The sequence below is a fragment of the Amycolatopsis pithecellobii genome (genome assembly GCF_009707865.1).
GTDB classification, from domain to species: domain Bacteria; phylum Actinomycetota; class Actinomycetes; order Mycobacteriales; family Pseudonocardiaceae; genus Amycolatopsis_E; species Amycolatopsis_E pithecellobii.
On record NZ_WMBA01000006.1, the window covers coordinates 55,432 to 113,102 of the forward strand.

The window sequence follows — 57,671 nt, forward strand, 5'->3', positions numbered from 1 at the left end:
GCGCCGATCCGCGAGAACGGCGCGAGCAACGCGAGGCTGCGGGCCAGGTTGTCCTGGTTGCGCCGTAGGATATCCGTGACGTCGCCAAGTTTTTGCAGTGTGGGCCGCAGTTGTGCGCGATTGTCGGCGACGAGCCCGCTCAACTGCGTGGAAAGCTGCTGCGTCCCCGTGAGCAGCGCGCTGATCGCGTCCCTGCGTTGCTGTAGCTCGGTCAGCAGCAGGTTGCCGTCATCGATCACCTCCCGTAGCTGGGCGTTGCGATCGGAAAGCGTCTTCGAGACCTGACTGGTGTTGCTCAGCAGGTTCGCCAGTTCCCGGTCCCGTGAGGACACCGTTCTGGACAACGCCGTCACGGCGTCCAAAGAGTCCCGAAGGGGTTTCGGGGTGTCCTTCAACGCTTGTGACACCACGTCGAAGCTCTGCGCCAGCTGCTGGGTATTGATGTCCCCGACGGTGCTCGACAACTGCTGAAACGCGTCCTGCAGCTGGAACGGCGTCGTGGTGCGGTCGGCGGGGATCGGCTCGTGCGGGCTCTGCGCCTGGTCGCCTTTCGGGTGCAGGGCAAGGTACTTGTCACCGAGCAGCGTCTTGATCTCGATCGAGGCCGTGGTCGCGTTCCCGACTTTCGTGTTCCGTACCTTGAAAGTGACGAGCACCTGCCTGCCCGCGAGGCGCACCGTGCCGACCTGCCCGACCGTCACGCCCGCGACCTGCACCTCGTTTCCCGGTACCAGCCCACCCGATTCGGCGAAGTACGCCTGATAGGTGGTTCCGGTACCCAGCAAGGGAAGTTCGTCCGAGAAGTAGGACACGACGGTGATGAGCACGATGAGCACGAGCACCACCGCGCCGACCGCGGCCTGGTTTCGTTCGCGGAGACGCGTCACGGCTTGCACCTCTCCGGTGTCTCGGTGCCCGGGATGGGCGGCATCGGCAGGCTGATGTCGAGCTGGGAAATGCCGATCGTGCCGGTCAAACCGCAGAGATAGTAGTTGTACCAGCCGCCGTAGCTCAGGGTTCTGGTGAACTTGTCAAGGTTGCCCGGCATCTTGCGCAGCAACTCATCGAGCAGCTGGCCGGAGTCCGACAACGTGTTCGACAGCACGCCCAGGTTCGCGATGTCGTCTTTGATCGCGGGCCGCGCGTCGCGCACCAGATCCCCGGTGACATCGGTGAGATTCGCGAGCGCGGACACGGCGTCGCCGATCGGTTCGCGTTGCCGGGCAAGGCCGGTGACCAGTTGCTGGGTCTGGTCGACGAGCTCGCCCAGCGCGGGGCCCCGCTGGTTGACGGTCCCCAGCACGGCGTTGAGGTTGTCGATAACCTGGCCGATCACCTTGTCCTTACCGGCGATCGCGGACGTCACCGACGCGGTGTGCGTGAGCAGACTTTCGATCGTGCCGCCCTCGCCCTGGAACACCTGGATGATCTCGTAGGACAACTGGTTGACCTGCTTCGGATCGAGTGCCTGGAACAGCGGTTTGAACCCGTTGAACAACACGGTCAGATTGAGCGCGGGCTGGGTGCGCTCGGGCGGGATCAGCCCACCGGACGGCAGTTGCCCGCCACCGTCCACAGTGGTCACCAGTGCGAGGTAACGCTGTCCGATGAGGTTGCGGTACTTGACGGTCGCGGTCACCTCGGCCGGCAGCTGGTAAGCCGAAGAGATCGAGAAGTGCACGTCGGCGAGGGCCCGGTCGGCATCGCCCACCACGTCGAGGCGGTCGACCTGCCCGACCTTGACCCCGGCGATGCGCACGTCATCGCCTTCGTGCAGTCCGGACGCATCGGTGAAACGCGCCGTATAACCGGAAGTCACGCCGAAGTTCGTGTTCGCGATGGTCGCGCCGAGGATCGCGGTGAACACCACGGTGACGGCGACGAAGATCAAAAGTTTGGCCAGCGGCACCGCGAGATTCCTCATTGGACCTCGACCTCCGCCCCACGATAGAGCGGACCGACGAGCAGGCTCGCCCAGCCTGGCACCTGGCCGGGGACGAGGTTCAACTCCGGCGCGAGCAGCACGCCGATCACACTCTGCTCGGCGGGCGAGTTCGCGACCGAACCCGTGGTGGACGAGCCGGCCTGGATGATTCCGTTGCTGGGCAGGGGAAAGTTCTCTGCCGTCGGCACCGGCGGGTGTGCCGAGCCGTCTTGCACAGGGCCGCCCGGCGGGTACTGCGGCCACCGGCCCGGCGGCACGACCTGCGGGTAGCAGCGTGGTCCGCGCTTGTCGGTGTACTTCGGCTCGTCCACGCCCGGCAGGTACTTCGCGCGATCGGCGATGAGGCGGATGGTGACGTGGTTCATCCGGTCCGTGCCATAGCCGAACGCCTCGTACGCACGCGGCACCGAGTCGGCCAACTGCTGCAGCAGGCACGGATACTCGGGTGCATACTTTGCCAGAACGTCCAAAGTGGACTGCGCGGTGGTGGTCAGCCGGATGAAGTTGTTCTCGTTGACCTGCAGGAAGCTACTCAGATCGGCCGACGTGGCGGTGACCGAGCCGAACAGCTGCGCAAGCTGTTGTTGCTTGTCCACCAACGTCTTGCTGGTCGTGGTCAGCTCGGAAAGCGCTTGCAGGAAATCCGGTGCGGCCCGGTTGTAGACGTCGGTCGCATGGGCAAAGCTCGTGATGTCCGCCCTGAGCTCGGGCAGCGACGGGTTGAGCCCGCCGAGATAGTCCGAAAGCTGGTCAAGTGTCCGGCCCAGCTGCTCGCCGCGGCCCTGCAACGCCGTCGCCATCGCGCTCAACGTCGCCGACAGCTTCTGTGGCTGGACGGCCTGCAGCAACGGCATCACGTCGTCCAGGACCCGCTCCAATTCGATCGCGGAACTCGAACGGTCCTGCGGGATCACGTCACCGGCCTCGATATGGCGCGCCGACCGGGCCGCCGGCAGCTGCAACGCCACATACCGTGCACCGAACAGGGTTTTGGGCAGCAGCCGCGCGGAGACGTTGTCGGGAATCTGCCCGATCTTGCCCGGGTCGAGCGCCAGTTCGATCGCCGCGTGGTCCCCCGACGATCGCACCGAACGGACTTCGCCGACCACGACCCCACGGATCTTGACGTCGGAACCGGCGCCGAGCTGGTTGCCGGCGTGATCGGTTTCCAGTCGCACCAAGGAAACCGGGGTGAAGTCCTTGTGGTAGATCGCGACCGTGGTGACGAAGAACAACGCGCACACCACGAGGAAGATCAGACCCAGCAGCTGGTGCCACAACCTGCGACGCAGGATCGCGGGGTTCATCCGGAGATCCGGACCGTGGTCGTGGCGCCCCAGATCGCGAGGCTCAGGAAGAAATCGAGCAGCGAGATCAACACGATCGACGTGCGCACCGCACGTCCCACGGCGACACCGACCCCGGCAGGCCCGCCCTGGGCCGTATAGCCGTAGTAGCAGTGGGAAAGGATCACGATCGCACTGAAAAAGATCACCTTGAGGAACGACCAGAGCACGTCTTCCGGTGGCAGGAACAACGTGAAGTAATGGTCGTAGGTGCCCGCGGACTGGCCGTAGAGCCATACCGTGATCTGCCGCGAGGCCACATAGGACGACAGCAAACCGACCGCGTACAACGGGATCACCGCGGCGATTCCGGCCAGTACCCGCGTCGTGACGAGATACGGCATGCTCGGCACGGCCATGACTTCGAGCGCGTCGATCTCCTCGGAAATCCGCATCGCACCCAGCTGCGCGGTGAATCCACATCCGACAGTCGCGGAAAGCGCGAGCCCCGCCGCGAGCGGCGCCACCTCACGAGTGTTGAAATACGCCGATACGAACCCGGTCAACGCGGCCGTGCCCAGCTGGTTCAGCGCCGCGTATCCCTGCATGCCGACGATGAGCCCGGTGAACATCGTCATCCCGATCATCACGCCGAGGGTCCCGCCGATCACCGCGAGCCCGCCGGTACCGAAGCACACTTCGGTCAGCAGCCGCAGCGTTTCCTTGGTATAGCGGCGAAGCGTCCGCGGCGTCCAGCCCAGTGCCCGCGCGTAGAACGACAGCTGTTCACCGAAACCCTCGAAGATCGCGCCGGGCCGGGCGATCAGTTCGAGCGCCCGCGCCGAACTGTCCTCGGCCTCGAGTGGTTGTGCCGTCATCACAACGCCTTCGGCGGCACAACTCGCAGGTAGATCGCGGTCAGCACCACGTTGATCAGGAACAGCAACAGGAACGTGATCACGACGGCCTGGTTCACCGCATCCCCGACGCCTTTCGGTCCACCGGCCGGGTTCAGCCCGCGGTACGCGGCGACCACCCCGGCGACGAACCCGTACAGCACCGCCTTGAGTTCGCTGATGTACAGGTCCGGCAGTTGCGCCAGCGCGTTGAAACTGGCCAGGTACGCGCCTGGCGTGCCGCCTTGCATGACGACATTGAAGAAGTACCCGCCGAGCACTCCGACGACGCTGACCAAACCGTTGAGCAGCACCGAAACGACCATGGCGGCCAGCACCCTCGGCACGATGAGCCGCTGGACCGGGTTGACTCCCAGCACTTCCAGCGCGTCGATCTCTTCGCGGATCTTGCGCGCGCCGATATCGGCACAGACCGCGCTGCCGCCGGCGCCGGCCACGAGCAGCGCGGTGATCAACGGTGCCGCCTGCTGCACGATCGCGAGCGCGCTGGCGGCGCCGGTGAACGACTGCGCGCCGATCTGCTCGGTGAGGGAACCGAGTTGCAACGCGATGACCGCACCGAACGGGATCGAGACGAGCGCGGCGGGCAGAATCGTGACGCTCGCGAAGAACCAGCACTGCTGGATCCATTCGCGAAACTGGAACGGCCGGCGCGGGATAGCGACAAGCACTTCCCAGCCCAGCGTGGACAGCCTGCCGACCTGAGTGAGTGCCGCGGTGCCCGGAATGTTCACTGTGCCACTGCGCGAACCCATCACACCTCCGCCCTTGGCTTCGTTGCCCTGAGTCTCGCTCACCAGCTGTGACCGCTTTTCGTTAGCGGTGTTCACAAGATCGAACCGGCAGCACCGGAGTGTCCCGCGTCACAGCAGATTGCCGGCTAGTCCCCCGCGTTGATCGGGCGCAGGCGACGCGGGCCGGTGTCCGGCCGGGCCGGTGGCGGACCGAGCACGATCCGCGCGTTGGCGACGAACGCCCCGGCCGGCGAGGCGATCACCGGGTCCAGGTTCAGCGCCCGCACCTCGGGGTTGTCCTCGGCGAGCGCGGCGACCCGCAACACCAGATCCTGCAACGCGGCCAGATCCGCCGGCTCGTCACCGCGGTAACCGGTCAGCAGTGGTGCGCTCTTCGGCTCGCGCACCAACGTTGCGGCGTCCACATCGGTCAGTGGCACCGCCCGGTACCCCCGGTCCCCCAGCAAGGTACTGACCAATCCGGACAGTCCAAAGGAGACGAGCGTGCCGAACGAGGGGTCATCCTGCAGGCCGATGGAGCACGAAATCCCTTTGGGCGCCATCTTCTGCACGTACACTTCGTCCTCATTGGACACCACACGCATGTCCTCGTAACCGCGGCGTACGGCATCCGCGGACCCGAGGTCGAGCCGCACGCCGGCCAGATCCGGGCGCCCGCGCAGCCGTTCGTCGATCGCCTTCACGGTGACCGGGTACCCGATCTCCGCGGCGGCGGCGACTGCGTCCTCCGCGCCGGCCACCACGCGGAACGGCACGATCTCGATGCCATAGCAGTCCAGCAGCCGCACCAGCTCCGCGTCCTCGAGCACGATGTTCTTGTCACCGGCCAAAAGTTCCCGCACGATCACCTGCGCGGCCTCGGTGTGCACGGGTGATGGCCGGACGAGATTCCCTTGCGGACGCTGCCGCCACGCGGCGTAGCGGGCCACGCTGGCCAGTGCGCTGACGGCGCGTTCCGGGCTTGAGAACGACGGGATCGAACCGGGGCCCGGCGCCCCGTCTTCGTTGCGCACGGCCAATTCCGCGGGTACCCCCTCGGCCGCGAGGAAGGTGGACACGATGGGTTTACGCTCATCCAGATCTTGCACGACTTCGCGTAACGCCCTGGCGTATGCGGTCCCCGGCACCGCGACCGGCGGCACGAACACCACGACGAGCGCATCGGTGTCCGGTGAGGTCAGTGCCTCGCGTACCGCGGCGGCGAATTCCTCCGGACCTGCCTGCGCACCCACGTCGACCGGTTCGAAGGCCAGCCGCAATCCCTGTGCCCGCGCGGTGTCCGCGGCCAGCAGGCCGATCGCGCTGGAGTTGCCGACGATGCCGACCCGCGATCCGCCGGGCAGCGGCTGATGCGCGAACACGAGCGCGGTGTCGAACAGCTGCGCGAGCGTCTCCACCCGCACCACACCGGCCTGTTCGAACAGTGCCTGCACGCTCGCCTCGTCGACCTCGGCCGAGTTCGCGGCCAGCTGCGGGCGCACCGCGTGCCGCCCGGACTTCACCGCGACGATCGGTTTGGTACGCCCGAGCCTGCGCGCGAGCCGCGCGAACTTCCGTGGGTTACCGAAGGATTCCAGGTACAGCAACACGAGATCGGTGTCCGGGTCGGTTTCCCAGTATTGCAGGAGATCGTTACCGGAGACGTCCGCGCGGTTGCCCGCCGAAACGAACGTCGACAAACCGAGCCCGCGCGACTCGGCGTCGGCGAGGATCGCTGTCCCGAGCGCACCGGACTGGCAGAAGAACCCGGCGCGGCCACGGGCGGGCAGGCGTGGCGCGAGGGTGGCGTTGAGCCGCACGGCGGGATCGGTGTTGAGCACGCCGAGCGCGTTCGGCCCGACGACCCGCATCCCGTGGGCTCGGGCCTCGCCGACCAGCCGCAGCTCGGCGTGCAACCCGTGCGGCCCGGCTTCGGCGAACCCGGCGGTCACGATGAGCAGTGTCTTGACCCCCTTGGCCAGCGCACCGTCCAAAACGGACTCGACTTGGCCCGCCGGCACCGCGACGACGGCGAGGTCCACGGGGTCGGGAATTTCCAGCACGGATTTGTAGGCGCGCACGCCGCGCACGGAGCGGTGTTCGGGGTTGACCGGGTAGACGGTGCCGGCGAAGTCCGCGCTCAGAAGGTTGGACAGGACGGCATAACCGACTTTGGTGGGGTCGGTGCTGGCGCCGATGACGGCCACCGAAGCGGGATGTAGGAGGTTGTGCACGCTGCGTGCCTCGGCTGCCTGCTCGCGGGCGCGCGCGACGGCGAGAGATTCCTCTGTGGACTCGATGTCGAATTCGAGGTGCAGCACGCCTTCCTCGATGGCACGGCTCACCTGGTACCCGGCGTCGCGGAAGACTCGCACCATGGCGGAGTTCTCGGCCAATACCTCCGCGACGAAGCGCCGCAACCCGGACTCCGACGCGGCGGCGGCGAGATGTTCCAGCAGAATTGAGCCGAGCCCGCGGCCCTGATGTGCGTCATCGACGACGAAGGCGACCTCCGCGGACGGCCCGTCGCCCAGCCGCTCATACCGACCGACTGCGACGATGTCGTCGCCCAGCAAAGCGATGAACGCGACCCGGTCGTGGTGATCGACGACGGTGAAGCGCTCGAGATCGCGCGGGGGAATGCGCGGGTAGGCGCCGAAGAATCGCAAATAGCGGGTGCGATCGGACAGCCTGCCGTGGAACGCGACGAGCCGGTCGGCGTCACTGGGCACGATCGGTCGCAAGTGGACGACGCCCCCGTCGGAAAGCACGACGTCCGCTTCCCACTTGCGCGGGTAGTCGTAAGGATCGCGCGGGGCATGCGCGGCCCGGCCATCGTCGTTGATAGTCATGTCAACCAGTCCCGCGGATCGACTGCCCTATGCGGGCACCTGGACTCACCGCACGAGGTGTGCGCGGCCAGGCCATCATCGTTGGTGGTCATATCGCTCAGTCTCGCGGATCGGCAGCCCCACGCAGGCACCTGCACTCACCGCGCGAGGCCGCGCGGCCAGGCCGCCATCGTTGGTAGTCATATCAACCAGCCCCGCCGACCCACTGCCCCGCGCGCACCTGCAGACACGGCCGCAGGGATGCGCGGCCACGCCGCCGTCATTGGTAGTCATATCAACCAGTCCCGCCGATCCGCTGCCCCGCGCGCACCTGCAGTATGCGCGGCCAGGTCGCCGTCGCCGTTGCCCATATCGGTCAGTCTCGCGGATCGTCGGGGTCGAGGCCATGCAACGGGAACACGGCGCGCCTCGTGTCGCGGATCGCGACGTCCACCGGGTCGTCGTCCCCATCTCCCCATGCCCGGTAGGCGGTGTCGGCACCGTCGGACATCGTGAGCGGCAGCTCCGCCTGCGGCGCAGCCTCGCGCACCATGTCCAGCCACCCCGGCGGGATCGGCGTGTCCGGGGCGACATCGCGGTCGAGCACGGTCGCCAGCAGATGCGTCCACGACCGCGGCACCACGCGGATCAACTGGTAGCCGCCACCGCCGACGGCGAGCCACTTTCCGCCCGCGTAGCGCTCGGCGAACTCGCGCAGGGTGGCGTAGATCGTACGGTGCCCATCGACCGAAAGCGACAGATCCGCGAGCGGGTCCTCCTCGTGCGAGTCGACCCCGCATTGCGTGACCAGCAGCTGCGGCTGGAATTCCTCGAGGAGGGACGGGACGACCGCGTGGAAAGCACGCAGCCAACCCGGATCGCGCGTGCCCGGCGGTAACGGGATGTTCACCGCCGCGCCGTCCGCCTGGCCTGTTCCGGTCTCGGCCGAATAACCGGTTCCTGGCCAAAGAGTGAACGGATGCTGGTGCAGGGAAATGGTGAGGACTCGCGGATCGTCGTAGAAGGCGGCTTGCACGCCGTCGCCGTGGTGGACGTCGGTGTCGACGTAGGCGATGCGGTCGAACCCGTGGTCCAGCAACCAGGAGATGGCCACGGCGCAGTCGTTGTAGACGCAGAATCCGGCGGCGCGCTCCCGCATCGCGTGGTGCAGGCCCCCGGCGATGTTCACCGCGCGGCGCGCTTCGCCCTCGGCGATTTTGCGGGCAGCGAGCAATGTGGAACCGACGACCAGTGCGGAAGCGTCGTGCATGTCGGTGAAAATGGGATTGTCGTCGGTGCCGAGCCCATGGTCGACGTCCCAGCCGGCCATGGGCGCTTGTTTCACTGCGTCGAGATACTCGTCCGCGTGCACACGGCGTAGTTCGGTGTCGCTCGCGGCTTCGGGGATGAGCAGCGGGACACCGTCGAGCACACCCAGTTCCGCGGCGAGCCGGATGGTCAATTGAAGCCGGACGGGGTTGAATGGATGGTCGCCGCCGAGGTCATAACGAAGCAACGCGGAATCCCAGATGACGGCGGGCGGCTCCATGAGGGTCGATGGTAGTGGGACCAGTGCTGTTGCCGGGCCCGGTCGCCGCGGTTGAATGTCAGACCCAGCGACTACGATGGATTCCTGCGGACGAAGGGGACATCGTGAACGATCTCATCGACACCACAGAGATGTACTTGAAAACCATCTTCGAGCTCGAAGAAGAGGGTGTCGTGCCGCTCCGCGCCCGCATCGCCGAGCGATTGGAGCAGAGCGGGCCGACGGTCAGCCAGACCGTGGCCCGCATGGAGCGGGATGGTCTGGTGCGCGTCGCCGACGACCGGCACCTGCAACTGACCGATCACGGACGGGAACTGGCCACCGCGGTCATGCGGAAGCACCGGCTGGCCGAGCGGCTGCTGCTGGACGTCATCGGGCTCGAATGGGAGCAGGTGCACGCCGAGGCGTGCCACTGGGAGCACGTGATGAGCGAGGCGGTGGAACGCAAGCTGGTCAAGCTCCTCAACCACCCGACCACATCCCCGTACGGCAACCCGATCCCGGGACTGGACAAATTGGACCGCGCCGCGCAGCCGGCGCCGCCCGCGGAGGCCGACCTGATCCGGCTGGACGAATACGCCCGCGCCGGTGGCGGTTCCGCCGAGATTCGCCGTATCGCCGAGCACGTGCAGCCGGACGAGAAGCTGATGGTGGACCTCAAGCAGGTCGGCGTCGTGCCCGGGGCGACGGTGAAGATCGGCCGAGCCGCCGGCAGCGGGACGGTCGAGGTCACCGGCGAGACGTCCTCGGTGCAGGTCCCGATGGCGGTGCTGCACGCGGTACTGGCACAGGCACGCTGACCGAGGTATCGGGATCGATCGCCTGCGCCGCGGGCCTGGTGTTTCGGTGTGAGCCGTCGGGTCGTTGCTAGGTGGCCGGGGCTGTGCCCTCGGCCACCGGCGCGGGCTTGCGCATTGCCGGTAACGCTGACGGTCGGGGTCGGACGCATTCGGTAACCGCGGCAGGCCGCGAGGTGGGGGAGGATGGTGCTGCGCTGCGGATGGCGCGGGCAACCGGGATGTGCAAAGTCGGCAGCGCTCGCAGCCAGCGACGTTGACGGTTGCCGCTGGGCATGTTGGGGGTTGCCGCCGTGCATACCGGGCCACGCGAGCGCCTGGCCACGCGAGCGCCTGGTCGCGCGGGCCCTCGGTTGCGCTGGCGGCCAGTGACGCTGGTTGCTGATCTCGCAGACGGGCTGGGTTGCAGACCGTCAGCAGCGCGGACAGCCGACGGCCCGAAGGGGTGGCGAGACGCACCTTCCGCGACGCGGGGCCCCCATCGCGCGCAACCCCGATAGCCCTGCGCGCTACCGGTCTCAGGGCAGGCCGGATTGCGTACATCCTGGCAATAGGGCAGCTAGCAACGCGAAAGGTCGATAGACGAACCGTCGGGCCGCACACCGCTTGCGCCGGGACCGCCCGTGATGCGCGCTGCGCCCTCACCAGTGGCGTACTTGATCGCGCACTCGGCGTCGCCAGTACGGCGGCGGGACGTTGCCTACGCCGCCTGTCGTGTCCGCTGCCGCGTGCTGTCTGCCAGTCCGGCGATGTCGCCCGTATCCTGTGTCCGCCGTGGCTCGCCGCCGGTGGTGTGCGCGGCCAGGGCTGCGGGCCGGCCCGGCCGTGTGCCCCCTATGCGCGACCGCCGTAACTCGTCGCCGCTGGGGCGGCGCTGGTGGCCTACGGCTCGCGCTCAAGCGGTAGGCAGAAGGCGTCACGGTCATGAACCCCGCGGGTGGCACTCACGGGTAGACAAGCCCACGGCAGCGGACGGGCCCGCTACAGGCTACTCACCCCGTTCGCACCGTCGGGCGCCTGACCGGCATTCTTCCGGCACACTGGGACGACGGTCCCGCAGCAGGGGCCCGGAATCTCGGGCACGAGCCCGTGTTCCTTTCACGATGGTGGGGACAGATCCCCGGGCGAGGTGGGTGAGGTTGAACGACAGGCAGAGCCGCTTCCAGGCGCACAAGGCAGCCGCCGAGACCTTTCGGTTGGTGCATGACCGCGTCCCCGAAGGGGTGTGGTCCGCTCCGGGCCGGGTCAACCTTATCGGCGAACACACCGACTACAACGACGGTTTCGTCCTGCCCTTCGCCCTGCCTCACCGGACCGCCGCGGCCGCGTCAGTTCGCGACGACCAGCTGCTCACCGTCGCGACGCTCGGCTCCGACGGTCGTATCCAACGCGCCAACCCAATCGACATCACCTCCCTTCGCCCTCGTTCAGTTAACGGATGGGCCGCCTACCCGGCCGGTGTCGCGTGGGTGCTGCGCGACCACGGCATCGGCCGCGGCGCCGACATCGTGCTTGCCGGCGATGTTCCCACTGGCGCTGGACTGTCCTCGTCTCATGCGCTCGAATGCGCGGTGTCGCTTGCCCTGCTCGGCCTGCATGGACAAGAACTCGACCAGCCCGGCACACCGGACCGGATGCGGATCGCACGCTGGGTACAACGCGCCGAGAACGACTTCGTCGGCGCCCCGACCGGCCTGCTCGACCAGACCGCGTCGCTGTGCTGCACCCGGTCGAACGTGCTGTTCCTCGACGTGCGGTCGGGCGACGCCGAGCAAGTGCCGTTCGACCCGGCATCCGTGGGGCTGCGGATGCTCGTCATCGACACACGCACGAAGCACTCGCACAGTGACTCCGGCTACGGCGATCGACGCCGCGGCACGGAGCGCGCAGCCGACCTGCTCGGTATCAAGGCACTCCGCGACGTGCAGAGTGCTGACCTCGACTCCACGCTCACTCGCCTACCCGCCGAACTCGCCCCGTTGGCTCGGCACGTCGTGACCGAGAACCAGCGAGTGTTCGACGTGGTCGCTTTGCTCCGCGCCGGCCGGCTCAACGACATCGGCCCGTTCCTGGACGCCTCGCACACAAGCATGCGCGACGACTACCGGATCTCCACCATCGAGCTCGACACCGCGGTCGAAACGGCAAAGGCGGCGGGTGCCCTGGGCGCGCGTATGACGGGTGGCGGTTTCGGTGGGTCGGCGATCGCCCTGGTGCCCGAATCGAGGATCGACGAGGTCGAGGCGAGCGTCACGGCGGCTTACGAGCGTGAGGGCTGGCGTGCCCCCCGCACCTTCGTCGCGGTGCCGTCCGCCGGGGCGGGGCGCGACATCTGAGCTGCCGTCTGCACGGACCCGCGTCGCGTGCGGGGCTCGCGTCGTGATGGTCCACACTGGGCGCCACTACCTTCCAGTCTCCGAGAAAGGCTCCCGACGACTCATGGCCCTCAAACTGATCGTCACCGGCGGCGCCGGGTATGTCGGCAGCGTCTGCGCGGCCAAGCTCCTCGAAGCCGGACATGAGGTCGTCGTGGTGGACGACCTTTCGACCGGGCATGCGGACGCGGTGCCCGAAGACGCTCGGTTCGTCGAAGGCGACGCCGCCGAGGCGACAGCGTCCCTGCTGGGCGAAGGCTTCGATGGCGTGCTCCACTTCGCCGCCAAGTCGCTGGTGGGCGAGTCCATGAGTGACCCTGGGAAGTACTGGCGCGGCAACGTATTCACCGCGATCCGGCTGCTCGACGCGATGCGCGAGCACGGCACACCCCGGCTGGTGTTCTCTTCCACTGCGGCGACCTACGGCGAACCGGAGAGCTCGCCGATCCGCGAGACGGCGCCCACTCGCCCGACCAACACCTACGGCGCCTCGAAGCTCGCCATCGACCACGCCATCACCAGCTACGCCAGGGCGCACCGGCTGGCCGCGGTGAGCCTGCGGTACTTCAATGTGGCGGGAGCGTACGGCCTCTTCGGCGAACGGCACACGACCGAGACTCATTTGATCCCGCTCGTGCTGCAGGTCGCGACCGGAGATCGCGAGCGGGTGCAGATTTTCGGCGATGACTACCCAACGGACGACGGCACCGCGGTTCGCGACTACATCCATGTCGCCGATCTGGCCGATGCGCACCTTCTCGCTTTGCAGCACGCGGTCGCCGGGGAGCACCGCATCTACAACCTGGGAAACGGCACCGGGTTCTCGGTACGGCAGGTGATCGAGACCTGCCGCGAGGTCACCGGGCACGAGATTCCGGCGGCGACGGCGCCGCGGCGTGCCGGCGACCCGGCGGTGCTGGTCGCGGCGAGCGATCGGGCCCGGGAGGAGCTCGGGTGGAAACCCGAGCGGGCCGACCTGCACGGCATCGTGGGCGATGCCTGGCGGTTCACCCAGGAACGGCGAGGGGTCTGAAACCTCGCTGCGGCGCCCGAATCGGCGTGAATTGAACGGGTGGCTCACGAGCCGAGCCTGAGGTCGCCGGAACGGCACCACGATGAAAATCGGTACGGAGACACGAGGTATGCGATCGTGCAAGGCGCCCAGCCAGGCCTCGATTTCCCGGAACCACTTCACCGCGATGGCGAACACAGGACCGTGCAGTGATCTATACAGCCGAAGCCGCCGCTCGGTTATCGGCCCACCCGCGGGCAAGCTGCCGTGGGCAGCGCCTTGTGCTTCGCCGCCCGCGACCCGGCTCCGGAGCGTGGTCTGGCACCCAGGAAACCGTCGGCCCACACCCACGACGGGAGCCACGATTCGGCGGAGCGGCGCCGCGGCCCGGGCCAGCACGCGTCGAGGGACTCGTTCGAGCAGCGCTCCGTGCCACCGCCTGGGCTGTGACCCGAGCACGTTCGGAGGTGCCGCCAAAGGCGGGTTGGGCGACCTGGTTTGCTCTTCAGTCGTGGCGCGCGGGCAGGTGTCGTCTGATGAGCAGCGGCCGGTCGTCGAGCCACTGTTGTCGAGACCGGAAGCGAAAGACCGCCGGACAGCACACTCGCCGCTTTGGTGGGGGTGCGAGTGATTGCCGAAGCGATCGGCGAGCTGGATCGCGACGTGGACGCCTCGATTGAGCGTGCCCATCAGCAGGCTCCGGGTGCCCGGTGGGTTCACGCGAACGCACCCAGCTCTGGACAGACCAGACCAGATGATCATGCGATCGGCTGTTCCCGCCGTGGTGCCTGCGACGACCACGGCCGACCGGTCTCGATTGCGCTCGCCGTCGGCGACGTCAACGGCTGCACCGTGTTCGCCCACATCATTACGGGTGTCCGGTTCGATCGGTCGGGCCGGGGCGGCCACGCACCCGGCCGACCCGGCCCCGTATTTCATAGAACGGGTGCGCACAGGGCGTCCAGATGCTCGGTGTAAGCGAGATCGCGGAGGCGGCGGGGCGGCCTACCGCGAGCAAGGCAACGCGACAGTAGGCCGGCGGCAAGATGGCCTGGGTTGGCGTCCAACGCGTTCTCGAGAGCGAGCCCGGCGAGGGTACCTTCGCCATGTTGGTAGGCCGAGTAAGCCAGCAGCACCGCCGGTTCCGCCCGTTCCGGGGCCGGTGTACGGCGGATCAACTCCAGCCACAACCGTTCCGCATGACGTCGCATTTTCGGGACAAAGGCCAGTGCCATGCACGTGTGACGGACCGATATCTCCGACAGCGCCAGGGCAAGTTCCACCACCTGGGAGTCCGAAAAGGACAGATCACCACCACGTATCCTGTCCAGCGTGACACGGACGAGCGCCAGACCGTCCCGTACCACGACCGCCCGATCAACAGACCCATCGAACGCATCGATCGCGGCTGTCAGTAACTCCTCTCGGCGGAGGAGTGCCGCCGCGTCTTCCGGGGCCAGCTGGCTCGCCATATCCTCGCGACTGTCGAACGTCACGTAGCCGGCCGCTGAGAAAACCGCAGCGGTCACAGTCTTGGCGTCATCGGGCAGTACACCCTCGGCGGCGTCGTCGTAGGAAGCCCACGGCGCACCCTCGCGAATCTCCGGCGTCCACAAGGCATACAGCACCTCCATGCCCACAGCCGTGAACGTCTCCCGCAGCAGACCCACCAGTCGCCGGTACGGCGGGCCAGTGGAGCCCGGTGGATGCACTTGACCTTGTCCAACGAGGACGACGATTATCGCTCTGGTCCCGCTCTCTGTGAATGCGGACGGCAGCTGCCGCACGATTTCCGATTCGTGCTCGGCCGACGGCACGGCCAGGCGCACAGCCGAGCAGACCTCACTCCCGCGCGTACCGCCCAGCCCGAGCAGGACAAGTGAGTCCGCCGGGCGGAAACCGAACAGCGGCGGCACGGAGGCGATGATCTGCGCCGGATCGCGGAGGCTGAGCCCAAGCCTGCCGTCAGGAAGGATCTTCGTCGTGATGGTCACCACTCCACCTTGGTGGACCATGGTGCGTTGACGCCAAGGAAAAATGTGCGTGCTGTGGATAACTGGGGTGTTGTGGACAAGTCCGGACGATGCCACCCGCGATCATCGAACGGACCTCAGTCCACAATGGACCACGTCACCGGCGGACAAGATCGCCAAACCGAGCTGAGTACGGCGCAGGCAGTGCAGCACCATGCCGTCGCGACTCACCCCGATTCGAGCGGCCAGGCCAACCGGCGCACCTCCGCACACCTGAACACCGATCAACCGTGGGCGATGTAGGCCTGCAGCTGTTCGTGACTGGTTTCGAGCTCTTCGATCCGGCTCTTCACGACATCGCCGATGCTGACGATGCCGACGAGCCTTCCGCCGTCGAGGACCGGGACATGGCGGACGCGCCGCTCGGTCATCAGCACGCTCAGATCGTCCACCGAATCCCGCGGCGTGCACGTGGCGACAACCGTGGTCATGATCGCGGACACCGGCTGGGCGAGCAGACCTTCACCGCGTTCGTGCAGCTTGCGCACCACGTCCCGCTCCGACACGATGCCCGCGACCCCATCGGGGCCGACCACGGGCATGGCACCGATGTTGTGCTCGGCAAGCCCGGCCAGCAGTTCGCTGACCGTGGTCGCCGGCGCGACCGTGGCCACCGAGGCGCCCTTGTTCCGCAAAATGTCCGCGATCCTCATCCGGCATCCTCCCGGTAGTGACCTGATTCACAACAGGTTAAGGCTCCCGAGCCGATCACGAAAGCCGCGATCCGGGGCAACCCGGACCACGGCCCGGGGTACGACGTGGACCTGGCGACGGTGGATTGGACCGACCGGGTGACGCGGTACGAAGATGCGGCGAACATCCCGTCGCACTGCGTTCGCGCGCCGTCGTCGGCCACGCGATTTCCCGCCCCTGCGGCGGTAATCGAACCGACCTGAAAATGGTCGTCACCTGGCAGACTGGACGGCATGGCTGAAGAAGACCCGTTTCTGTGGCTCGAGGACGTCACCGGAGACGCCGCGCTCGACTGGGTGCGCGCCCGCAATGCCGAGACACTCGAGGAAATGACCGGCGGCGAACAGTTCGCGCGGTTGCGTGCGGAGATTCGCGAAGTACTCGACGCCGATGATCGGATTCCGTACATCCGCAGACGCGGTGCGTACTTCTACAACTTCTGGCAGGACGCGAAAAACCCGCGCGGGCTGTGGCGCCGCACCACACTCGAGGAGTACCGCAAGGACCGTCCGGACTGGGAGATACTGCTCGATGTCGACGCGCTCGCCGAGACCGAAGGCGAGAACTGGGTTTGGCAGGGCGCGACCGTGCTGCGACCCGGCTACCAGCGCGGCCTGGTCGAACTTTCCCGTGGAGGTGCCGATGCGACGGTGGTCCGCGAGTTCGATCTCGATCGCCGCGAGTTCGTCGAGGACGGATTCCAGTTGCCGGAAGCCAAGAGCCGGGTGGGCTGGATCAACGAGGATCTCATCTACGTCGGTACCGATTTCGGCGAAGGCTCACTGACCACGTCCGGATATCCGCGCGTGATCAAGGAATGGCGGCGCGGCACTCCGCTGGAGAACGCGACGACGGTGTACGAAGGAAAGCCGGAAGACGTATCGGCATTCGCATTCCACGATGCGACCCCTGGCTTCGAACGCGATTTCGTCGGCAGTTCCCCGGATTTCTACCGGGTGGAGAAATTCCTGCGGACCACGGACGGTCTGGTGCGCATCGACGTGCCCGAGGATGCGCAGACGACGGTGCACCGTGAATGGCTGATCATCCGCACCCGTTCGCCATGGACGGTCGACGGCCGCGACTACGCCGCGGGAACACTGCTCGCCGCCCCGTTCGACGGCTATCTCACCGGATCGCGTCGGCTGACCGTGCTGTTCGAGCCGGACGCACGCACGTCGCTCGAGGCGTATGACTGGACGCGTAACCACCTGCTGCTCACCACGTTGTCCGACGTGCGCACCGAACTGCACGTGCTGACACCGGCCGAGGGCTGGCGCCGCACGCCGATGCCCGCCGGGCCCGAACTCAGCGTGGCCCAGATCCTGGACACGGACCCGGACGAGTCCGACGAATACCTGTTGAGCACCAGTGGCTTCACCGAGCCCCCGACATTGAAATACGGCTACGTGGGCGGTGACGTGGACGTGCTCAAGCAGTCGCCGGCCCGGTTCGACGCCGAGGGTATGACCGTCGCCCAGTACTTCGCGACCTCGCTCGACGGCACCCGGATCCCCTATTTCGTGGTGCGTCCGAAGGCGGCCGGCGGCCCCACGATGCTGACCGGCTACGGTGGATTCGAGGTTTCGCGGCTGCCGGACTACAGCGGGGTCCTCGGCCGAGGCTGGCTGGGCCGCGGTGGCACCTACGTACTGGCGAACATCCGCGGCGGCGGCGAGTACGGACCGTCGTGGCACACCAGCGCGATGAAAGAGAACCGGCACCTCGTGTATGAGGATTTCGCCGCCGTGGCCAAGGATCTCATCAGTCGCGGCATCACGACGCGGGAGAAGCTCGGCACGCACGGCGGCAGCAACGGGGGGTTGCTGATGGGCGTCATGCTCACCCAGTACCCGGAGTTGTTCGGTGCCATCGTGTGCCAGGTGCCGCTGCTGGACATGCGCCGCTACCACGTGCTGCTCGCGGGTGCGTCGTGGATGGCCGAGTACGGCGACCCCGACGACCCGGAACAGTGGGAGTATATCCGGAAGTACTCGCCGTACCACAACGTCCACAGTGGACTGGAATACCCGCCGGCCCTGTTCATGACGTCCACAAGGGACGATCGAGTGCACCCAGGGCACGCGCGGAAGATGGTCGCGAAGATGCGCGAGCAGGGATACGGTGTGCGTTACCACGAGAACATCGAGGGCGGGCACGGTGCCGCGGCTGACAATGAGCAACTGGCGCAGAAATGGGCGCTGCTGTACGAGTTCCTGTGGTCGCAGCTGAAATACTAGCGGCACCCGGTGGGTGGCTAGTGCTCGTCGAGGTACTGCTCGAAGGTGATCTTCCCGTCGGCATGCGCCGGGGTGAGATTCGCACCGGCACGGAAGGCACGGGCCGCCTTGCCTGGCAACGAAATCGCCACGACGGGCTTCTTGCGCCCAGCCGCGGCGAGGCATGCCCGCGCGAGATCGCGTGAGTCACGGACCTCGGGACCACCCATGTCCGGCACGCGGCTGGCGGGGTGTCCGAGCGCGAGTTCGACCAGCCGGTCGGCGACCTCCCGGACGTCGACCGGTTGGAACCGGCCCTTCAAGGTAAATGTGATCGGCAAGCTCGCCTGGACTCTGGTGAGCGCGGCGACCAGATCATGGAACTGGGTGGCACGCAGGATCGTCCACGGCAGCCCGGAGTTCTCGATGAGCCGTTCGGTCGCGAGTTTCGCCTTGTAGTACGGAAACGGGATCTTGTCGATGCCGACGATCGAGATATACACCAGGTGCGCACCACGCACGGCGTCGACGAGCGTCCGGGTTGCCGCGACATCTCCCGCGCCCAGGGAACCGGTGGCGCAATGCGCGATGGTGTCGACGCCTTGGGCAGCATGCGCGATTCCCGCACCGGTCTTGAGATCTCCCGTGCGCCACGCGTACGGCGTGCCCGCCGGCGCCGGCCTGCGGCTGAGCACACGCACTTCACGCCCATTCCCCAGCAACCGTGCCGCCACGACACGGCCGAGCGTGCCGGTGCCGCCGGTGACCAGAATCGTCTCAGCCACAGAAACTCCTTAGTCGCGAATTTTCAGGTTCCCGCATCCCGGACGCGACGGCGAGCTGAACTGTGACAAACGGTGTTGGACGGAACCGGACCGGCGATGACGTCTACTCCTGGGTCGACTCAGCCCAGGCACCGTGCTGGCCGAACCGGCTCCGGTATTCCGAAGGCGCGAGCCCGGTCTCACGGCGCATCAGGGCACGCAGGTTGGCAGTGGTGCCGAGCCCGCTGCGCCGCGCGACGATTTCGAAGCGCGATTCACCCTGCTCGATCAGGCGGCACGCCAGGGCAAGCCGTTCACCCGTCAGCCAGGCCAGCGGTGTCGTGCCCAGCTGCGCACGAAAACGGCGATGCAGCGTCGCCGGGCTGACTGAGGCGCGCGTCGCCAGATCGGAGACCGACAGCGGTGAGTCCAGCCGCTCCTGTGCCCAGGCAAGGATGGGGGCGATGGACTCGTCTGGAATGTCAGGGACCGGGCGCTCGATGAACTGCCGTTGACCACCATCTCGGTGTGCGGCGAAGACGAGCCTTCGGCTGACCGAGTTGGCGATTTCCGCCCCGTGGTCTCGACGGACAATGTGCAGGCCGAGGTCGAGGGCGGCGGCACTGCCCGCAGCGGTGAGGATGTCGCCGTCATCCACGAACAGCACACCCTCTTCGAGCCGGACGGCGGGGAAACGAGCACGGAAGGACTCCGCCCACTGCCAATGCGCGGTCGCCCGGCGTCCATCGAGAACTCCCGCCTCGGCGAGGGTGAATGCTCCGCTGCAGAATCCGACCAGCCGGGCGCCGCGCGCGTGCGCCCGGCGGATCGCGTCGAGCACCGCTGGGCGACGAGGAACCTCGACGTCCGGCCGATTGGGGACGATCAAGGTGTCCGCCGAGTCTGCCGCCTCCAGCCCGGCGACTCCGGTGAGCGTGAAGAACCCGTCCCGCATCAAAGTGCGTGGCTCCGGAGAGCACAGGCGGAACTCGTATAAATCCTGGCCGATCTCGGGTCTGCGCAGCCCGAAGACTTCCGTCGCGCAGCCCAACTCGAAGGGGTTCGAGTTCTCGTCCACGATCACGACGACACGACTCGACCCGGAAGCGGCCACATGCAAGGAATCTTGCGACATATGCGATTTCTAGCACTCACCCGGGTCGCGCTCAACCAACGAGAATCCAGCTATGAGCAACGAGCCCATCGCTCTCGACGAGGCCCTAGCCTCCTTCGACGCCCTGTGGAGTCCCCGCATCGTCGCACGTGTGAACGACTACGACGTGCGTATTGCCAAGGTGGCGGGCGAGCACCTTTGGCATGTCCACGACGACACCGACGAGTTCTTCCTGGTGCTCGACGGGGAGCTACACATCGCTATGCGCGAACCATCGGGGGAACATGCCGTCCGGCTTCCCAAAGGCGCGGTCTTCACCATCCCGCGAGGCACGGAACACAAGCCCTCCGCTCCCGCCGGCGCAACAATCCTCATGTTCGAGCCCAGCGGGACCTCCACGGTCGGCGACCGTCATGACATGGTCCCCGATCACATCGACGCGACGACAGGGCACGCACTCACCGACCGCTGAGCCCGTCGACCAGCCGATGTGTGGCAGCGCAGTGGGGTGTCGGCAGGACCGCCGACACCCCACTCGAACAGCTAGTTCGTACTCAACCGGTGCCCGTTGTCAGCTGCAGCCGGAGGTGGCGCCGCAGCCTTCACAGGCGTAGCAGGACCCGGCGGGGCGCATCTTCGTACCGCAGGTCATGCACAGCGGCGCGTCGTTGGCCTTGCCGAGGTGCAGGTCCATCAGCTCAGCCGTGCTGTGTGCCGCCTCGACACGCGGGGCCGGGGGTGCCTGCCGCTCCGCAGCCCGGTTCGACTCGACAGTGCTGCGCAGTTCCTCGAGGTCCACGCTCTCCGGCTCCGACGCGGACGAACTGCCGTAGTCCGACTCGACCTGCGCGGTGCGTTCCCGGGCGGTGAAGATGCCCAGCTGCGCCCGCTTCTCATACGGCAGGTAGTCCAAGGCGAGCCGCCGGAACAGGTAGTCCAGCACGCTGGTGGCGATCCGGATGTCCGGGTCGTCCGTCATCCCGGCCGGCTCGAACCGCAGGTTGGAGAACTTCGAGACGTAGAACTCCAGCGGGATCCCGTACTGCAACCCCACCGAGATCGACATCGAGAAGGCATCCATCACGCCGGCCAGCGTCGAACCCTGCTTGCCGAGCTTGACGAAGATCTCGCCGAGGCCGTCGTCCGGGTAAGAACCCGCGTGCAGATAACCCTCGGCGCCACCGACGGTGAACGACAACGTCTGGCTCGGACGCTTCTTCGGCAGGCGCTTGCGGACCGGCTTGTACTCGACGACCTTCTCCGGCTCCGCAGTTTCCGCCTTGGCGTCCTTCTTTCCGGTGGACAGCGGCTGGCCGACCTTGCAGTTGTCGCGGTAGATCGCGAGCGCCTTCAAGCCGAGTTTCCAGCCCTCGAAGTAAATCTCTTCGACCTCTTCGACCGTCGCCGACTCGGGCATGTTGACCGTCTTCGAGATCGCGCCCGAGATGAACGGCTGCACCGCGGCCATCATCCGGACATGCCCCAGCGGCTTGATCGAGCGCTCGCCGACAGCGCAGTCGAACACCTCGTAGTGCTCCGGCCGCAGGCCCGGGGCGTCCACGACATGGCCGTGCTGGGCGATGTACTCGATGATCGCCTCGATCTGCTCGTCCTGGTAGCCCAGGGCGCCCAGCGCACGCGGCACGGTCTGGTTGACGATCTGCATCGAACCGCCGCCGACCAGCTTCTTGAATTTGACCAGCGAGAAGTCCGGCTCGATGCCGGTTGTGTCGCAGTCCATCATGAAGCCGATGGTGCCGGTGGGCGCGAGCACGCTGGCCTGCGCGTTGCGCCAGCCGCTGCGCGCGCCGATCTCGATACCGCGCTGCCACTCCCGCGTCGCGAGGTCGCGCACCGTGACGTCGTTCGAGTGCATCGTGCGGATGGCGTCGTTCGCGGCGGCGTGCTTGCGCATGACGCGCTGGTGCGCCTCGGCGTTGCGGGCGTAACCCTCGTACGCGCCGACGATGCCGGCCAGCTCCGCCGAGCGACGGTAGGACGTGCCGGTCATCAGTGACGTGATCGCCGCCGCCAGTGCCCGGCCGCCATCGGAGTCGTAGGCGTGCCCGGTGGCCATCAGCAGGGCGCCCAGGTTGGCGTAACCGATGCCCAGCTGACGGAACTTGCGGGTGGTGTCACCGATCGCCTCGGTCGGGAAGTCCGCGAAGCAGATCGAGATGTCCATCGCGGTGATGATGAACTCGACCGCCTTGACGAACAGCTGCGCGTCGAACGTGCCGTCGTCCTTGAGGAACTTGAGCAGGTTCAGCGACGCGAGGTTGCAGCTGGAGTTGTCCAGGTGCATGTACTCGCTGCACGGGTTGGACGCGGTGATGCGGCCGGACTCCGGGCAGGTGTGCCAGTCGTTGATCGTGCTGTCGTACTGGATGCCGGGGTCGGCGCACTCCCACGCGGCCTGCGCCATCGAGCGGAACAGCTTCTTGGCGTCGACGGTCTCGATGACCTCACCGGTCAGGCGCGCGCGGAGACCGAACTCGCCCTTGCCCTCGACCGCCCGCATGAACTCGTCGTTGACGCGGACCGAGTTGTTCGCGTTCTGGTACTGCACGGAGTGGATGTCCGCCCCCGAGAGGTCCATGTCGAACCCGGCGTCGCGCAGGACCTTGATCTTCTCTTCCTCGCGTGCCTTGGTGGCGATGAACTCCTCGATGTCGGGGTGATCGACGTCGAGGACGACCATCTTCGCCGCGCGGCGGGTGGCGCCACCCGACTTGATGGTGCCCGCCGACGCATCGGCGCCACGCATGAACGAAACCGGGCCGGAGGCGGTGCCGCCGGAAGAGAGCAGCTCCTTCGAGGAACGGATGCGGGACAGGTTCAGGCCCGCGCCCGAACCGCCCTTGAAGATCAGCCCCTCTTCCTTGTACCAGTTGAGGATCGAGTCCATGTTGTCGTCGACCGCGAGGATGAAGCAGGCGCTGACCTGCTGCTTCGAGGTCGTGCCGACGTTGAACCAGACCGGGGAGTTGAAGCTGAACACCTGGTGCAGCAGCATCCAGGTCAGCTCGTGCTCGAACACCTCGGCGTCGGCACCGGAGGCGAAGTAGCCGTTCTCGGTACCGGACTTCACGTAGGCCTTCACGACCCTGTCGATGAGCTGCTTGAGGCTGCGCTCGCGCTGTGGGCTGCCCACCGCACCGCGGAAGTACTTGCTGGTGACGATGTTCGTCGCGTTGACCGACCAGAACTCGGGGAACTCGACCCCGCGCTGCTCGAAGTTGATCGAACCGTCGCGCCAGTTGGTCATCACAACGTCGCGCTTTTCCCAGTTCACCTCGTCGTAGGGGTGCACGCCCTCGGTGGTGAACACGCGCTCGACGGTGAGCCCACGCTTGCTCTTTTTCGCGCCCTTACTGCCTGTCGCCACGGTTTCCGTCATCGACTGATCCCTCTCCCGCCGGCCGAGTTTCACTCGCCGTCCGCGCTTGTGTCGCCCTCATGCGACGCTGCCGATTCCGCCATGGCCGCACGCAGGTCCGCGATCTCCTTCTCGAAGTCCTCGACGGAGGAGAAGGAGCGGTAGACACTGGCGAACCGGAGGTACGCGACCTCGTCGAGTTCCCGCAACGGCCCGAGGATGGCAAGGCCTACCTCGTGGCTCGGGATCTCTGCGACACCAGCCGAACGGATCGATTCCTCGACCCGCTGTGCGAGTTGTTGCAGGGCGTCGTCGTCGACCGGCCTGCCCTGGCAGGCCCGGCGCACGCCCCGGACCACCTTGTCCCTGCTGAACTGCTCGGTCACCCCGGACCGCTTCACGACGGCGAGCACCATCGTCTCCGAGGTGGTGAACCGGCGACCGCATGCCGAACACGACCGGCGGCGGCGGATCGCCTGCCCTTCGTCCACCTCACGGGAATCGACGACCCGGGAGTCGGCATGGCGGCAGAACGGGCACCGCACGGCCAATCACCTTTCCCCTCACGTCTCTTCCGCCGGCTACCCCGGCTTGCGGGCCGCCACGCAACGACCCGACAGCAGCGATGACCTGTTGATCATCTTGTGGATATCCGGTGGGTGAACACCGTCCAGCTGTGGACAACTCGTATTCAGTCTACCCCAACTTGTGGACCAACTACAGCCATGTAACTACTAGATATAGCGGTTGACCCTAGATCGCACCTCGGCGGGGCGCAAGCAACCCTGATGGGTGACACCGGGTATCGTGCAGGGCTCTCGCAGGCGGTCATCGACCGGCGACGAGCGGTTCCGCATCCACCGGGACAGTCAGCGGCAGCCCGGGTACAACGGCCGTGTCCCCGAGACTGTTGAGCTGCCTGATCCGGGCCACGACATCGTCGGCATCCGCGCTCGGCGCGTATTCGCGGGCCATGTCCCACAGGGTCTCGCCGGCGCCGACCGTGACCGTGGCCGTCTGCTCGGGCACGCGCCCGGACATCCCTTCGGCGAATACCCCCAGACCGGTGACGATGAGCCCCGTGGTCAGAGCGATCGCCGCAAGCCACGGCCATCGCGGCACCAGGCGCCGTGGCGCACAATCCGGCACAGCTCGCCGGCCCCGGCCGGCGACGACACGCGCCCGACCCGGCGGACGCCGCGACTCCCCCTGCCCTCGCGGCCGGACCGGCAGGTGCGGCCGCACCTCCTTCCGCATACCCGGCCCGGTGACCGGGCCGCCCTCCAGCAGTACCGACATCGCGCACCTCCTGGTCGCTGAACCTGGCACCGGGCGGCGTCAGGTCGAACATTCGTTCTATCGAACCTCTGCGCGAATGTGTACCACCCGGGTCCGACAAAATCGAGAGACACCCGGCGTGTCGCTCGAACAGTTGTTTGATGTTCTGGGTCCAGTGCACTACCGTGGGTGACCAGGACAAGGCGAAACGCGCCGGTCGCTGGTGGTCCGCGGCCCGGCCGTGACCAACTGAGCAATATGGCTGGGAGGCAGCACCATGCCGGATATCGACGAGACGGCCGAAATTCCCCGCAGGCCAGGCGGGCGCTTCGGCGACGTTCACCCCCTCCCCGATCCCGACGATGTGGAGGAGGGCCTCAGCCCACGCCAGCAGCAGGTGCTGGAGGTCATCCGGGCCTGGGTCGACCGCTTCGGTTACCCGCCGAGCGTGCGGGAAATCGGCGAGGCGGTGGGTCTGACGTCGACGTCCTCGGTGTCGCACCAACTGCGCACGCTGCAGCGCAAGGGCTACCTGCGCCGGGACGCGAACCGGCCACGGGCGGTCGGGGTGCTCACCGCCGCGGCCGAGCACGCGGCCCGGATCGGACGTTCCGAGGGTGACATGCCCAAACCGGCGTACGTTCCCGTCGTAGGCCGGATCGCGGCGGGCGGGCCGGTGCTCGCCGAGCAGGCGATCGAGGACGTGTTCCCTCTGCCGAAGGACATCATTGGCGAGGGCGAGGTGTTCCTGCTGAAGGTCACCGGTGACTCGATGATCGAGGCTGCGATCACCGATGGCGACTGGGTCGCGGTGCGCCAGCAGCCCACCGCGAACAACGGGGAGATCGTCGCCGCGATGATCGAGGGCGAGGCGACGGTGAAGACGTTCAAGCGCAAGGGTGGCCACGTCTGGCTGCTGCCGCACAACGTGGCGTACGAACCCATCAACGGGGATGACGCCACCATTCTCGGCAAGGTGGTCGCGGTGCTGCGCCGGCTGTGAGAAAGCGCGGGTTCGGGAGCTGAGATGGCCGGGCGGTCAGGGTGGCGAAGGCGGGCGTCGCCACCACTTGACGGGGATGGCGCCACGATTCTCGGTGGGGTGGCGCCCTGCGGCGTCGGCTTGGGAATTGATTCGGGTAGCGGAATGGGAGGTGAGGCCGGGCAGGCAACGTGACGAAAGCGGCGTCGCTGGTACGCGACAGGTATAAACGTTGTGTCCCCGGCAAAGTGGTCGCTTTGCTGCATCAGCTGTCCGGAATCGGGCGGGTAACGGGGAGTTGAGGCGAGGACAGGCGGGCAACGTGGCAGAAGCGCGTGGGGCCGTTGGCGACCGATACGACGTCACCGTCCTCGGCGAGGTCGTCGCCTTAGGTCGGCTAATGGAAGCCGTGGCATCGCGGAAGTGAGGCGGTCCAAACTGGACAGTGCGGCGCGAACGATGTCGCCATCACTTGCGCGTCGAGCGGCGGCGGAGCTTCGTCCACGCGAACAAGCCGCCACCCGCCACGACGATCGCCAGTATCAGGGCCGGGGCCGCGCGGACGCCGGAGGAGCCACTGGAACCGGGGCTCGTCTCACCGCCCGCGGCCGGGGTGGCGTCCTCGACTGCTGGAGCGACAAGCGATGTCGCGCCTTTCACCGCGCGGATCGGCTGTCCGGTGCCTTCGCCACCGGAGAGCAGGGTGCCGTCCGGCTCGAAGGCCAGTGCTTCGCCTTGTTGTTCATCCGGCAGCGGCACCCGCACCGGTTCGCGTTTGAGCGCGGCAAGCACGTCACCGTCGGGCGCAGGGTACAAGTAGGCATCCGTGTAGGTACGCACGGCCACGACCTTGCCGTCCGCGCTCGAAGCCGCGCCGGTGACCAGCACGGAACCGAACCCGGCCACCGGACCGCCGGATGTTTTCGTGGGCTGCAAGCCGAGCGTGCCGACCTTCTCCAGCGGAGTGGGCCCTGGGCTCGACAACGCCGACGCCGGCCGGTAGATCCCGGAATCGCCGAGCGGCGTCTTCGTCAGCAGATTCGGCGTGCCCTGACGATCGAGCAGCAACGCCTCCACATCGTGCTGCCCATCGGGGTACGTGAGCCGGTAGAGCGTCGCTTTCCCTTGTGGCGTCAGGGCGATCAACGCGACGGTTTCTCGCTTCTTGTCGTTATCCCCGGTGTCCGAAAGCCATAACGTGCCGTCACCGGCGCGAGCCAGGTCCTCGACATCGAACGGGTCCAGCGAGTTCGTGATCACCCGCTGCACGGCACAGTCCCGGCCCAGTACGAACACCTGGACTTTCGTGCCACCGTCGTTGATGCCGTACCACCGCCGCCCGTCACTGACGAGCCCGGACAACTCGGTGACCCGCTTGTCCGAGATCGTGCACACCGGCACCGGCGCTTCGGCCGCCGCGGCGGGTGCCGCGGACAGCGCAAAGCCGAACCCGAACACAGCGAACAGCGCAGCCCAACGCAACGTCACCACGCCGACGTTACCGAGCGTCAGGCCGGCGAACCGTTCACGACATACGACTCCAACGCCGAAGCCAGGTCGGGACGGACCCGTGCGCACAACCGGGTGCCTTCCGGCAAGTGTTCCTCAGCCAGCACCTCACCGTCCGCATGAACTCGCGCGACCAGCTCGCCACGGGTATACGGCACCAGCGCCTCGACCGTCATCTCCGGCCGCGGCAGCCGCTCGGCGAGCGACCCGACCAGCTCGGCAACGCCGGCACCGGTCCGCGCCGAGACCACCACAGCGTCGGGCAGTGCATGCCGCAGGCGTACCAGGGACAGCTCATCGGCCGCGTCGGCTTTGTTGATCACGATCAACTCGGGCGGCAACGGACCCGAACGACGCTCGTTGATCTCGGCGAGCACCTCGCGCACCGCCTTGACCTGCTCCTCGGGCCCCGGATCGGACCCGTCCACCACGTGCAGCAGCAGGTCGGCGTCGGCCGCCTCGTCCAGCGTCGAACGGAACGCGTCGATCAGCTGGTGCGGCAGGTGCCGCACGAACCCGACCGTGTCGGTCAGCGTGTACGTGCGCCCGTCCGGCGTCGCACTCCGTCGCGTTGTGGCGTCGAGCGTGGCGAACAGTGCGTCCTCGACCAGCACACCGGCGCCGGTGATGGCGTTGAGCAGGCTCGACTTGCCCGCGTTGGTGTAACCCACGATCGCGACGCTCGGTACGTCCCGCGCGAGCCGGCGGCCACGCTTGGTGTCCCGGATCGTGTCCATCGCGGCGATCTCGCGGCGCAGCTTGGCCACGCGCTTGTTGATCCGCCGCCGGTCGGTCTCGAGCTTCGTCTCACCGGGACCCCGCGTACCCACACCGCCGGTGGCGCCACCCGCACGACCGCCGGCCTGCCGGGACAGCGATTCACCCCAGCCACGCAGCCGCGGGATGAGGTACTGCAGCTGCGCGAGCTCGACCTGCGCCTTGCCTTCCTTGGAACGGGCGTGCTGGGCGAAGATGTCCAGGATCAGCGCTGTCCGGTCGATCACTTTGACCTTGAGCTTGGCCTCCAGCTGGCGCAGCTGGCTGGGCGAGAGCTCACCGTCGCAGATCACCGTGTCCGCGCCCGTCGCGATGACCACCTCGGACAGCTCCCGGACCTTGCCGGAGCCGACGTAGGTGGCCGGGTCCGGTTTGACCCGGCGCTGTACGAGACCCTCCAGCACCTGCGAACCTGCCGTCTCGGCCAGCCGGGCCAACTCGGCCAGAGAGGCTTCGGACTGTGCCGCGGTGCCGTCGGTCCACACGCCGACGAGCACGACTCGTTCCAGGCGCAGTTGCCGGTACTCGACCTCGGTGACGTCCGCCAGTTCGGTGGAAAGCCCGGCGACGCGCCGCAGCGAGGCGCGTTCCTCCAGCTCAAGCTCGCCGGCCGACGGGTCTTCGTCGAGGAAGTCTGTATGTGTCAGTTCTGTCATCGTCCTTCCATGGTCCCACGGTTCGCGGGAGAAACCGAGCGGATTACCGGCTCAGCGTTCTCCTTGTAACCAGATGGGGCGCCGGCCGTATTCCGGACGCCGTTCGGGAGCACGGGTGGACGGAAGCCGCCTACTTCTGAACGTCCCACCACGCGTCGAGCAGTTCGCCGCGGGCGACGAACTCCACGGGACCGGTCAGCGTGGCCTCGCCGCGCTTCATCGACACGGTGACGCGACCGCCTGGAATGTCCACTGTGGACTCCCCTGTGTCGGTGCCGCCGAGGTGCAACGCGGCGGCCACCGCAGCGACGGTCCCCGTGCCACAGGACCGGGTCTCGCCGACGCCACGCTCGTACACGCGCATGCGCAGCGCACCTTCGCCGAGCGGGTTCACGAACTCCAGGTTCACACCCTCAGGGAAGAAATCCTCGTCGTAGCGCGGCTGTTCATGCAGATCCAGCTCCGCCACGTCATGGTCCACAATGGACACCAGATGCGGGTTGCCCACATCCACAGCGACGCCGGAGAAGTTCTGTCCGTCGACAATCGCGACGGACGCACCGTTGATCGAAGCCTGCCCCATGTGCACAGTGACCGTGCCGTCCGGATGCACGAGCACCCTTTTGTCACCGGCGCGGCTGCCGACAACGAATTCCGGCCCGGTGCTCAGCCCGCGATCGGCGAGATACCGCGCGAACACCCGCATCCCGTTGCCGCACATCTCCGCGAACGACCCGTCGGCATTGTGGTAGTCCATGAACCACTCGCCATCGGATGCCAACCCGAGCGCAGTGGACCGGACCACTCGCAGCACGCCGTCGGCGCCGAGCCCACGCTGGCGGTCGCACAGCGCGGCGACCCGGGCCGGCGTCAGTTCCAGCCGGCCGTCGGGGTCGGGCAGCAGCACGAAGTCGTTCTGCGTGCCGTGCCCTTTGAGAAACTCGATCGCCACGCACTCAGACTACTGGCACAGCACGGAACGCACTCGCGCGGCTACGTCGTGATCGTTTCCGTTGAACCACACGATCCTCGCGTCCCGCCGGAACCAGGATCGTTGCCTGCGAACGAATCGACGCGTCGCCTGCTTCGTCGCGGCTGCCGCGGCGGCGAAATCCCCCGCACCGTCCAGTTCCGCGAGCACTTGCTGATACCCCAGGGCGCGCGAAGCCGTCTTTCCTTCGCGCAGTCCCCGTTCGGCGAGCGCCCGCACCTCATCGACGAGCCCCGCCGCGAACATCCGCTCGACGCGCAGATCGACCCGCTTGTCGAGTTCTTCCGGTTCCCGGTCGATCCCGATGAGCACCGTCTCGTAGCGTGGCGGGCCCGGTTTCGGCATGTTCGCGGAAAATGGTTCGCCAGTGAGCTCGATGACCTCCAGCGCGCGCACGATCCGCCGCGTATTGGACGGCAGGATCACCGACGCCGCAGCGGGATCCAGCCGGGCGAGCCGTTCGTGCATCACCGCGGCCCCGGCTTCGGCCGCTTCGGCTTCGAGCCGGGTACGGACAGCCGGATCGGTGCCGGGGAAACGCAAATCGTCAAGCACCGCCTGGACGTACAGGCCCGAACCGCCCACGAGGATCGGCACCTTGCCTTCGGTGCGTAGCCGTTCGATGACCGCCCTCGCGTCGCGCTGGTAGGCCGCGACCGACGCCGCCTCGGTCACGTCGAGCACGTCGAGCAAATGGTGCGGGATGCCGCGGCGCTCCGCGACGGTCATTTTCGCCGTACCGATATCCATCCCGCGATACAGCTGCATCGCGTCGGCGTTGACGACCTCGCCGCCCAACTCGATGGCGAGGGTGACGGCGAGATCGGACTTCCCGGTCGCGGTCGGGCCGACCACGGCGATCGGCCGGTTCACTCCCGCTCCCACACCGCGACGTGGTAGGCGACGCCGAACGGCGCCGCGGAGTACAACAGTTCCGCGTGCCAGTCCCCGCCCGTTCCGGCCAGTACCTGCCACGGGACGCGGCCGCCTGCACCGAGCTCGCCGGCCAGCTCGGGGTCGAGCCCCAGCAACGCATCGCCGTCGGCCTTCGCGAGTGCCTTCGCGACCGCATCGTCGAACGCTGGTGCTCGCTCGTCCTCGCTACCTGGGGACCCCGGGCCGTGCCGGTTCGAGCCGTCGCCAAGGATCAGCAGGTCACCGGTCAGTTCCTGGCCCACCTGCGCACAATCCTCGGCTTTCGAGGTGCTGGCCACCAACCGCACCTCAACCGACTCCGCACCCGCCTGTTCCCGCAGCCAGCCCGCGATCAGGGCGGGCAGCGGCAGGTCACGCGACGTTGCACCGGCTGACAGTGCCACCCGCTCGTCGATCCCGTAACCACGGAAGGTCCCGGCGGCATCCGGGCCGATGACCTCGTCGTGGTCATGCCCGCCGACAGCCGTCCAAACCGGGCCCAGTCTGCACACGGCGGCGACGCACGTGTCACGGAGAGTGGCCAGGTGCGGGTCGGGTCCGGGGGAAAGCCGTGGTAGCAACAGCGGCGGCTGTGGTACCACGACGGCACGCCTGATCACACTGGTCGAGATTACCGGGCCGGTGTGAGCACACCGTTGCCACAGGCGGCCACAATAGAATCACCCGTCCGACGACCACACCGAGTACCGCAAGCCGTGCTGAACTGCTTGAATGCGGCGTGGGGATCGAAGTTGTCCCCTTGCACTACCCGGCCCCACCCCGGTGGGGCGCCCGCCACCAGGCGGGCTGACAGGCGATAAGGAGCCTGCGATGGCCGACGAGAACCAGCCCGGCGTACCCGCACCACACAAGATGCCGCTGCCGCACCCGCCTGGCGGTCACGACCGCCCGGTGCCGCCGGCCGAGCCCAACCCGTCGCGGTGGGGCCGGGTGGACGACGAAGGCAATGTCTACGTGCGCACCTCGGACGGCGAACGCACGGTGGGAGTCTGGCAGGCAGGCACGCCGGAGGAGGGCCTGCTGCACTACGCGCGCCGGTTCGACGACCTCCGCACCGAGGTCGAGTTGCTCGCGACACGGCTGAGCTCGGGCGCCGGTGACCCCAAGCACGCGCTCGCGACCGCGAGCCAGCTGCGCGACAGCCTGCCGGAAGCCGCCGTTGTCGGTGACCTCGCGGCCCTCGGTGCCCAGCTCGACCGGATCGTCGAACAGGCCGAGGGTGCGCTGGCGAACGCGAAGCAGGAGCGCGAGCAGGCCAGGTCGGCCGCGATCGGGCGCAAGCAGGCGCTCGCCGAGGAAGCCGAGCAGATCGCCGCGGAATCCACCCAGTGGAAGGCTGCCGGGGACCGGTTGCGGGCGATCCTCGACGAGTGGAAAACGGTCAAGGGTGTCGACCGCAAGACCGACGACGAGCTGTGGAAACGGTTCTCCAAGGCGCGGGAGGCGTTCAACCGCCGTCGCGGGTCGCATTTCGCCGAGCTGGACAAGCAGCGCGCCGCCGCGAAGGGCCGCAAGGAGGAGCTGATCGCGGAGGCGGAGTCGCTGGTCGACTCATCGGACTGGGGTCCTACGGCGGGGCGGTACAAGGAGCTGATGGCCGAGTGGAAGGCAGCCGGCCGCGCGCCGAAGGAGACCGACGACGCGCTGTGGCAACGATTCCGGGCGGCACAGGACAAGTTCTTCGCCCGCCGGTCGGCGGTGTACTCCGAACGTGATGCCGAGTTCGCGGCGAACGCCACGCGCAAGGAGGAGCTCCTGACCGAGGCCGAGAAAATCGACCCGGCGGCGAACCTGGACGCGGCGAAGGCACAGCTGCGGCGGATCCAGGAGCAGTGGGACGAGATCGGCAAGGTGCCGCGGGAGCGGATCCGCGAGCTCGACGGGCGGCTCAAGACGGTGTCGGACCGGATCCGGGAGGTCGAGGACAGCCGGTGGCGGCGCACCGACCCGGAGGCGCAGGCGCGTGTGGACCAGTTCCGCGAGCGGGTGCACCAGTTCGAGGCGCAGGCGGAGAAGGCCCGCGCCGCGGGTGACGAGCGGCGCGCGAAGAAGGCGGATGAGCAGGCCGCACAGTGGCGTGAGTGGATGGAAGCCGCGGAACGCGCCGTCGCCGATCGGTGAGTCCGCGGCCGTTCGGAGCCACAGCCGGGGCTGCCGGTCGGTGAGCCGCGAGTCGGCGGACCCGCGCTGCGGCCCGGGCGGGCGCCGGCTGGGCAACGCCGCGTCACCGACCCGTGAGTCCGCTCCCATCGAAGCAGCGCCGGGGGTAGCCGGTCGGTGAATCGCGAGTAGGCCGGACCTGCGCTGCGGTGGAGCGGGACCGGCTGGGCAAGGCGGCGTCGCTGATCCGTGAGTCCGCGGCCGTTCGGAGCCAGAGCCGAAGGGTGCCGGTCGGTGAATCGCGAGTCGGCGGACCCGCGCTGCGGCCCGGGTGGGCGCCGGCTGGGCAACGCCGCGTCACCAACCCGTGAGTCCGCTCCCATCGAAGCAGCGCCGGGGATAGCCGGTCGGTGAGCCGCCAGCAGGCCGGACCCGCGCGAGGGCGGAGTCGATGTCGGCTGGGCAACGCCGCGTCGCCGGCCGGTGAGTCGCGGGTCCTGGAGGAAGCGGCGCCGATACGCGGTCACCTATCGGGGCCCCGGCGGGATCGGGCAAACCGGGTCAGGAAACCGGAAACATCGAACCGCGTCAGGTGCGAGAGAAGGCTGTGCGCATCCAGTTGGCGGCCAGCAGGATGATCGCCGCCAGTGCGATGATCATGCCGATACCCGGGCCGTTGCCGGCGGCGCCGTTCGCGCCCGAGGACTGTTGCGACCAGACCGCGAGCAGGCCGTCGACCGAGGAGAACCAGCCGCCCATGGCGCAGACCCACGTCAGCCACCAGCGCCGGGTGGCCAGCGTGAGCACGGAGCACAGCACTCCGATCCCCGTCGAGGTGATGGCGAACAGCTGCGGGATCGCCCCGCCGTCACCGAACAGCACCTGCCAGCCGACATGGTCGCCCACCCACGGCAGCAGCTGCCCCACGAGCAACACGAACACCAGCACCGAGATGATGAATCCCCGCCGCCCCAGTTCCACCGTGCGGGAAACCTTGGCGCCGATCGCGTCGACGTCCTCGGCAAGCCGCCGCACATCGTTGTCGCTCATGAGCAACCACCCGTCACCGCCGCGGGCGCACCGAACGACGGCAGGCCAAGGCTGACCCCGTCGGTTTTCGGTCGCAGCCCGGCCGCCACGTTGTCACCCGCCCGCGTCCGCCGGTGGGTCAGCACGTCCCCGTCCGCCACCAGATGGTGTGGCGCGCCGTAGGTGATCACGGTCTCCACCACGTCCCCAGGTCGCACGTCGCGATCCACGGCGGGTCCGGTCGGCGTGAAGTGCACCAGCCTGCCGTCGCGGGCACGGCCGCTCATCCGGTGCGTCTCGGCGTCCTTACGACCCTCGCCCGTCGCGACAAGCAGCTCCACCTTGTGCCCCACGAGCTTCTTGTTCTCCTGCCACGCGATGTCGTTCTGCAACTCGACCAGCCGGTCGTAGCGCTCCTGCACGACCTGCTTCGGCAGCTGACCCGGCATGTCCGCGGCCGGCGTGCCCGGCCGCTTCGAGTACTGGAACGTGAAAGCGCTGGAGAACCGGGCCTGCCGCACGACATCGAGCGTCGCCTCGAAGTCCTCTTCGGTCTCGCCGGGGAAGCCGACGATGATGTCCGTGGTGATCGCCGCATCCGGCATCACCGCCCGCACCTTGTCCAAAATGGACAGATAGCGGCTCGACCGGTAGGACCGCCGCATCTCCTTGAGGATCCGGTCCGAACCGGACTGCAACGGCATGTGCAGCTGGTGGCACACGTTCGGCGTCTCGGCCATCGCGTCGATCACGTCGTCGGTGAACGCGGCCGGATGCGGCGAGGTGAACCGGACGCGCTCGAGACCGTCGATGCTTCCGGTGGCGCGCAACAGTTTCGAGAACGCCTGCCGGTCACCGAACTCGACGCCGTAGGAGTTGACGTTCTGACCGAGCAGCGTCACCTCGAGCACGCCCTCGGCGACGAGCGCCTCCACTTCGGCGAGCACCTCACCCGGACGGCGGTCGCGTTCCTTACCCCGCAACGAAGGAACGATGCAGAACGTGCAGGTGTTGTTGCAGCCCACCGAAATCGACACCCAGCCCGAGTAGGCCGAATCGCGGCGGGCGGGCAGCGTCGAGGGGAACGTCTCCAGCGATTCGAGGATCTCCACCTCAGCCTCGGCGTTGTGCCGGGCGCGTTCGAGCAGCACCGGCAGCGACCCGAGGTTGTGCGTGCCGAACACGACGTCGACCCAGGGCGCGCGTTTGACGATTTCACCACGGTCCTTCTGCGCGAGGCAGCCACCGACCGCGATCTGCATGTCCGGGTTCGCGTCCTTCGCCGGACGCAGGTGCCCGAGCGTGCCGTAGAGCTTGTTGTCCGCGTTCTCCCGCACCGCGCACGTGTTGAAGACGACGAGGTCCGGCGCGCCGCCCTCGGGGGCCGGCACGTAGCCCGCTTCCTCCAGCTGCCCGGCAAGGCGCTCGGAGTCGTGCACGTTCATCTGACAGCCGAACGTGCGGATTTGGTAGGTTTTGCCGACCTCTGCCGTAGTCATCGACTACCAGGGTAAACCTGGCCCGTTCCGCCGTTCACAGACCCAGATGCACACGCAGGGCCTCGTCCAGCTTCGCCATCACCGACGCGGGCAGGTGGCCGGCCTTGCGGCCGATCCGCTCCACCGATACCGACCGGACCTGCTCGGCCTGTGCCTTCGAGTCCACCTTCAACCCGCATTCCTTCGCGGGCAGAAGGACCTGGAACGGATACACCCGCGAGACGTTCGACGTGACGGGCACGACCGTCACCACACCGCGTCCCAACCTGGTGGCCACCGCATTGGCCCCGTCATTGCTCACGATCACCGCCGGGCGCGTCTTGCTGGACTCGGCGCCACGAACCGGATCCAGATCGACCAGCCGGATCTCGGCACGCCGCATCAGCGGGCCAGGCCGTCACCGGTCACGACGTCCCACACGTCGCGATCGACCTCCCATTCCTCCCAGGCAGCCTCGTAATCGGTCTCGAGCTGCGAAGCGCGAAGCAGGTCGATCGCGCGCTGCACCACGGCCGACCGGGAACCGGCCTGGGTCTGTGCTGCGTACTCGTCGAGAAAGGCGACGTCTTCCTCGCCCAGACTCACGCTCAGCTTCATATCCAGCATGCTACCCCCAGTGGTACCCCCGTTGCTACTTTGATGCTACCTGGTGTGCCGATGTGACGCACGTCCTTCTTGCGTGGTTAAGGTGCACCTCGGGTACCTAGATGACGCCTAGGTTGCGTTTAGTCCGATTTGAACGCGGACGTCGCGACTTCGGTGTTAGATCCCCGGATGAGCCGGGGTGTTATGGAGGGATCGATGACCACAGCGACGTCAGCGACGCCGATGATCAAGGCGGCGGGCGTGAACAAGTTCTTCGGCGACCTGCATGTGTTGAAGGACATCAACATCGAGGTCCCGCGCGGTCAGGTCGTCGTGGTGCTCGGCCCGTCAGGATCTGGTAAGTCGACATTGTGCCGCGCCATCAACCGTTTGGAACCCATCAATTCGGGTGAAATCGCGGTCGACGGCGAGCCGTTGCCCGCCGAGGGCAAGGCGCTGGCCGCCCTGCGTGCCGACGTGGGGATGGTTTTCCAGTCGTTCAACCTGTTCGCGCACAAGAGCATCGTCGAGAACGTGATGCTCGCGCCGCAGAAGGTGCGCAAGGTGTCCTCGGCCGACGCACGCAAGACCGCGATGCAACTGCTGGACCGGGTCGGCATCGCCAACCAGGCCGACAAGTACCCCGCCCAGCTTTCCGGTGGCCAGCAGCAGCGCGCGGCGATCGCCCGCGCGCTCGCAATGAAACCGAAGGTGATGCTCTTCGACGAGCCCACCTCGGCGCTGGACCCGGAGATGGTCCAGGAGGTGCTCGACACGATGATCAACCTGGCCAAGGAAGGCATGACGATGCTCGTGGTGACCCACGAGATGGGCTTCGCTCGCCGCGCGGCACACCGCGTGGTGTTCATGTCCGACGGAGAGATCGTCGAGGACACCCAGCCCGACGAGTTCTTCACCAACCCGCGGTCCGAGCGGGCGAAGGATTTCCTCGGCAAGATCTTGACTCACTGACCGAAATCGCGGCGCGCCAGAGCGTCGCCCCGTTTGAAACAAGACAGGGGAGTTCCCATGAGAATCCGCACCCTGGCAGCAGGGCTGCTGGTCGGCGCGCTGGCGCTGACCGCATGCGGCAAGGAGGGCACGCCGTCGGGTGCCGGGAATACCGGTAACGCCGCGTCGACGCCCAGCTACACTGTGGCGTCCAATGTGGACGTGGCCGGATCGGCGACCTTCGCGAAGATCAAGAACAAGGGCGGTCTGACCATCGGGGTCAAGGACGATCAGCCCGGTCTCGGTCTCAAGGACCCGACCACCGGCAAGTACGCCGGGTTCGACATCGAGATCGCGAAGATGGTCGCGGCTGGCCTCGGCTTCGACGAAAGCAAGATTACCTACAAGGTCGTCGACTCGAGTGCCCGCGAGGCGGCCATCGCCAACGGGGACGTCGACTACTACGTCGGGACGTACACGATCACCGACAAGCGCAAGGCGCAGGTTTCCTTCGCGGGCCCGTACTTCATGGCCGGCCAGGACCTGCTGGTGCGCAAGGACGACAACTCGATCACCGGCAAGGACACCTTGAAGGGCAAGAAGGTCTGCTCGGTCACCGGATCGACCCCGATCCAGCGGGTGCGTGACCAGCAGCTGACCGAGCCGGGCAACATCGTCGAGTTCCAGAAGTACTCGCAGTGCGTGGACAAGCTGGCCACCAAGGAGGTCGACGCCGTCACCACCGACGACGCGATCCTCAAGGGCTTCGCCGCGCAGGACCCGGACACCCTGAAGGTGGTCGGCAAGCCGTTCTCGCAGGAGCCCTACGGGATCGGCCTGAACAAGGACGACTCGGCGCTGCGCAACAAGATCGACGACCTGCTGCAGGCCTCGCTGGACGATGGCACGTGGCAGAAGATCTACGACAGCACCCTCGGCAAGTCCGGCTCGACCGCGACGAAGCCGACGATCCAGCGGTACTGAGCAAGTCCTTTGTGGCCGGTGGGCGCGACCCCGCGCCCACCGGCCCCCCTTTTCCCGTCCGCGATGCCTTTCCCGCGCCGCGCCATCCGGTCGCACCGCCACTGGCACCGCTCCCACATCACGTTGAAACAGTCCCTACCGCGGGGAAGGCTCCATGAACGTACTCCTCGACAACCTGGACCTGTACGGTCCGTTCTTTCTCACCACGATCGAACTGTTCCTGCTCTCGGCCGTCGCGAGCCTGATTTTCGGCACGTTCCTGGCGATGCTGCGGGTCAGTCCGGTGCCGGTGTTCCGCGCGGTCGGCACCACGTACGTGACGTTGCTGCGCAACACGCCGCTGACGCTCGTATTCGTGTTCCTCGTCTTCGCCTACCCGCTGCTGCAGATTCTCGAGCTCAGCTACTTCACCGCCGCGGTCGTGGCGCTGACGCTCTACACCTCGGCGTTCATCTGTGAGGTCGTGCGCTCGGGGATCAACACGGTGCCGGTCGGTCAGGCCGAGGCCGCCCGTGCGCTGGGCCTCACCTTCACTCAGGTGCTCGGTCAGATCGTGCTGCCACAGGCGGTCCGGTCCGTGGTGCCGCCGCTGATGAGCATGCTGATCGCCTTGCTGAAGAACACCACGATCGCCGCCGGATTCTCGGTCGCCGAGGCCGGTGCGGTCCGGCAGTACCTGTCGGAACGCGGTGAGAACCAGCTGGTCGGTCTGCTGTGGGTGGCGCTCGGCTTCATCATCCTGGTCGCCATCCTGTCGTTCGTGCAGCGGACCCTCGAGAAGCGGTGGAGCGTGGCCCGATGAGCAACGTCCTTTTCGATATTCCCGGTCCACGGGCCCGGCTTCGTTACCGCGGGTTTGCCGCGTTCGGTGTCGTGGTCGTGGTGGCCATCCTCGCGTACATCGTCTACCGCTTCTACGACAGCGGGCAGTTCAGCGCCCGCAAGTGGGAGTGGCTCCAGTACAGCCAGGTGCAGACCGACCTGGCGAACGCTGTGCTGGCGACGTTGAAGGCGTTCGCCCTCGGTGCTGTGCTGGCGCTGATCTTCGGTGCGATCTTCGCCGCGGGACGGCTTTCCGATCACGCCTGGGTGCGCGGGATCTCGGTGACGATCGTCGAGTTCTTCCGTGCGATCCCGTTGCTGGTCCTGATGTTCCTGTTCTACTACGGGTTGCCCGCGGCGGGGATCCCGATGACCCCGTTCCTCGCGGTGGTGCTCGGGCTGACGCTGTACAACGGGTCGGTGCTGGCGGAGGTCTTCCGCGCCGGAATCCAGTCGCTGCCCAAGGGCCAGCGGGAAGCCGCGTATGCGCTGGGCATGCGCAAAACCCAGGTGATGTTCTTCGTGCTGATCCCGCAGGCGGTGCGGGCCATGCTGCCGACGATCATCAGCCAGCTCGTCGTGCTGTTGAAGGACACCGCGCTCGGCTTCCTGGTCACCTACCCGGAGCTGCTGTACTACGCGCGCTACATCGGCTCGCAGGGCGCGTTCGGCCGCCCGATCGTGCCGTCGACGATCGTGGTCGCGGCGATCTACATCGCGTTGTGCCTGCTGCTGACGGCGCTCGCGACTTATCTGGAAAAGCGCAACCGCCGCAGCAAGAAGGCGGTGGCCGCCAAACCGGCCGAGGCCGAACCCTTGGAGGCAGGGGTCCTGTAGAACAGCGCGAAAAAACGGCCGGTCTCGCAGTTCGAGGCCGGCCGTTTTCGTGGTCAGTCCTCGCAGAGCCAGTCCAGGACGACGGCGGCGGTCCAGGATTGCTCGGTGCTGCCGAGCGGTTCTCCGGTGAAGGGCTGGAAGTATTCGCCGAACGAGCCGTCTTCGGTGAGCCGGATTCCGCCGTCGCGCAGGTGACGCGCTCGCTCGTGCCAGCCACGTCGTTCGAAGGCCCAGGTGAACAGCCAGACAATGACCGGCCATTGTGGACCGCGCCAGTACTGTCGCGGGTTGAATCCCGGCCGCATCGGCGAAACCGATGGTGGTACCGGCGCGAGCAGGTCCGGGTGACCGCTCCAACGATCACTGTCCAAAAGCGACAGTAGGCGAAGTTGCACGTCGTCCGGGGCGCCACCGCACAGCAGTGGTGAGAATCCGGCGATGGTCTGAGTGTCGAGCCAGCGGTTGGTGCGCAGGTCACGGTCGCGCGCCATCCCCGAGACCGAGTGGCAGCTGGCCGCGACGGCGTCGCGGGCCTTGGCCGCCCAATCGGCAAGGTCGTGGAGCTCGTCGGTGTCCTGCCCGAACTCCTCACCCAGTTCGATCAGCACGTCACAGGACATCGCGAACAGCGCGGTGATGAACACGTCTCCGACCAGGAAGCTCGAGTTCGCCACGATCTTGCGCTGGTCGTAGCCGGCGCGGCGCATCTCCTCGATCAGCCAGAGGTACCGGTCGTACTCGCGGTCGGTCGGCCGCTCGCCGGGGTCACCGACGTTCCGCAGGTCCTTGCGCACGTAGGGGGGCAGCGCGGCACCGGGGTGGACACCGTCGTAGGGCACGTCCCAGCGCGGGGAATTGTCCATTCCGGACTCCCACCCGTGCACGATGGCGACGAGCCCGCTCGAGCCCGGCGTGCGGTACTCGACCAGCCAGCGGTGCCACGCATAAAGCTTGGGCCAGATGCGGCGCGCGAACCGTTCCGCGTCGATCCGGTCGTCCGGCCCGGAGCGGCGGGCGATGTCGAGTACCCGGCGCACCGCGATCGCGTGCACCGGCGGCTGGCAGATGCCGGACGTGCGCACATGCCGCGGGCCGTCGAGCGCCTCGTCGGTGCCCCAGCGGTCCGGGCCGGGAAAGTAGGCGTCGTTCTCGGTGAACACGATGTGCGGCACCATGCCGTTGCGCCACTGCGCGGCGAACAACGTGTCGAGTTCCGCGATGGCGCGCTGCACGTCGAGACGGGCGAGCCCGATCGAGATGAAAGCCGCGTCCCAGCTCCACATGTGCGGATACAGCCGCGGCGCCGCGGTGATGACGGCTCCTGTGTCGTTGTCCCGCAACACCCTGGCCGCCCTCGCCGCCAGTGCCGGCTCCGGGTAACGGACCCGGCGTCTGCCACCCGCGGGGCCGTCGGTCGCATTGGTGACGTCGACCGTCACTTTTTCGCCTCCACCACCAGCCCGGGGCCGGGTTAGACTTCTGTCAGGAACCTGAACATAAGTCTACCCGGGGAGCACTGTCAAACGTGCCACCACGTGCTGTCGGCCCGCCCACATCGGCTGGGCACATCCTTGCCGTGCTTCGCGCCGAGGGTCCACTCACTCGCCAGGAGCTGCAGGACCGCGTCGGCCTGTCGCGGCCGACGATGGTGGAAAGACTCGAAGTCCTGCAACGGTTTCAGCTGATCCGGCAGACCGGGTTGCGGGCGTCCGGCGGCGGCAGGCCCGCACAGATGCTCGCGGCCAACGACGTGGGCCGCACCGCGCTGGTCGCCGATATCGGGCAACGGCACGCCACCATCGCGGTAACCGATTTGCGGGGCACCGTGTTCGGGCAGGTTCACCGGCCCCTACCCGGCGGGCACCTGCCCGGGGAAACGCTGTCCTACCTGCTGACCACCGGGCGTGAACTGCTCCGCCGGACCGAACGCGGGGACAGCCTGTGCGCGGTGGGGTTGAGCGTGCCAGGGCAGATCGACCACGCCGGAGGCACCACGATCGCACCGCGGACCATGCCGGAATGGTCGGGCGTGGCGTTGCGCGAGCGGTTCGCCGATGCCCTGTCGGTGCCGGTGTTCCTGGAAAACGACGCGAACGCGCTGGCCTTCGGCGCCTACTGCGACCTCGGCCGCCCGGACGCGGCGCTGGTCGGCGTGAAGGTCGGTACCGGGATCGGCGCCGGGCTGGTGATTTCCGGACGAACGCATCGTGGCGAGACGGCGTCGGCGGGCGAGATAGGGCACATCCGGATCGAGGGGCACGAACAGCGTTGTGATTGTGGACGGCGGGGCTGTGTCTCGGCGATCGCGAGTGGTCAGGCGGTGATCCGGCAGCTGCGGCCGACCGGGGTGCGCACGGCCGAGGGCGTGGTGCGCCGGGTGCGGTCCGGTGATGCCGAAGCGGTCCGGGTGACCGCGGCCGCGGGGCGGCTCGTGGGCACGGTGCTCGCGACCGTCGTCACCATCGTCAACCCACGGTACCTCCGGGTCGGCGGCGCAATCGGGGTGCTGCCGCCGTTTCTCGACGGCCTCCACGAGGGGGTGCTCGCGAACGCGCACACCAGCGCGCTGGAGGGGGTGAGCGTGGAGGCGTGCCGGCTCGGCGTCAACACCACCCTGGCCGGACTCACCGGGCTGGTCGCGGACGAGATGCTCGCACCGGCCGCGGTCGACGCGCTTGTGCACGCCTGATCTGCCGCGGGGTTTGCGGTATAACACCTGGCGTGACGGGTTTCGACGAGGACGGCTTCACGCTCACCGATACGCCGAAGCCGGGCTTCGCCGTGCTGAACGACTCGCCCGTCGGCGAGGGCGGCAACGAGGATCTGCTGGAGTCGACGGTCACCGCCGGGAACCTCGCTGAGCTGATTCTCGCTTCCCGTGGCGCGGCGCCGTTCACCGTGGCGATCGACGCGGGCTGGGGCATGGGCAAGAGCAGCCTGCTGCGCAGGCTCGACGCCGCACTGGCGAAAGATCACGCGGTCAGCACGGTCTGGTTCAACGCGTGGACGTCCGAGCGCGCGGATGCCGTCGAAGGGCTCATCAAGTCGGTACTGCTCAGCTTCGATCGCAACGTGCTGCGCCGGGTCGTGCGCGGCACGCTGCGCAAGACGCATGTTGTCGGCGCGGCGAAAGCGCTTTCTCTCCTGGCGTCGAGCTTCTTCGGTATCGGCCAGGTGGTGGACGCCATGTGGCGGGCGCTGGCCGTGAATGCGAAGTCCCGCAACGAGATCAAGGCCGTCGTCCGGGACATGGCCAAGGCGTGGCTGGCCAAGGGCGGGCAGGCCACCGGGCAACGGCTGCTGGTCGTGTTCGTCGATGATCTCGACCGCTGCTCGGACGAGCGGATCTTCGAGGTGTGCGAGACGATCAAGCTGTACCTGGACGTGCCGGGCATCGTGTTCGTACTCGCGTGCGATCAGGCCGTGCTGTGGCGGGCCGTCGGCCACGACCGGGCCGGTGAAGGCGTGCGGTACCTGGAAAAGATCATCCAGGTCAGCTACCCGATCCCGGCGCCGAGCCCCGCGCTGGTGCGGAACCTGGTAAATGGTTATGTACGACAGTCCGGGACGGCGCACCTGTTCGACGAGTCGATGAAGACGCTGCTCATCGAGCGCACGGACCGCAACCCGCGCCGGATCAAGCGACTGATCAACAGTTTCGTGGTCGAGCACCGCCTCGGCCGGACCGGCGACGAGCTGAGCGCGGAAAACCTCGTGAAGATCATCCTGCTCCGGCATTTCTATCCGGAGTTCTACACGATGATCATCCACACATCCGAGGGTGACATGGCGACCCGGTTCCTTGACTACCAGGACTTCCGCGAATCGGTGCGGCAAGGTGCCGAGCCGGATCCCGTGGCACGGGAACGGTTGTTCACCGCCACCGGGGTTCGGCCGCCCGCGGCGAACGCGTCCAAGGCGGAGGTGAGCCAGTCCCTCGAGGAAGTGACGAAAGAGCTTCCGGTGAACTTCCCGGAACTCGCCAGGGACAAGGAATTCGTCGCCCTGTTCCGCAGCATCCCGCCGAACGCCCTGCGCCTGCCCCAGCCGCTCGTCGAGGATTCCTATCCGGACTTCCCGCTCGGCGACCAATCGCGGCGGACCGACACGTTCGCGGGGCTGCGCGTGCTGTGGATCGACGACGTGCCCGACGGAAACCGCCACCTGATCGAGGAATTCCGGTTGCGGGGCGCGCGAGTCGACACGGCGACCAACCGCGAGGAGGCGATCGCACTCCTCCCCCGGTTGCGGCCGAACGCGCTGATCTCGGACATCCAGCGCTACGACGATTCCCACGCGGGCTTCACGGATCTGCGGTACCTGCGGGACCAACATCTCTACGACGGTCCGGCGTTCTTCTACACCGGACACGTCACTCCCGCCCGGCTGTCGCAGGCGAAGACGCTGGGCGCCGACGGCGTCACCAACAACCCCACCGATCTGCTGACCTGGCTCGGCGAGCTGCCCACCTAGCTACTTCTTGTTGCGGCGAAACAGGTTCGTGCCGAGCCAGACGATCGGGTCGTACTTGCGGTCCGCGACGCGCTCCTTCATCGGGATCAGCGCGTTGTCGGTGATGTGGATGCCCTCCGGGCAGACCTCGGTGCAGCACTTGGTGATATTGCAGTAGCCGAGACCGTGCTCTTCCTGCGCCGCCTCCCGGCGATCGGCCACATCGAGCGGATGCATCTCCAACTCGGCGATCCTCATGAGATAGCGCGGTCCCGCGAAGTGCTCCTTGTTGTCCTCGTGGTCCCGCACGACGTGACAGGTGTTCTGGCACAGGAAGCATTCGATGCACTTGCGGAATTCCTGCGAGCGCTCGACGTCAACCTGCTTCATCCGGTATTCGCCAGGCTTCAGCTCCGGCGGCGGCGTGAACGACGGGATCTCGCGCGCCTTGGTGTAGTTGAACGACACATCGGTCACGAGGTCACGGATCACCGGGAACGTGCGCATCGGGGTCACGGTGATGACCTCGTCCTCGTCGAACACCGACATCCGGGTCATGCACAGCAGCCGCGGCCGCCCGTTGACCTCCGCCGAGCACGACCCGCACTTGCCCGCCTTGCAGTTCCACCGCACCGCCAGATCCGGTGCCTGGGTCGCCTGCAGCCGGTGGATGATGTCCAGCACCACCTCGCCGTCGTTCACCTCGACCGTGAAGTCACGCAACTCGCCGGCGTCGGCATCACCGCGCCACACCCGGAAGCTCGCCTTGTACGTCATGCGTTCCTCCCGGGATGATCGGCCAGTTCCGGCTCGGTGTAGTACTTCTCCAGCTCGTCGAGCTCGAACAACCGCAGCAGGTCATCGCGCATCGGTTCCTGCTCCTTCGGCGTGACGGCCACCCCGTCACCGGATACCGAGCAAACGAGAAGTCTGTTGCGCCACAAGGAATCCATCTGCGGATGGTCGTCTCGGGTGTGACCACCCCGGCTTTCCGTGCGCTGCAACGCCGCCCGTGCCACGCATTCGCTGACCAGCAGCATATTTCGCAGGTCCAGCGCGAGATGCCAGCCGGGGTTGAACTGGCGGTGGCCTTCCACCAGCACATTACCGACGCGCGATTTGAGCTCTTCGAGCTTGACCAGCGCCCGCTCGATCTCCTCGGCCTTGCGGATGATGCCGACCAGGTCGTTCATCGTCTGCTGCAGCTCGTTGTGCAGCGTGTACGGGTTCTCCTCGACGCCTTGGGCCGGCGGGTCGAACGGCGCCACCGCGGCACGTGCCGCTTTGTCCACATCGGACTGCAACACCAGCGGCTTCGCCTCGAGAGATTCCACATAGGACGCCGCACCCAGACCGGCCCGGCGGCCGAACACCAGCAGATCCGACAGCGAGTTCCCGCCCAGCCGGTTCGAACCGTGCATCCCGCCGGAGCACTCACCGGCCGCGAACAGGCCCGGCACCGTCGAGGACGCCGTGTCCGGATCGACCTCGATACCACCCATGACGTAGTGACAGGTGGGCCCGACCTCCATCGGCTCGGCCGTGATGTCCACATCGGCCAGTTCCTTGAACTGGTGGTACATCGAGGGGAGCCGCTTCTTGATCTCCTCGGGCGTGAGGCGGCTGGCGATGTCGAGGAGCACGCCGCCGTGCGGGGAACCGCGGCCCGCCTTGACTTCCGAGTTGATGGCGCGCGCGACCTCGTCACGGGGCAACAGGTCCGGGGTGCGCCGGTTGTTCTCCTGGTCGGTGTACCAGCGGTCGGCCTCGTCCTCGCTGTCGGCGTACTGGCCCTTGAACACGTCGGGCACGTACTCGAACATGAACCGCTTGCCGTCGGAGTTCTTGAGCACTCCGCCATCGCCACGCACACCTTCGGTGACGAGGATGCCCTTCACACTCGGCGGCCAGACCATGCCGGTCGGGTGGAACTGGACGAACTCCATGTTGATCAGCGTCGCGCCCGCCCGCAGCGCGAGCGCGTGCCCGTCCCCGGTGTACTCCCAGGAATTCGAGGTGACCTTGAACGACTTGCCGATCCCGCCGGTGGCCAGCACCACCGCGGGCGCCTGGAACAGGATGAAGCGCCCGCTCTCGCGCCAGTACCCGAACGCGCCGGCGATCCGGCCCTCGTCCGTGAGCAGCTCGGTGATGGTGCACTCGGCGAAGACCTTGAGCTTGGCCTCGTAATCCCCGAACTTTTCCTTGTCTTCCTGTTGCAGCGAAACGATTTTCTGCTGCATCGTGCGGATCAGCTCGAGCCCGGTGCGGTCACCGACGTGCGCCAGCCGCGGATAGGTGTGCCCGCCGAAATTGCGCTGGCTGATGCGCCCATCCGGGGTGCGATCGAAGAGCGCGCCGTACGTTTCCAGCTCCCACACGCGATCCGGCGCCTCTTTGGCGTGCAGCTCGGCCATCCGCCAGTTGTTGAGGAACTTGCCGCCGCGCATGGTGTCGCGGAAGTGCACCTGCCAGTTGTCGCGTTCGTTGGCGTTTCCCATCGAGGCGGCGCAACCGCCCTCCGCCATGACGGTATGTGCCTTACCGAACAAGGACTTGCACACCACCGCGACCGACAGCCCACGTTGCCGGGCCTCGATGACGGCTCGCAAACCGGCACCACCGGCGCCGATCACCACCACGTCGTAGTCGAGCCGTTCGACCTCTGTCATGGAGCCACCTTCAGTTCACGAAACGGGGATCGGCGAAGACACCGCTGGCAACGAGCATCACGTACAGGTCGGTGAGCACGAGGGTGCCGAGCGTGGTCCAGGCCAATTGCATGTGCCGGGTGTTGAGCTTGGAAACCTGCGTCCACATCCAGTACCGCACCGGATGCCGGGAAAAGTGTTTAAGCCGGCCACCGGCGATGTGCCGGCACGAATGGCAGGAAATCGTGTACGCCCACAGCAGCACGACGTTCCCCACGATGATGATGTTGCCCAGCCCGAAACCGAAACCGCCACCGCTGCCGTGGAAGGCGACCACGGCGTCGTAGGTGTTGAGCACCGACACGATCATCGCGACGTAGAAGAAATAGCGGTGCACGTTCTGCACGATCAGCGGTAGCCGGGTTTCCCCGGTGTATTTCCCGTGCGGTTCCGCGACAGCGCACGCGGGCGGGGAGAAATACACCGAACGGTAATAGGCTTTCCGGTAGTAGTAACAGGTCAGCCGGAAACCGAGCAGGAACGGCAAAACCAGCGCGCCCAAAGGGATCCAGCTGGGAAAATCGCCGAACCAGTGTCCTAGATGACTTGAACCGGGCAGGCAGGAAGTGGAGACGCACGGCGAATAGAACGGCGTCAGATAATGGTATTCCGGCACCCAGTAGGCGGTCCGCACGAAGGCGCGGATCGTCGCGTAGATGACGAACGTGGCCAGGCCCAGCGTGGTGAGCAGCGGCGAGAGCCACCAACGGTCGGTGCGCAGCGTGCGCGCGGCGATGCGGGCCCGCCGCGGGGCCCGCACGCCGCCGCTGACCGCGCTGTCAGCGGGTGCGCTCACCGGTGGTAGCCGCCGATGCCTTCATCGTCGGCCCCGTGCCATAGCGAGGGGTCGTACGGGCCGTCCGGGATCTTGACCACCTGCGCGGGGTCGATCCGTTTTGGCTGGGCCGGGATCGGGCTGTCGAGCTCGCATGCGTCGATGTCGAGCCGCTCCACGTCGTTGGCCAGCCGGCGCACGGCAGCGGCGTCACCGTAGCGGGACCGCAGCGCGCCGAGGCACTGCCGCAGCTGCCCGATCGTCCGGCGAAGTTCCGCAATTTCGGTGGTGGACATCGCTTACCTCCGAGTCATTCCGGCGGCGGAGCCGTCACTAGAACTCTGCCGCTATGGTTGCAATGTGACAAGTAGCACACGACCACGGGTCGTGGTGATCGACATCACCTTGATCGATACTCTTAATCGATTTTGATCCGACCGGATCTCTGATTAGTGTGGCAACTGTCACGCCTTCGCGACGTCAATGCGGCCGTCGAAACCCACTCCTGAACCGAGGCGGTAGCCGTGTCATCTGCACCCATGCACCCGAGCGTCGAAGAGGTCACCCACCGCATCATCGAGCGCAGCGCCGCCACGCGCCGCGCGTACCTGGAGCGAGTCGCCGCGGCGCACACGGAAGGCCCGGTGCGCGCGGGAATGGCCTGCAGCAACCTCGCCCATGGCTTCGCCGCGTGCCACGGCAGCGACCGGCTCGCGATCCGTGGCCTGCGAAAACCCGCGGTCGCGATCGTCTCGGCGTACAACGACCTGCTTTCGGCACACCAACCGCTGCACGAGTACCCGGAGTGGATCAAGGACGCGGTGCGGTCCGCCGGTGGTGTCGCGCAGTTCGCCGGTGGTGTGCCCGCGATGTGCGACGGCATCACGCAGGGTCGTTCCGGGATGGAGCTGTCTCTGTTCAGCCGCGAGGTCATCGCGATGGCCACCGGGATCGCCTTGTCGCACGAGATGTTCGACGGTGCGCTGCTGCTCGGCGTGTGCGACAAGATCGTGCCCGGACTGCTGATCGGCGCACTCGCTTTCGGCCACCTGCCGGCGATCCTGGTGCCGGCAGGGCCGATGGCCTCGGGCTTGCCGAACAAGGAAAAGGCGCGCGTACGGCAACTGTTCGCCGAAGGTCGCACCACCCGTGAGGCTCTGCTCGAAGCCGAATCCGCGTCGTATCACTCCGCCGGGACCTGCACGTTCTACGGCACCGCGAACTCGAACCAGCTCGTCGTCGAGGTGATGGGCCTGCACCTGCCCGGGGCGAGCTTCGTACCGCCGGGCACGCCGCTGCGGCGGGCGCTGACCGAAGAGGCCGGACGGCGCATGGTGGCGTTGGCGCACAAGGAATACACGCCGCTGGCGGAGGTCGTCAGCGAGCGTTCGGTGGTCAACGGCGTGGTCGCGCTGCTGGCCACGGGTGGATCGACGAACCACACCATGCATCTGGTCGCGATCGCGGCCGCCGCGGGGATCGAGCTGACCTGGGACGATTTCGCGGACCTGTCGTCGGCGGTGCCGCTGCTGGCGAACGTGTACCCGAACGGCAAGGCTGACATCAACCACTTCCACGCGGCAGGCGGGGTGCCGTTCCTGGTCGGCACGTTGCTGGACGCGGGGCTGCTGCACGAGAACGTCCGCACGGTCGCGGGCGTCGGGCTGCATCGCTACCGCGCGGAACCGGTATTGCTCGACGGCGAGCTGACGTGGCGCGAGGCTCCGAGGCAGAGCCTGGACCCTGCGGTGCTGCGCCCGGTTTCGGCTCCGTTCGCGGCGGACGGCGGGTTGCGGATGCTCAGGGGGAACCTGGGCCGTGCGGTGATCAAAGTTTCGGCGGTGGCGCCAGAGCATCGGGTCGTACGGGCACCCGCGCGGGTCTTCACGTCTCAGCAAGCGTTTTCCGAGGCGTTCCAGGCCGGTGAGCTCGACCGTGACGTCGCCGTCGTGATCCGCAACCAGGGTCCGCGGGCGAACGGGATGCCCGAGCTGCACGGGTTGACGCCGGCGCTCGGCGCGCTGATGGACCGCGGGCACCGGGTCGCGCTGATCACGGACGGCCGGATGTCGGGCGCGTCCGGGAAGGTGCCGTCGGCGATTCAGCTGACCCCGGAAGCTGCGGCGAGTGGCCCGCTGAGCCGGGTCGAGGACGGCGACGAGATCGTGCTCGATGCCGCGGCGGGCCAGCTCGATATTCTGGTCGATGCGCGGGAGCTTGCGTCACGGCCGATCCGGGATTCGGCGCCGGACGAGGCTTCGTGGACGGGAACCGGACGGGAGCTGTTCACCGCGCTGCGGCGCGCGGTGGGTCCCGCGGACCAGGGCGCCGGTGTTTTCGGTCCGATGACGCCCGATCACTTCGCGTTCCAGCGAGGCTACAGGCGTCTACAATGGACGCGCGAGGAGGTTTGCGGTGATCAACGGACACGAGCTGCTGGCCTTGTCCCCGGTGATGCCGGTCGTGGTGCTGGATGACGTCGCGGACGCGGTGCCGGTCGCGCAGGCTCTTCTAGCGGGCGGGATCCGGGTGATCGAGCTGACCCTGCGCACCCCCGTTGCGCTCGCCGCAATCGCGCGGGTGGCCTCCGAGGTTCCGGAGATCGTGCTCGGTGCCGGTACCGTCACCACACCGGAGCAGGCCAAGCAGGCGACGGACGCGGGGGCGAAGTTCCTGGTGACGCCGGGCAGCACGGAACGCGTGCTGGAGGCTGCGTTCGGCTCGGGTCTGCCGTTCCTGCCCGGCGCGGGGACGGTGTCGGAGGCAATGCGCCTGGCCGAGCAGGGCCTCACCGCATTGAAGTTCTTCCCGGCCGAGCCGAGCGGCGGGCTGGCCTATCTCAAGGCGCTCGCCGATCCGTTGCCGCAGTTGCGGTTCTGCCCGACCGGCGGGATCAGCGCGCAGAGCGCGCCGTCGTACCTGGCACTGTCCACTGTGGGCTGTGTAGGCGGCAGCTGGCTGACGCCGAAGGATGCGTTGGTGGCCAAGGACTTTGACCGTGTCACCGCGCTGGCCCGGGAGGCCGCGACGCTGGCTCGTTGAGTGCTGCCCTTGGCGGCCGGGGCCACTATCCTTTGGGCGACATCGCCTCGAGGAGACCGCCGTGGGATGGGATTGGTTCAGCGACCCTGATTACTGGGCATCCAGACTGGTCTTCCAGCGGATGCTGGCGGCCGTCTATCTGATCGCGTTTCTGGTGGCACTCAACCAGTTCCGCGCGCTCCTCGGCACGAGGGGATTGTTGCCGATTCCGAAGTTCGTGGCGCGGGTACCGTTTCGTCGCGCGCCGAGTGTGTTCCGGTGGCACTACTCGGACAGGTTTTTCGCGGTGGTCGCCGGAGCGGGCGCGGTGGTGTCGGCGGCTCTCGTGGCCGGGGTGTCCGACTCGGCGCCGGTGTGGGTTTCGCTCCTGGTGTGGGCATTGCCGTGGGTGCTGTACCAGTCGATCGTGAACGTGGGGCAGATCTGGTACTCATTCGGCTGGGAGTCGTTGCTGCTGGAGACCGGTTTTCTCGCGATCTTCCTCGGCCCGGCCGGGATGGCGCCGCCGGTGCCGGTGCTGTGGTTGTTGCTGTGGCTGCTGTTCCGGGTGGAGTTCGGCGCAGGCATGATCAAGCTGCGCGGCGACCGGTGCTGGCGGGACCTGACGTGCTTGTACTACCACCATGAGACGCAGCCAATGCCAGGTCCGCTGAGCTGGTACTTCCATCACCTGCCGAAACCGCTGCACAAGGTGGAGGTGCTGGCGAGTCATTTCACGCAGCTGGTTGTGCCGTTCGCACTGTTCGCGCCGCAACCCGTCGCCGGCATCGCGGCGGCGATCATGATCGTGACCCAGCTGTGGCTCATCGTGAGCGGGAACTTCTCGTGGCTCAACCTGTTGACCATCACCATCGCCGTGTCTGCTTTGGACAGTCACATCATGGCGTTTTCCCGGCCGGATTTGACGGAACCGCCTCGGTGGTACCGCATCGTGGTGCTCGTAGTGGCGGCGCTGGTGCTGGCGCTGAGCTACCGTCCGGCGCGGAACCTGGTGTCGCGCGGGCAACTGATGAACTACAGCTTCGACCGGCTGCATCTGGTCAACACTTACGGCGCTTTCGGTTCCATCAGCAGGATCCGGCACGAGATCGTCTTCGAAGGCACGGATGATGTCGAGCTGACCCCCGCGACGGCGTGGAGTGAGTACGAATTCAAAGGCAAACCCGGCAATCCACACCGGCGGCCACGGCAGGTGGCGCCCTATCATCTGCGGCTGGACTGGATGTTGTGGTTCGTGCCCCTTTCGTTCAGGTACGGGGAATCCTGGCTGGAGCGGCTCGCGGAGAAGCTGCTGACCGCCGACCATGCCATGCTGAAACTGATGCGGCACGACCCGTTCAACGGCGAGCGCCCGACCTTCGTGCGGGCGCAACTGTTCCGCTACCGCTTCACCACCCGAGCCGAGCGCCGCGCAACGGGCGACTGGTGGGTGCGGCGCCCTGTCGAACCGGCCCTGGATGCTCGACGCCTGGGTGCCGACGGCGCCGCCGTCGCGGCGGACTAGCTTGAGTTTTGACGTCTGGGGTGCTGGGGCCGGCCCCAGTTGCTCACGGGTGAAGCCGTTCGTTGATCATTCTTCTTGACTCGTCGCGCGGACAGGCCGATCGGTGGGGTTGGCTGATTCTGGCTGCCTACACCCACTCCGGCTGGCCCGCCGGTTGGCCGCGGATTTACGGGCGCCCCTGGAAAAAACGCGCCGCCAGACCGGCTCACCCCCGCTCGGGTCCGTCGCAGATTTCGGCACCTACCCGCCAACACTGACTTCCCCGCGAACGCCGAAACCAACACGCGCCAGCCCAGGGGCGGCCACCCGTCACGACATGCACATCACCACCACAGCAACGACGACGAAGAACAAGCCCAACACACCCCGCCCACGCCGAACAGGTTAAAACTCAAGCTGGTCGTGGGCCGCGACGAGCCGGCTGTTTGGTGGTCGGTTGCCGAGGGAGGAGTGGCCGTGTCAAGGCCACGATCGCGGGATGTGGTGCTGGTCCAGGGGCACCCGGGTTTGGTGAAGCGGCGTTTGATGCCCCAGGCCGTGCAGACCCAACCGCAGTCGGTGCCGCGCCGGTAGCCGAGGGCGTTGTCGGTCAGGACGCGGTGCACGCGGATGTTGTGGGCGGCGAACGCATCGCGCCCGTGTAGTCGCCACCGGCCGGAATCCGGCCCAGTTTCTTCACGTCCACGTGGATCATTGAACCGGGTGTTCGGTGTTCAAAGCGGTTGGGGCTGCGCCGCGAACCGCGTACCGGCTCGCCGGTGATCGGGTCGATCGCGGCCAGGTGCGGCACGTCGTGATGGGCCAGGATCCATCCGACCGTCGACGGGTTGAGACCGAGTTCCCGGGCGAGCGCGACCGCTCCGCGACGGCGGTGTCGCCGCGCGGCCAGCACCCGTTGCTCGGCTAGGTGCGCGGCCGCCCACCCGGCAGCGATACGCGCGGAACAGTCGCCGCGATCGCCGATCGTCTTGACCGATAGGGGCGAGCCAGCACTCCCGCCAGCCCCGGATGCCTTACGCCTATGCCCCGATAAGCCACGGACGCGACAAGGCAGCCGCATCGCTGGGAAATCGTTTCATCAACGAGGCCGAGCCAACATCAACGGTGTCGGTTCAGCCTCGACACCCCCACGGCCCGACGATGCCACGCGGCTCCAGTCCCGACGATTCCGCCGTCACGGCGGTATCCCCCATCAGTCAGGGATTGCGTCGTCCAACGGGGTCGAGTCGGCACCAGCGTTTTTCAGTTCGTCACGGACCACCTGGTAGGCGAGGCCTTGCGGGTAGCCCTTGCGGGCCAGGGTGCCGAGGAGGCGCCGGATCGCGGTCTGCTCATCGAGGGTGGTCATCGCGCGGAGGCGTTTGCGGACCAGTTCGCGAGCCCGCTGCTCCTCGGACTCCCTGTCGATCTCCCCAGCGGCCTGCGCGGCGACCTGCCCGTCGACGCCCTTGCGTTTGAGTTCGGCCACGAGTGCACTCCGCGCCAAGCCCTGATAGGCATGCCGCGAGCGCACCCACTGCTCGGCGAACGCGGCGTCATCAACCAGACCGGAGCTGTCCAGCTTGCCCAGCAGGCGCTCACGCAACTCCTCGTCGAAACCCTTGCGCCGCAACGTCTGCCGGAGCTCGTCCTTGGTCCGCGGGCGCACGGCAAGGAGGTCGAAGCAGACCTCCTTCGCCTTCTTCCACGCCTCATCCGGCGACAGCTCCGCCGGATCGATCCTCGGCATAATTTCTCCTCAGCCCACGGCGCCGCGTGACACCACCACCCCGGGAGTCCGGGGCCGCCCCCCTAGAACTCGACAGGCGCGGCTTCCTCAGCATCCAGCTGGGCGCCGATACCGAGCTTTTCCTTGATCCGCTTCTCGATCTCGTTCGCGATGTCGGGGTTGTCCCGCAGGAACTTCCGCGCGTTCTCCTTGCCCTGGCCGAGCTGGTCGCCCTCGTAGGTGTACCAGGCACCGGACTTGCGCAGGATCCCTTGCTCCACACCCATGTCGATGAGCGAACCCTCACGGGAAACACCCTGGCCGTACAGGATGTCGAACTCGGCCTGCTTGAACGGCGGGGCGACCTTGTTCTTCACGACCTTGACGCGGGTGCGGTTGCCGACGGCCTCGCCACTGTCCTTCAACGTCTCGATCCGGCGCACGTCCAGCCGCACCGAAGCGTAGAACTTCAACGCCTTGCCACCGGTCGTGGTCTCCGGCGAACCGAACATGACGCCGACCTTCTCGCGCAGCTGGTTGATGAAGATCGCGGTGGTGCCGGAGTTGGACAGCGCACCGGTGATCTTCCGCAGCGCCTGGCTCATCAGCCGGGCCTGCAGACCCACGTGCGAGTCACCCATCTCGCCCTCGATCTCAGCACGGGGCACGAGCGCCGCCACCGAGTCGATGACCAGGATGTCCAGCGCACCGGAACGGATCAGCATGTCCGCGATCTCCAGCGCCTGCTCACCGGTGTCGGGCTGGGAGACCAGCAGAGCGTCGGTGTCGACGCCGAGCGCCTTGGCGTACTCCGGGTCGAGCGCGTGCTCCGCGTCGATGAACGCGGCGATGCCGCCGGCCTTCTGTGCATTGGCCACGGCGTGCAGAGCCACGGTGGTCTTACCGGAGGACTCCGGGCCGTAGACCTCGACGACGCGGCCGCGGGGCAGCCCGCCGATGCCGAGCGCGACGTCCAGTGCGATGGCACCGGTGGGGATCACCTCGATCGGCACGTGCCCCTTGTCGCCAAGGCGCATCAGGGAGCCTTTGCCGTACTGCTTGTCGATCTGGGCGAGCGCGAGTTCGAGGGCCTTGTCCTTGTCGGGCGCTGCTGCGGGCATTGAAATCCACCTCGTCGGTCGGAAGCCTGTGGGGGCTTTGTCTCGGGTCTTGAGCTGTTGGGCCCGACACTACGGGCGGGGGCCGACAATTCCTGATCGCGGCGATCGATCTGTGGATAGCTGACCCCGATGTGGATAACACAATAGACGAACACCTGTTCGACGCAAGGAGCGACACGCCCCCTGCGCGATTTTTCCCGCGAGGCGGCTCACCGGCGTTCGGCGGGCACGTCGAACGCCAGGCACACCTCCCGCCAGATCTCCTTCGCCGGGACCCCCTCGGCCAGCGCCTGCTCGACGGTCCGCCCGCCGAGCCCGCTGAACACGTGGTCTTTCGCCAGGACCTCGGCCCTGCCGGGCCCGAACTCCTCCGCCATCAGCCTTCGGAAAACCGTGATGCGCATCGAAGAGAGGTTAACGTGAGTGGATGCCCTCGATTGCGCTGACCGTGGCCTCGATCGCCGTGCTGGTCGCGGCACTCGTGGTCGCCCTGCGTGCGCTCTGGCAGCTACGTAACCGCAGGTGAGAGCCCCGGTGCGGGAAAACTGTCGGTGGGCCGGGTCATGATGGACAGGTGACCGAAGCGCTCGAGCAGTTCTCCCCCGCGACCAGGGACTGGTTCGCGGGGGCCTTCGCGGCGCCCACCGAGGCGCAGACCGGCGCCTGGCGGGCGGCGCAGGCAGGTGAGCACGCGCTGGTCGTCGCACCGACGGGGTCCGGCAAGACGCTCGCGGCCTTCCTCTGGGCGCTGGACAGGCTCGCAGTGGGGCCGCCACCGCAGACCCCGGCGAAACGCTGCCGGGTCCTGTACATCTCGCCGCTGAAAGCGCTTGCGGTGGACGTGCAACGGAACCTGCGTGCCCCGCTGGCCGGTATGGCACAGGCCGCGCACCGGCTCGGGCAGGCGCCGCCCGACATCACCGTCGGCATGCGCACCGGGGACACGCCGGCGGCCGACCGGCGGTCCTTCACCCGCACCCCGCCGGACATCCTGGTCACCACGCCGGAGTCGCTGTTTCTCATCCTCACCTCGTCGGCGCGTGAGTCACTACGGGGTGTGGAGACGGTGATCGTGGACGAGGTGCACGCGGTCGCCGGAACCAAACGCGGCGCCCATCTCGCGTTGTCACTCGAACGGCTGGACGAGCTGCTTTCCCGCCCGGCACAACGGATCGGTCTGTCCGCGACGGTCCGTCCGGTGGACGAGGTGAGCGCGTTCCTCGGCGGCGGGCGGCCGGTCCGGGTGGTGCAGCCGAAACCGCTCAAGACGATCGAGGTGCGCGTGGAGGTCCCGGTCGAGGACATGGCGAATCTGGATGCGCCGTCCTCGCCGCTGGAGTCGCTGCCGCTGCCGTCGGAAGGCGGTATCGGCACGAACGAGGAGATCGCGGGTGCGGCGGTGCGACGGCCGTCGATCTGGCCCGCGGTCGAGGAGCGCGTGCTCGAACTGATCCGCGAACATCGGTCCACCATCGTGTTCGCCAATTCGCGGCGGCTGACCGAGCGGCTCACCGCACGGTTGAACGAACTGGCGGGCGACCAACGAGAGCTCGAACGCTTTCCTGCTGAGGCGATAGGGCAGTCCGGGCTCAGCACCGGCGCCGAGGTGACCATCGCCAGGGCACACCACGGGTCCATGTCCCGCGAGCAGCGGACGCACGTCGAAGAGGAGCTCAAGTCGGGGCGGTTGCCGTGCGTCGTCGCGACGTCCTCGCTCGAGCTGGGCATCGACATGGGTGCGGTCGATCTGGTGGTGCAGATCGAGGCGCCGCCGACGGTCGCGTCGGGGCTGCAGCGCGTCGGCCGCGCCGGGCACCACGTCGGCGCGGTGTCCACCGGGGTGATGTTCCCAAAGTTCCGCGGCGACCTGGTGTCGTGTGCGGTGGTCTCGGAGCGCATGACCAGTGGTGCGATCGAAGCGGTGCGATACCCCCGGAACCCGCTGGATGTGCTGGCGCAACATGTCGTGTCGATGGTCGCTGTCGAACCCTGGACGGTCGAGGAACTCGGGGCCGCGGTGCGCCGCGCGGCGCCGTTCGCGGCCCTGCCCGACGACGCCCTGCTCGCCGTGCTGGACATGCTCGCCGGGCGTTATCCCAGCGAGGAGTTCGGCGAGCTGCGGCCACGCATCACCTGGGACAGGGTGACCGGACAGCTGCGCGGCAGACCCGGTGCGCAGCGGCTCGCGGTCACTTCCGGTGGCACGATTCCCGACCGCGGCCTGTTCACGGTGATGACCCCGGGCAGTGAGGACGGGGCAGGCTCGCGAGTCGGCGAGCTGGACGAGGAGATGGTGTACGAGTCCAGGGTCGGGGACACGATCCTGCTGGGAACCTCGTCGTGGCGAATCACGGACATCACGCACGATCGCGTGATCGTGGTGCCGGCGCCGGGCGAGCCGGCACGGATGCCGTTCTGGAAGGGCGACGCACCAGGGCGTCCGCTCGAGCTGGGCCGCGCGCTCGGCGCATTCGTCCGCGAACTATCCACTTCGGACGAAGAAAAAGCCCGTGCTCGCACCGAATCCGCCGGCTTGGACGAACGTGCCCGGGACAATCTGCTGACCTATCTGGAAGAACAGCGCACCGCGACCCGGCATGTGCCGAATGACCGGACAATCCTGCTCGAGCGGTTCCGGGACGAGCTGGGTGACTGGCGGGTCGTGCTGCACTCCCCGTTCGGCGCGCAGGTGAACGCGCCGTGGGCGCTGGCGATCGCGGCACGCCTGCGGGAAAACCGTGGGGTCGACGCTCAGGTCATGCACTCCGACGACG

Annotated in this window: 49 protein-coding genes (2 of these 49 only partly in view); 17 read left to right on the forward strand and 32 right to left on the reverse strand. The window is 67.3% G+C overall.

Features of this window, described 5'->3' with window-relative positions; translation table 11 throughout:
• The 7 genes from GKO32_RS06020 to GKO32_RS06050 all read right to left on the reverse strand — a co-directional run.
• A protein-coding gene (locus GKO32_RS06020) for an MCE family protein (RefSeq protein ID WP_312867555.1) crosses the window boundary here: on the reverse strand, positions 1 to 887 show its 5' portion. 145 nt of this gene lie to the left of the window's left edge; 887 of the gene's 1,032 nt are visible here — the first part of the coding sequence; the start codon lies at positions 885 to 887; its stop codon lies beyond the left edge, outside the window.
• Positions 884 to 1,924 (reverse strand): MCE family protein, encoded by a 1,041-nt coding sequence (locus tag GKO32_RS06025; RefSeq protein ID WP_154755780.1) that lies wholly within the window; start codon positions 1,922 to 1,924, stop codon positions 884 to 886. The genes GKO32_RS06020 and GKO32_RS06025 overlap by 4 nt, the downstream gene beginning before the upstream one ends.
• Entirely contained in the window at positions 1,921 to 3,252 is a 1,332-nt protein-coding gene (locus GKO32_RS06030; RefSeq protein WP_154755781.1) for an MCE family protein, read from the reverse strand. The genes GKO32_RS06025 and GKO32_RS06030 overlap by 4 nt, the downstream gene beginning before the upstream one ends.
• Positions 3,249 to 4,109, reverse strand: coding sequence for an MlaE family ABC transporter permease (locus tag GKO32_RS06035; protein WP_154755782.1), 861 nt, complete (start codon positions 4,107 to 4,109; stop codon positions 3,249 to 3,251). The genes GKO32_RS06030 and GKO32_RS06035 overlap by 4 nt, the downstream gene beginning before the upstream one ends.
• Positions 4,109 to 4,903, reverse strand: coding sequence for an MlaE family ABC transporter permease (locus GKO32_RS06040; protein WP_154755880.1), 795 nt, complete (start codon positions 4,901 to 4,903; stop codon positions 4,109 to 4,111). The genes GKO32_RS06035 and GKO32_RS06040 overlap by 1 nt, the downstream gene beginning before the upstream one ends.
• A gap of 125 nt (positions 4,904 to 5,028) precedes the next feature.
• On the reverse strand, positions 5,029 to 7,734 hold the full coding sequence (locus GKO32_RS06045; RefSeq protein WP_154755783.1) for a bifunctional acetate--CoA ligase family protein/GNAT family N-acetyltransferase: 2,706 nt from the start codon (positions 7,732 to 7,734) through the stop codon (positions 5,029 to 5,031).
• 355 nt (positions 7,735 to 8,089) lie between these two features.
• Positions 8,090 to 9,262 carry an acetoin utilization protein AcuC gene (locus tag GKO32_RS06050; RefSeq protein WP_154755784.1) on the reverse strand — a complete coding sequence of 391 codons (1,173 nt, stop codon included), beginning with the start codon at positions 9,260 to 9,262 and terminating at the stop codon, positions 8,090 to 8,092.
• A gap of 104 nt (positions 9,263 to 9,366) precedes the next feature.
• On the opposite strand from GKO32_RS06050, the gene GKO32_RS06055 reads away from it, so the two are divergent.
• The 3 genes from GKO32_RS06055 to galE all read left to right on the forward strand — a co-directional run bounded on the left by GKO32_RS06055 (position 9,367) and on the right by galE (position 13,467).
• Complete coding sequence (locus GKO32_RS06055) at positions 9,367 to 10,062, forward strand: iron-dependent transcriptional repressor DtxR (protein WP_312867556.1); 696 nt, start codon at positions 9,367 to 9,369, stop codon at positions 10,060 to 10,062.
• 1,136 nt (positions 10,063 to 11,198) lie between these two features.
• Complete coding sequence (gene galK, locus GKO32_RS06060; protein WP_281353765.1) at positions 11,199 to 12,395, forward strand: galactokinase; 1,197 nt, start codon at positions 11,199 to 11,201, stop codon at positions 12,393 to 12,395.
• 103 nt (positions 12,396 to 12,498) lie between these two features.
• Complete coding sequence (gene galE, locus GKO32_RS06065) at positions 12,499 to 13,467, forward strand: UDP-glucose 4-epimerase GalE (protein ID WP_154755787.1); 969 nt, start codon at positions 12,499 to 12,501, stop codon at positions 13,465 to 13,467.
• A 914-nt stretch (positions 13,468 to 14,381) separates the two neighbouring features.
• On the opposite strand, the gene GKO32_RS06070 is transcribed toward galE, so the two are convergent.
• Positions 14,382 to 15,440, reverse strand: a complete 1,059-nt coding sequence (locus tag GKO32_RS06070) for a DUF4192 domain-containing protein (RefSeq protein ID WP_166459401.1) — start codon at positions 15,438 to 15,440, stop codon at positions 14,382 to 14,384.
• Positions 15,441 to 15,703: 263 nt separating this feature from the next.
• On the reverse strand, positions 15,704 to 16,132 hold the full coding sequence (locus GKO32_RS06075; RefSeq protein WP_154755789.1) for a CBS domain-containing protein: 429 nt from the start codon (positions 16,130 to 16,132) through the stop codon (positions 15,704 to 15,706).
• Positions 16,133 to 16,405: 273 nt separating this feature from the next.
• Here GKO32_RS06075 and GKO32_RS06080 point away from each other — a divergent pair, with 273 nt between their 5' ends.
• Entirely contained in the window at positions 16,406 to 18,412 is a 2,007-nt protein-coding gene (locus GKO32_RS06080; protein WP_154755790.1) for a prolyl oligopeptidase family serine peptidase, read from the forward strand.
• Positions 18,413 to 18,429: 17 nt separating this feature from the next.
• On the opposite strand, the gene GKO32_RS06085 is transcribed toward GKO32_RS06080, so the two are convergent.
• Together GKO32_RS06085 and GKO32_RS06090 are read right to left on the reverse strand one after the other, a co-directional pair.
• Positions 18,430 to 19,176: an SDR family oxidoreductase gene (locus tag GKO32_RS06085; RefSeq protein ID WP_312867557.1), complete on the reverse strand. Its 747-nt coding sequence runs from the start codon at positions 19,174 to 19,176 to the stop codon at positions 18,430 to 18,432.
• Between the two features lie 103 nt (positions 19,177 to 19,279).
• A complete protein-coding gene (locus tag GKO32_RS06090; protein WP_154755791.1) occupies positions 19,280 to 20,290 on the reverse strand; it encodes a GlxA family transcriptional regulator in 1,011 nt (336 codons plus the stop codon).
• Between the two features lie 52 nt (positions 20,291 to 20,342).
• On the opposite strand from GKO32_RS06090, the gene GKO32_RS06095 reads away from it, so the two are divergent.
• Complete coding sequence (locus GKO32_RS06095) at positions 20,343 to 20,741, forward strand: cupin domain-containing protein (protein WP_154755792.1); 399 nt, start codon at positions 20,343 to 20,345, stop codon at positions 20,739 to 20,741.
• A gap of 99 nt (positions 20,742 to 20,840) precedes the next feature.
• On the opposite strand, the gene GKO32_RS06100 is transcribed toward GKO32_RS06095, so the two are convergent.
• The 3 genes from GKO32_RS06100 to GKO32_RS37905 form a co-directional block, all read right to left on the reverse strand.
• On the reverse strand, positions 20,841 to 23,669 hold the full coding sequence (locus tag GKO32_RS06100; protein WP_154755793.1) for a vitamin B12-dependent ribonucleotide reductase: 2,829 nt from the start codon (positions 23,667 to 23,669) through the stop codon (positions 20,841 to 20,843).
• Between the two features lie 29 nt (positions 23,670 to 23,698).
• Positions 23,699 to 24,193, reverse strand: a complete 495-nt coding sequence (gene nrdR, locus GKO32_RS06105) for a transcriptional regulator NrdR (RefSeq protein ID WP_312867558.1) — start codon at positions 24,191 to 24,193, stop codon at positions 23,699 to 23,701.
• A gap of 283 nt (positions 24,194 to 24,476) precedes the next feature.
• Positions 24,477 to 24,947 (reverse strand): LysM peptidoglycan-binding domain-containing protein, encoded by a 471-nt coding sequence (locus tag GKO32_RS37905; protein WP_166459402.1) that lies wholly within the window; start codon positions 24,945 to 24,947, stop codon positions 24,477 to 24,479.
• Between the two features lie 256 nt (positions 24,948 to 25,203).
• Between GKO32_RS37905 and lexA the strand changes: the two genes are divergently transcribed.
• On the forward strand, positions 25,204 to 25,929 hold the full coding sequence (gene lexA, locus GKO32_RS06115; protein WP_154755795.1) for a transcriptional repressor LexA: 726 nt from the start codon (positions 25,204 to 25,206) through the stop codon (positions 25,927 to 25,929).
• 447 nt (positions 25,930 to 26,376) lie between these two features.
• Here lexA and GKO32_RS06120 read toward each other — a convergent pair whose 3' ends face one another.
• From GKO32_RS06120 to GKO32_RS06140, 5 genes are all read right to left on the reverse strand, one after another.
• On the reverse strand, positions 26,377 to 27,390 hold the full coding sequence (locus GKO32_RS06120) for a YjiK family protein (protein WP_166459409.1): 1,014 nt from the start codon (positions 27,388 to 27,390) through the stop codon (positions 26,377 to 26,379).
• Between the two features lie 26 nt (positions 27,391 to 27,416).
• Complete coding sequence (gene hflX / locus GKO32_RS06125) at positions 27,417 to 28,850, reverse strand: GTPase HflX (protein WP_154755796.1); 1,434 nt, start codon at positions 28,848 to 28,850, stop codon at positions 27,417 to 27,419.
• Positions 28,851 to 28,980: 130 nt separating this feature from the next.
• A complete protein-coding gene (gene dapF / locus GKO32_RS06130) occupies positions 28,981 to 29,802 on the reverse strand; it encodes a diaminopimelate epimerase (RefSeq protein WP_312867559.1) in 822 nt (273 codons plus the stop codon).
• Positions 29,803 to 29,811: 9 nt separating this feature from the next.
• A complete protein-coding gene (gene miaA, locus GKO32_RS06135) occupies positions 29,812 to 30,714 on the reverse strand; it encodes a tRNA (adenosine(37)-N6)-dimethylallyltransferase MiaA (protein WP_312867560.1) in 903 nt (300 codons plus the stop codon).
• Positions 30,711 to 31,376 (reverse strand): class III extradiol ring-cleavage dioxygenase family protein, encoded by a 666-nt coding sequence (locus GKO32_RS06140; protein ID WP_312867561.1) that lies wholly within the window; start codon positions 31,374 to 31,376, stop codon positions 30,711 to 30,713. Before GKO32_RS06140 ends, miaA begins: the two co-directional genes overlap by 4 nt.
• A 211-nt stretch (positions 31,377 to 31,587) precedes the next feature.
• Here GKO32_RS06140 and GKO32_RS06145 point away from each other — a divergent pair, with 211 nt between their 5' ends.
• Positions 31,588 to 32,898, forward strand: coding sequence for a DUF349 domain-containing protein (locus tag GKO32_RS06145; protein WP_154755798.1), 1,311 nt, complete (start codon positions 31,588 to 31,590; stop codon positions 32,896 to 32,898).
• A gap of 567 nt (positions 32,899 to 33,465) precedes the next feature.
• Here the strand turns inward: GKO32_RS06145 and GKO32_RS06150 are convergent.
• From GKO32_RS06150 to GKO32_RS06165, 4 genes are read right to left on the reverse strand one after another with little or no spacing between them, the layout of a single operon-like run.
• Positions 33,466 to 33,927 carry an Rv2732c family membrane protein gene (locus GKO32_RS06150; RefSeq protein ID WP_154755799.1) on the reverse strand — a complete coding sequence of 154 codons (462 nt, stop codon included), beginning with the start codon at positions 33,925 to 33,927 and terminating at the stop codon, positions 33,466 to 33,468.
• A complete protein-coding gene (miaB, locus tag GKO32_RS06155; RefSeq protein WP_154755800.1) occupies positions 33,924 to 35,405 on the reverse strand; it encodes a tRNA (N6-isopentenyl adenosine(37)-C2)-methylthiotransferase MiaB in 1,482 nt (493 codons plus the stop codon). Before miaB ends, GKO32_RS06150 begins: the two co-directional genes overlap by 4 nt.
• A 34-nt stretch (positions 35,406 to 35,439) precedes the next feature.
• A complete protein-coding gene (locus tag GKO32_RS06160; RefSeq protein ID WP_154755801.1) occupies positions 35,440 to 35,787 on the reverse strand; it encodes a type II toxin-antitoxin system PemK/MazF family toxin in 348 nt (115 codons plus the stop codon).
• On the reverse strand, positions 35,787 to 36,002 hold the full coding sequence (locus tag GKO32_RS06165) for a DUF8778 family protein (protein ID WP_154755802.1): 216 nt from the start codon (positions 36,000 to 36,002) through the stop codon (positions 35,787 to 35,789). Before GKO32_RS06165 ends, GKO32_RS06160 begins: the two co-directional genes overlap by 1 nt.
• Before the next feature lie 231 nt (positions 36,003 to 36,233).
• Here GKO32_RS06165 and GKO32_RS06170 point away from each other — a divergent pair, with 231 nt between their 5' ends.
• From GKO32_RS06170 to GKO32_RS06185, 4 genes are all read left to right on the forward strand, one after another.
• The gene (locus tag GKO32_RS06170) at positions 36,234 to 36,962 is read left to right on the forward strand and encodes an amino acid ABC transporter ATP-binding protein (protein WP_208024289.1); all 729 of its coding nucleotides are present in this window, start codon (positions 36,234 to 36,236) and stop codon (positions 36,960 to 36,962) included.
• 57 nt (positions 36,963 to 37,019) lie between these two features.
• Positions 37,020 to 37,925 carry a glutamate ABC transporter substrate-binding protein gene (locus GKO32_RS06175; RefSeq protein WP_154755804.1) on the forward strand — a complete coding sequence of 302 codons (906 nt, stop codon included), beginning with the start codon at positions 37,020 to 37,022 and terminating at the stop codon, positions 37,923 to 37,925.
• Positions 37,926 to 38,079: 154 nt separating this feature from the next.
• Positions 38,080 to 38,727, forward strand: a complete 648-nt coding sequence (locus tag GKO32_RS06180; protein ID WP_154755805.1) for an amino acid ABC transporter permease — start codon at positions 38,080 to 38,082, stop codon at positions 38,725 to 38,727.
• A complete protein-coding gene (locus tag GKO32_RS06185; protein ID WP_154755806.1) occupies positions 38,724 to 39,584 on the forward strand; it encodes an amino acid ABC transporter permease in 861 nt (286 codons plus the stop codon). The genes GKO32_RS06180 and GKO32_RS06185 overlap by 4 nt, the downstream gene beginning before the upstream one ends.
• A gap of 53 nt (positions 39,585 to 39,637) precedes the next feature.
• On the opposite strand, the gene ggh is transcribed toward GKO32_RS06185, so the two are convergent.
• Positions 39,638 to 41,023 carry a glucosylglycerate hydrolase gene (ggh, locus tag GKO32_RS06190; protein WP_312867562.1) on the reverse strand — a complete coding sequence of 462 codons (1,386 nt, stop codon included), beginning with the start codon at positions 41,021 to 41,023 and terminating at the stop codon, positions 39,638 to 39,640.
• An 86-nt stretch (positions 41,024 to 41,109) separates the two neighbouring features.
• On the opposite strand from ggh, the gene GKO32_RS06195 reads away from it, so the two are divergent.
• Together GKO32_RS06195 and GKO32_RS06200 are read left to right on the forward strand one after the other, a co-directional pair.
• Positions 41,110 to 42,273, forward strand: a complete 1,164-nt coding sequence (locus GKO32_RS06195) for an ROK family transcriptional regulator (protein ID WP_312867563.1) — start codon at positions 41,110 to 41,112, stop codon at positions 42,271 to 42,273.
• Positions 42,274 to 42,305: 32 nt separating this feature from the next.
• Positions 42,306 to 44,057 carry a P-loop NTPase fold protein gene (locus tag GKO32_RS06200; protein WP_312867564.1) on the forward strand — a complete coding sequence of 584 codons (1,752 nt, stop codon included), beginning with the start codon at positions 42,306 to 42,308 and terminating at the stop codon, positions 44,055 to 44,057.
• Here the strand turns inward: GKO32_RS06200 and GKO32_RS06205 are convergent, their stop codons facing one another.
• From GKO32_RS06205 to GKO32_RS06220, 4 genes are read right to left on the reverse strand one after another with little or no spacing between them, the layout of a single operon-like run.
• The gene (locus tag GKO32_RS06205; RefSeq protein ID WP_154755808.1) at positions 44,058 to 44,813 is read right to left on the reverse strand and encodes a succinate dehydrogenase/fumarate reductase iron-sulfur subunit; all 756 of its coding nucleotides are present in this window, start codon (positions 44,811 to 44,813) and stop codon (positions 44,058 to 44,060) included.
• Complete coding sequence (locus tag GKO32_RS06210) at positions 44,810 to 46,708, reverse strand: fumarate reductase/succinate dehydrogenase flavoprotein subunit (protein ID WP_154755809.1); 1,899 nt, start codon at positions 46,706 to 46,708, stop codon at positions 44,810 to 44,812. The genes GKO32_RS06205 and GKO32_RS06210 overlap by 4 nt, the downstream gene beginning before the upstream one ends.
• A gap of 10 nt (positions 46,709 to 46,718) precedes the next feature.
• A complete protein-coding gene (gene sdhC, locus GKO32_RS06215) occupies positions 46,719 to 47,543 on the reverse strand; it encodes a succinate dehydrogenase subunit SdhC (protein WP_312867565.1) in 825 nt (274 codons plus the stop codon).
• Positions 47,540 to 47,818: an Rv0250c family protein gene (locus GKO32_RS06220; protein ID WP_154755810.1), complete on the reverse strand. Its 279-nt coding sequence runs from the start codon at positions 47,816 to 47,818 to the stop codon at positions 47,540 to 47,542. The genes sdhC and GKO32_RS06220 overlap by 4 nt, the downstream gene beginning before the upstream one ends.
• Positions 47,819 to 48,061: 243 nt before the next feature.
• Between GKO32_RS06220 and edd the strand changes: the two genes are divergently transcribed.
• The 3 genes from edd to GKO32_RS06235 all read left to right on the forward strand — a co-directional run bounded on the left by edd (position 48,062) and on the right by GKO32_RS06235 (position 52,068).
• Complete coding sequence (edd, locus tag GKO32_RS06225) at positions 48,062 to 49,999, forward strand: phosphogluconate dehydratase (protein WP_154755888.1); 1,938 nt, start codon at positions 48,062 to 48,064, stop codon at positions 49,997 to 49,999.
• Positions 49,977 to 50,564: a bifunctional 4-hydroxy-2-oxoglutarate aldolase/2-dehydro-3-deoxy-phosphogluconate aldolase gene (eda, locus tag GKO32_RS06230; RefSeq protein ID WP_246243244.1), complete on the forward strand. Its 588-nt coding sequence runs from the start codon at positions 49,977 to 49,979 to the stop codon at positions 50,562 to 50,564. Before edd ends, eda begins: the two co-directional genes overlap by 23 nt.
• 61 nt (positions 50,565 to 50,625) lie before the next feature.
• Complete coding sequence (locus tag GKO32_RS06235; RefSeq protein WP_312867567.1) at positions 50,626 to 52,068, forward strand: lipase maturation factor family protein; 1,443 nt, start codon at positions 50,626 to 50,628, stop codon at positions 52,066 to 52,068.
• A gap of 589 nt (positions 52,069 to 52,657) precedes the next feature.
• Here GKO32_RS06235 and GKO32_RS06240 read toward each other — a convergent pair.
• The 4 genes from GKO32_RS06240 to GKO32_RS06255 form a co-directional block, all read right to left on the reverse strand.
• Positions 52,658 to 52,960 (reverse strand): hypothetical protein, encoded by a 303-nt coding sequence (locus tag GKO32_RS06240; protein ID WP_154755812.1) that lies wholly within the window; start codon positions 52,958 to 52,960, stop codon positions 52,658 to 52,660.
• Between the two features lie 300 nt (positions 52,961 to 53,260).
• On the reverse strand, positions 53,261 to 53,788 hold the full coding sequence (locus GKO32_RS06245) for a regulatory protein RecX (RefSeq protein WP_312867590.1): 528 nt from the start codon (positions 53,786 to 53,788) through the stop codon (positions 53,261 to 53,263).
• A 71-nt stretch (positions 53,789 to 53,859) separates the two neighbouring features.
• Complete coding sequence (recA, locus tag GKO32_RS06250) at positions 53,860 to 54,897, reverse strand: recombinase RecA (RefSeq protein WP_154755814.1); 1,038 nt, start codon at positions 54,895 to 54,897, stop codon at positions 53,860 to 53,862.
• Positions 54,898 to 55,106: 209 nt separating this feature from the next.
• Entirely contained in the window at positions 55,107 to 55,301 is a 195-nt protein-coding gene (locus tag GKO32_RS06255; RefSeq protein ID WP_154755815.1) for a DUF3046 domain-containing protein, read from the reverse strand.
• Positions 55,302 to 55,471: 170 nt separating this feature from the next.
• Here GKO32_RS06255 and GKO32_RS06260 point away from each other — a divergent pair, with 170 nt between their 5' ends.
• Positions 55,472 to 57,671, forward strand: the 5' portion of a protein-coding gene (locus GKO32_RS06260; protein WP_312867568.1) for an ATP-dependent helicase. Its footprint extends 2,429 nt past the window's final position; the window shows 2,200 of its 4,629 coding nt (coding positions 1-2,200); its start codon is at positions 55,472 to 55,474; its stop codon lies off the right edge, out of view.

Excerpts from the sequence above, each read along its gene's own strand:
- GKO32_RS06025 (WP_154755780.1), bottom strand. The coding sequence starts at position 1,924 with ATGAGGAATCTCGCGGTGCCGCTGGCCAAACTTTTGATCTTCGTCGCC.
- GKO32_RS06030 (WP_154755781.1), bottom strand. The coding sequence starts at position 3,252 with ATGAACCCCGCGATCCTGCGTCGCAGGTTGTGGCACCAGCTGCTGGGT.
- GKO32_RS06035 (WP_154755782.1), bottom strand. The coding sequence starts at position 4,109 with ATGACGGCACAACCACTCGAGGCCGAGGACAGTTCGGCGCGGGCGCTC.
- GKO32_RS06040 (WP_154755880.1), bottom strand. The coding sequence starts at position 4,903 with ATGGGTTCGCGCAGTGGCACAGTGAACATTCCGGGCACCGCGGCACTC.
- GKO32_RS06045 (WP_154755783.1), bottom strand. The coding sequence starts at position 7,734 with ATGACTATCAACGACGATGGCCGGGCCGCGCATGCCCCGCGCGATCCT.
- GKO32_RS06050 (WP_154755784.1), bottom strand. The coding sequence starts at position 9,262 with ATGGAGCCGCCCGCCGTCATCTGGGATTCCGCGTTGCTTCGTTATGAC.
- galE (WP_154755787.1), top strand. The coding sequence starts at position 12,499 with ATGGCCCTCAAACTGATCGTCACCGGCGGCGCCGGGTATGTCGGCAGC.
- GKO32_RS06075 (WP_154755789.1), bottom strand. The coding sequence starts at position 16,132 with ATGAGGATCGCGGACATTTTGCGGAACAAGGGCGCCTCGGTGGCCACG.
- GKO32_RS06080 (WP_154755790.1), top strand. The coding sequence starts at position 16,406 with ATGGCTGAAGAAGACCCGTTTCTGTGGCTCGAGGACGTCACCGGAGAC.
- GKO32_RS06090 (WP_154755791.1), bottom strand. The coding sequence starts at position 20,290 with ATGTCGCAAGATTCCTTGCATGTGGCCGCTTCCGGGTCGAGTCGTGTC.
- GKO32_RS06095 (WP_154755792.1), top strand. The coding sequence starts at position 20,343 with ATGAGCAACGAGCCCATCGCTCTCGACGAGGCCCTAGCCTCCTTCGAC.
- GKO32_RS06100 (WP_154755793.1), bottom strand. The coding sequence starts at position 23,669 with ATGACGGAAACCGTGGCGACAGGCAGTAAGGGCGCGAAAAAGAGCAAG.
- GKO32_RS37905 (WP_166459402.1), bottom strand. The coding sequence starts at position 24,947 with ATGTCGGTACTGCTGGAGGGCGGCCCGGTCACCGGGCCGGGTATGCGG.
- lexA (WP_154755795.1), top strand. The coding sequence starts at position 25,204 with ATGCCGGATATCGACGAGACGGCCGAAATTCCCCGCAGGCCAGGCGGG.
- hflX (WP_154755796.1), bottom strand. The coding sequence starts at position 28,850 with ATGACAGAACTGACACATACAGACTTCCTCGACGAAGACCCGTCGGCC.
- GKO32_RS06145 (WP_154755798.1), top strand. The coding sequence starts at position 31,588 with ATGGCCGACGAGAACCAGCCCGGCGTACCCGCACCACACAAGATGCCG.
- GKO32_RS06150 (WP_154755799.1), bottom strand. The coding sequence starts at position 33,927 with ATGAGCGACAACGATGTGCGGCGGCTTGCCGAGGACGTCGACGCGATC.
- miaB (WP_154755800.1), bottom strand. The coding sequence starts at position 35,405 with ATGACTACGGCAGAGGTCGGCAAAACCTACCAAATCCGCACGTTCGGC.
- GKO32_RS06160 (WP_154755801.1), bottom strand. The coding sequence starts at position 35,787 with ATGCGGCGTGCCGAGATCCGGCTGGTCGATCTGGATCCGGTTCGTGGC.
- GKO32_RS06165 (WP_154755802.1), bottom strand. The coding sequence starts at position 36,002 with ATGAAGCTGAGCGTGAGTCTGGGCGAGGAAGACGTCGCCTTTCTCGAC.
- GKO32_RS06170 (WP_208024289.1), top strand. The coding sequence starts at position 36,234 with ATGATCAAGGCGGCGGGCGTGAACAAGTTCTTCGGCGACCTGCATGTG.
- GKO32_RS06175 (WP_154755804.1), top strand. The coding sequence starts at position 37,020 with ATGAGAATCCGCACCCTGGCAGCAGGGCTGCTGGTCGGCGCGCTGGCG.
- GKO32_RS06180 (WP_154755805.1), top strand. The coding sequence starts at position 38,080 with ATGAACGTACTCCTCGACAACCTGGACCTGTACGGTCCGTTCTTTCTC.
- GKO32_RS06185 (WP_154755806.1), top strand. The coding sequence starts at position 38,724 with ATGAGCAACGTCCTTTTCGATATTCCCGGTCCACGGGCCCGGCTTCGT.
- GKO32_RS06205 (WP_154755808.1), bottom strand. The coding sequence starts at position 44,813 with ATGACGTACAAGGCGAGCTTCCGGGTGTGGCGCGGTGATGCCGACGCC.
- GKO32_RS06210 (WP_154755809.1), bottom strand. The coding sequence starts at position 46,708 with ATGACAGAGGTCGAACGGCTCGACTACGACGTGGTGGTGATCGGCGCC.
- GKO32_RS06220 (WP_154755810.1), bottom strand. The coding sequence starts at position 47,818 with ATGTCCACCACCGAAATTGCGGAACTTCGCCGGACGATCGGGCAGCTG.
- edd (WP_154755888.1), top strand. The coding sequence starts at position 48,062 with ATGCACCCGAGCGTCGAAGAGGTCACCCACCGCATCATCGAGCGCAGC.
- eda (WP_246243244.1), top strand. The coding sequence starts at position 49,977 with ATGCCGGTCGTGGTGCTGGATGACGTCGCGGACGCGGTGCCGGTCGCG.
- recA (WP_154755814.1), bottom strand. The coding sequence starts at position 54,897 with ATGCCCGCAGCAGCGCCCGACAAGGACAAGGCCCTCGAACTCGCGCTC.
- GKO32_RS06255 (WP_154755815.1), bottom strand. The coding sequence starts at position 55,301 with ATGCGCATCACGGTTTTCCGAAGGCTGATGGCGGAGGAGTTCGGGCCC.